This window comes from Comamonas sp. CAH-2, assembly GCF_009668305.1.
Classification (GTDB): Bacteria; Pseudomonadota; Gammaproteobacteria; order Burkholderiales; family Burkholderiaceae_C; genus Comamonas; species Comamonas aquatica.
Genome location: NZ_VSWF01000019.1, coordinates 1 through 57,671 on the forward strand (window position 1 = coordinate 1; position 57,671 = coordinate 57,671).

The window sequence follows — 57,671 nt, forward strand, 5'->3', positions numbered from 1 at the left end:
GTTGATGCTGCCGCCAGCCGTGCTGCCGCCCGCACCCAGCACCGTGATGCCAACTGTATCCGGCAAGGTGTTGTTGTTTGCTCCTGGCGCATGCTGCTGGGCAGCATTGAGCGTGTAGCTGTAGCCAATGTCGGCGCTCTTGCCATCACCCGCCAGGCTGAACGAGGTGATGGTCAAGGTGCCTTCGTCTGTGTTCACGGTACCCAATGCAGCCAGGTTGCCACCCAGCTGTGCCACGGTGTACTCGACACCACCAATCGTGACCTTGGCAACGCCATCGCTGGCTTGCACGGTGATCACGCCCGTGGTGCTCTCCGTGGTCGCTGCACTGGTCAGACCCGCTTCATACACAAAGTCGTTGTCATCGCCCGCATTGACGGTCACCCGGGCCGTGTCGTCTGCACCTTGGATGTTGAAGCTGATGGTGCTGCTGCGGGTGTCGCTGTCCTTGTCGGTCAGGCTGTAGCCCAGCGTCACGGCAATCGTGTCTCCGGCATTCAGCGCCTGGGTCGCAGGTTTGCTGTTGTCCAGCGTGAAGCTCCAGCTGCCGTCTGCGTTGCGCACCAGCGCACCGTAGTTGCTCAGATTGACTGCAGCGCCACCGTTGAGCACGGCGTTGACGCTGCCCCAGGTCACGGCATCCGCATCGAGCACGGCTTGGCCGTCCGCACCAAAGCTGTTGCCCGTGGCCGTCTTGACGTTACCGTCCACCACGGTGGTTGCACTGTCTTCTGTCACCACGCCCGCATTGATGGCTGTCGCCACCGGCACATCGTCCACGATGGTGATGTTGATGCTGCCGCCAGCCGTGCTGCCGCCCGCACCCAGCACCGTGATGCCAACTGTATCCGGCAAGGTGTTGTTGTTTGCTCCTGGCGCATGCTGCTGTGCCGCGTTCAGCGTGTATTCGTAGCTGACCGTGCCCGCTTGGTTGTTGGCACCCGGGGTATATCCCGTGATTCGAAGGGTTCCTTCACCCGTATTCACGGATGGCAGCAAACCGACATCCCCCAACAGCTGAGCCAAGGTGAAGCTCACGCCACCAATCGTGATGGAGCTGATGCCATCGCTGGCACTTATGGCGATGCTACCGCTGGTGGTTTCGCTGGAGGCTTCTTGATTCAAACCGGCTTCGTAGACAGACTTTGCGTCACCACCGACCCCTGCCTGTGGCGCGGGCTCTTCTGGCGCAATCACCCCGCCCGAAATGACATCTGCCGTTGGCGTCGCCACAGAGCGTGGATATTCCAAGGCGAGGGGCGTTGTGTTCTCAATCACGCTGGACAGGCGCACATAGGTGCTGCCTGCACCATCACCGCCAGCCAGGGTTGCCGCAGTGGGATCCAACTGCGCCAAGGGATCCTGGCCTTGATTCAGCGCCGTAATCAATGCATTGACATCCGTATCTGCAGGATTGGCCAGCGCTGATTCCGCAGGATCCGCCGTCTTGAACAAATCATCGGCCAGTTTGAGCTGCTGGTTTTCAGCGACTTGCAAGACACCGCTTTCACTGCCTTGCAGCGACAGCTGGGCACCGGCCGCAGTGATGATTTCTGCATCCACAGGAATACGCATCCCGACCCGCAGAGGCTGCAGGTTGCCGTCAGCGTCACGAATCCAAGCTTGTCCTTCCAGCTTGGTGATCAATGCAAAAGTGTTGGCCATGACATTTCTCCAAAATATCGAGATCACTGACGCGATGCGCCACCCTTGGAGAAAATGCTAAGAAGCAAACACTTGGAAAACTATTGGCTACAAAGCCAATACAAATACGGCCTTCATACAGACGCACAGGAAACAATGCATTTGAAGAACGAAAATGGCGCCCAAGGCGCCATTAACTTTCAGCACAACAAGAATTTTTCCTACAAGACCCAAGAGTGCTAACGGCGAATTCCATGCACCTGGAGCGCCAGTTGAAGACGGTCGCCAACATGCAGCTTTTCAAACACTGCAGACAAATGGGCCCGCACGGTTCTCTCGGTGATCAATAGCTTTTGGGCGATGTCCGCATTGCTGTGCCCCACCGCCGCCAGGCGAGCCACTTCAGCCTCCCGGCTGGACAGTGCTTGCGCCCAGTCGTTGGCCGTGGCCACCGGCAACCGTTGGTCAATATCGTGGAGCATTTTCTGTAGCAGGCTGCGGCCCAGCCAGATGGCTCCACTCTCCAAACTGCTGATGACCAGGGCCAAGGACTCCATCGGCAAATGGCTATGGGCATAGCCGCTGGCCCCCTTGGCCAACACCAATTGCCCTTCGGTATCACTCATGTGGGCGCTCAGCACCAACACGCACAGCCCATCAAAGTACGCCGACCATTGCTCTTCGGCGCCCAGTTGCTTCAGGAGTGCCATATCCACAATCACCAGCCGATGCCCTCTGGCTTTCCAATTGAGCATGTCCTGCATGCCGACCCCGCGATAGGGTTGCTTGCCAGATTGCGCCAACAGCTGCCAGCTCTGCCATAGACCTGCGTCCTGTGTCACCACCAAAATAGGCTGTACTTGCATCTTTTCCTCGCGTGCTTGAAGCGCAAGCTCAACGCTCTGTGAAAGCATTTGCTTTGGCCCGCAAAATAGGTTTAAGCAGGTACTGCATCAGGGTGCGCTGCCCCGTCAGGATATGCACCTCTGCCTGCATGCCTGGAATGATCGGCCGCGAGTCATCGCCCACATGGGCACGATCGGTCCGAACCTTCACGATATAAAAAGAGTTGCCTTTCTCATCGGTGATCGTGTTGGCACCAATTTGCTCCACCTTGCCTGCCAGCCCGCCGTATATTGCAAAGTCATACGCGGTGAACTTGACTTCGGCCTGTTGGCCAAAATGCAGAAAACCGATGTCCTTCGGGTTGATCTGCACCTCCAGCAGCAAGGTGTCATCCATAGGGACAATATCTAGAATGTCCTTGCCCGGCTGCACCACCCCACCGACGGTGTTGGCCATCAGGTTGTTGACCGTGCCCCGCACAGGCGAGCGCACCTCTGCCAGCTTGACACGATCCTGCAGCGCCAGCTGTCCTTGCTCCAAGGACGAAAGCTTACCCCGGGTCTCCGACAGTTCCACCCGGGCCAGGTTGCGGGCGTTCAGCTCCGATTCCTGGACCTTGCGTTCAGCCTCCTGGATGGCCGCCTGGATGCGACCAATCTGCGCACCTGCGGCCTTGGCCTCGCCACAGAAACGGGCCACATCACGCTGCAAGCGCAGCAGATCCACTTCCGACACAGCGCCACTGCTCAGCAGAGGCTTGGTGACCCGCAACTCCTCTGAAGTCAAACTGCAGCTGGATGCAGCCTGATCGCGGTTGGCCATGGTCTCGCGCAGCTCCTGCTGCCGCTGATTGAATTGGTCACGCGCAATACTGATGGCGGTCTGCAATTCCTGGGTTTTGCTTTCCCACACTCGCCGCTCCATCTCAACCACATTCGGCGCCTGTTTGAGCACATCATCGGGGGCCTTGAAAGGCTCACCCGTGGCCAGCGCCTCCAAACGCGCGGCCTTGGCTTTCAACGCCAAGGTCTCGGCCTTGTTCTCTCCGAGCGAAGCTGTGGAACGCGTAGGATCCAGCCGCAGCAAGACCTGTCCGGCATCCACCCGTTGACCGGGCCGCACCAAAATCTCCTCCACGACCCCGCCATCGAGGCTTTGCACCACCTGCACCTGTCGCGATGGCACGACCTTGCCCTGGCCACGCACCACTTCGTCGATATAGCCCAGACTGGCCCAGATCAAAAGCACCAGCACGCACAGCAGGGAACTCCACAGCAAGATGCTTGACCCCTTGGCCTGCTGCTGGCTGGCAGCCCATTGGGCATCCGCGGCCAGGTCGGAGGCCGCCAATGTGTCCTTCTTGGCATCCCCCTCGACCAGCCAGTTCTCCCAGCGCTGCTTCCATCTGCTGGGTTTGCTCTCAGGCCGCTTCATGTGCGCCCTCCCGCCCGTGCGATCCGGCCCGATTTGAGCGCTTGGATCACCTGTTCCTTGGCACCATCAGCCACGATTTTTCCGCAATCAATTACGATCAAACGATCGACCAGTTCCAGCAACGCGGTTCTGTGCGTGACCAAGATGATCGTCTTGTCGGCACTGGCGCGCTGCAAGCGCTGTCTTAGCAAGGCTTCGCTTTGGTTGTCCAAATTGCTGCTGGGCTCATCCAGCAACAGGATTGGAGGGTCCTGGATCAAGGCGCGGGCGACGGCGATCGACTGGCGCTGTCCCCCGGACAGAGATTCGCCACGTTCGCCAATCGCCATGTCGTAGCCTTTCGGATGCTCGGCAGCGAATTCATCCACGCCGGCGATCTGCGCAGCATGCAGCATGTCGCCTTCAGAAGCGTACGGAGCCCCCACCAGCAGGTTGTGCTTGAGGCTGCCGTAAAAGAGCATCGGGTCCTGCGGCACATGGCCAATGGAACGCCGCAAATCGATTGGATCCATCTGGCGCACATCCACACCATCGACCAAGATCACGCCCTCCGTGGGCTGGTACAGGCCCAGAATGAGCTTTTCCAGGGTGGTCTTGCCGGAGCCGATACGGCCGATCACCCCGACCTTCTCACCCGGCCGCACCTGAAAGCTCACGCCCGTCAGCGCAGGCTGTTCCTGACCAGGATAGGTAAAGCTGACCTGCCGAAACTCCACGCCGCCCTTGATAACGGGCCGCGCCACAAACTCTTTATCGGCGCCATGTTCCACAGGCATCTTCATGTAATTGTCGATAGAAGCCAGCGAAGTGCGCGCATTGTGGTACTGCATCATCAAGCCAGCCACCTGACCGAGCGGAGAAATGCAGCGCCCAGCAATCATCGAGGCCGCAATGATCCCCCCCATCGACAGCTGGGCGCCTTGCACCAGGTACACGCCGATGACCACGACCGCCACCGTCACCAATTGCTGCATCACCTGCACGAAATTCACATTGGCAGATGAAATCAGCTTGATCTTGCCCCCAATCAGGGCGATGTACTGCGATGCACTCTCCCACAGGCGCTGCACGCCGCCTTGGGCATTCAAGGTCTTGACGGCATCCAGATTGGTCAGCGCCTCCACCAACAGCGCATTGCGTTGTGACGTGGCCTGGAAGGTCTTGACCGTCAAGCTTTCCAGGCTGGATTGCGCAAAGAACGAAACCAGCAAAACCAATCCGATCGCCACGACCGGCGGCAGCACCATCCAGGGTGAAATCCAGGCCAACACCACCAGGAACAGCAGCACAAACGGCAGGTCGACCAAGGTGGTAAGGCTGGCCGAGGCGATGAAGTCGCGCACCGATTCAAACGACCGCAAATTGGCGGCAAATGAGCCCACTGATGCCGGGCGGCTTTCCATGCGTAAATCCAGCACACGCTCCATGATCTGCGCGGAAAGCTGCACGTCGATGCGCTTGCTCGCGGTGTCAACCACATAGGCCCGCGCCGTCGCAAGTACAAAGTTGAAGAACAGGATCAAGCCCACACCGATGGCCAGCACCCAAAGCGTCTCCACCGCATTGTTGGGCACCACGCGGTCATACACATTCATGCTGAACAAGGGAATCGCCAACGCAAACAGGTTGATGAGCACCGCCGCGAGCAGCGCATCCCGGTACAGACGCTTGTTGTCCAGCACTGCAGACCAGAACCAGTGCCCCTGCTTCCCCACCACGCCCTGCGACGCACGCTTTTCAAAGCGGAACTGAGGCCGGACAAAGCAAAGATAGCCGGTGTAGACAGCTTGCAGCTCTGCCGCTGTCATCTCGACCGTGCTGCTGACTTCGGGGAATTGCAGCAGGAACGAGCCGTCTTCGCGCTCCTCCAGCAAGATGGCGGCGCGGCTGTCATGCAACAACACAATTGCGGGCAGCAATCCGCTCGGTATGCCCTGCAACGCGCGCCGCAGAATACGGGAGCTGAACTTGGCGCGGGCTGCGGCACGCTCCAGCAGCGACGGCGTCAGGCGATTGTTTTCCAATGGCAAGCCATTGCTCAACGCCTGCGCGGTGTAGGGCGTGCCATGCATGCGGGTGATTTCCACCAGGCAATCCAGCAAAGGATCATCCTGTGTGCTGTGCGGAGGCAGTCGATCTGCGACAGGCATCGCAGCAGGGGCCGACAGGGTCTCTTGGGAAGTATCCATAGGAGTTGCTCTGTCGTGTTAGATCAGACCGTCGTCATCGGGCAGCAAGTCCAGCGAGTTGCGCAAACGCTCGCGCACCTGCTTGCGGCGATTGAGCTTTTCCAGCGCCTGGGGCGGCAGATCAGTCAATCGCAGCGTGCCATTGCTCAGCAAAGCATCAATCAAATCCTCCAGCACCCGGATGAAATCATCATCCAGGGCGGAGAAGTCTTGCTGGCCTTTACGCGGTCCATCGTTTGCATCTTTTGTTGCCATACTGCCCTCCCTCACAAGGGCGCTGCATATCCCCTGCAGCCGGGGGACGTGATCAGTTAGGGGTGCGCGGCGTGGATGAACCGGTCTGCTGCAGGGCCACAGGTGTCAAGTTGCTGGTGTCTGGCAGCGCATCGGAACAAGCCATGACAGGATCGTCAGGCAAGACCAGGTTTTGCTGCTCTTCCGGCTGGTTGTCGTTGTAAGGCTGTGCCAGACCCAGGGTCTGCAGCACTTGGCTGGACAGTGTCAGCCAGTAGTACTCGGCCTTCTTCAGGTCGTACTCGGCATTCAGCAGCGCGCGGCGGGCATCGAACAGCTCGTTCTCGGTATCCAGCAAGTCCAGCAGCGACCGCTGGCCAATGCTGAATTGCTGCTGGTAAGCCACTCGGACTTTGGATGTCGACAACTCGTGCTCGCGCAGGAAGGGCAGTTGCTGGCGCAAACGCTGGATGTTGTTCCAGGCAATCGACAGCTCTTGCTGCACGTTGCGGCAGGTGTAGTCACGCACATCCCGGGCGGCATAGTTTTGCGCAGCGGTCTGGCGGATGCGTGCGGAATCGGCACCACCACGGTACAGGGGATATGTCAGCATCAGCTGTACGCGAGAGCTTTGCACGTCGCGGTACAAGGCGCCGGGCTGCTCGCGATCACGGCCGGTGGAAGCGCGCAGGTCCACGGTGGGGGCGAACGCAGCCTTGGCGACCTTTTCGCCGGCCTCGGCGGCCTGGACCAAAGCCTGCTTGGACAAGATGGTCGGATTGGCGCGCAGGGCATCCTCGAAGTTCTTGGTCTGACCGACCACGGGCAGACCGGTCACGGCAGCTGGCACGGGTTCCATCTGTGCTGGAGGGTACTCACCGACCAGACGGCGGTAGCGCTGGGTGACATCGTTGAGGTTGTTGCTCTCAGTCATCAGGTTGGTCTGTGCCAGCGACAGGCGACCACTGGCCTGTTCCATATCGACGCCACGTCCGACACCCGACTGTTGGCGCTCACGCAACTGGTTGAGCGTGGTCTGGTGCATGGAGAAGTTGTCCTGCGCCAGGGTCTGCATGGTGCGATAACGCTGCACGTCCAGGTAGGCCCCTACGGCCTCGTTGGCCAGGGCATTGGTCGTGGCACGCAGGTCGTAGTACTTGGACAGCTTCTCGAAGCCGAACTGGCGGATGCGGTTGGTCGTGGCGCCCGCATCAAAAATCAGCTGGCGCAACTCCAGGTTCCAGCCAGGTCGGCTCCAGTTGTAGGAGGGGACGTTTTCAATGTTGCTGCGCCATTCCTTGCCCACCCAGCCCGAAGCAGTCACCTGGGGGCGCCAGCCGGCACGGGCGATGTTCTGGTCTTCCAGCGACGAGACAAAGTCATGGTAGCGGGCCATGATTTCAGGGTGGGACGTGATGGCACGATCCACAACCTGGTTGAGCTGTGGCTGGGCCACAACCGGGGCCTGCGCTGCAGGCGCGGGGGCCGCCTGTTGGCCCCAGGCACCCACGGCAAGGGACGTGAAGCCCAGCGAGGCCATCAGGCGAGGGAGTTGACGCATTTTCATAAGAGGTCTCTCTCAGTGAGTTGCAACTGGCCCCGACTGATTGAAAAAACTAATCAGCAGAAGGCAAAGATTTAAATTTTCATAAACTTTAATTTACTTACACAAAAAAAGACAACCATCTCCAAGCCGCTTATCTAGGTCACATCCTTCACCCCGCACGAATGCAGGAAAGATCCTACAAGAACAAAAAAACTATCACTACACAAACTCAATAGCAAAAAAACCAAGGAAAACATTGCCTTTCTGTTTCAAACAATCTTTTCCACTTCGTTTTTTATAGCAATAAGCGCTTGCAATTAAAGGAATTCAACACAAAATAATGTTGAAAAACTTTAAATTTAAGCGCTTAAAGCTATCATTTCAGGAGTTTGTTGCCACTCAACTTTTTGGGCGACTGTATACAAAAAACTACACTTCGCCCGCGCCCCCACTCTTCGGCAACGCCACTTTGAAGCGCTGCTGTGCCAGGGTTTCCAGCCCGAACTCGGTCAGCAGCTGTTGCAGGCGCTCGGCCGCGCTGCGTTTCTTGTGCCCGGTGTAGCGCGCCACGATCAGCTCGTTCTTCATGCTGTGTTCCCAGCCCACCAGCTCGGTCACGGTCACCTGGTAGCCGCTGGCCTCCAGGTACAGGCAGCGCAGCACGTTGGTGATCTGGCTGCCCATTTCCCGCGTGTGGATGGGGTGGCGCCACAGCTCTGCCAGAGGGGTGCGCGACAGACTCAGCGCCTTCGTCTGGCGCAAGCAGGCAGCCACTTCGGCCTGGCAGCAGGGCACCAGGACCATGGCCTTGGCCTTCTTTTCCAGCCCAAACGCGATGGCGTCGTCGGTGGCGGTGTCGCAGGCGTGCAGCGCCGTGACCACGTCAAAACGCTCGGGCATGGCATCGGCACGCGTGGATTCGGCCACCGACATGTTCAGGAAATGCATGCGCGCAAAGCCCAGCTCGGCCGCCAGTGTCTGCGAGGCCTCGACCAGGGGGGCGCGGGTTTCGATGCCGTAGATGTGACCCTGCGCCTGGGCCTTGAAGTACAGGTCGTACAGGATGAAGCCCAGGTAGGACTTGCCGGCGCCATGGTCGGCCAGCGTGAGGGCCTGGCCACCCTGCCCCAGCTCCTGCAGGATGGGTTCGATGAACTGGTAGAGGTGGTAGACCTGCTTGAGCTTGCGGCGGGAGTCCTGGTTGAGCTTGCCGTCGCGCGTCAGGATGTGCAGCGCCTTGAGCAGCTCGATGCTCTGGCCGGGTTTCAGCTCCAGCTGCGTGGCGATGTCTTGGGGGGCGGGTTTGCCGCCCGCAGTTTTGGCCGGGGTCTTGCCGGCCTTGTCGTGTCTGCTCATCAATCTTTCTCGGTTGGGGGCGTGGCATCGCGGCCGGTGAACGGGCAGCGTGCCGCCAGGTCCAGGTCCAGCCAGCCTTCGATGCCCATCTGCTCCAGCACTTCCATGTTGCGCTCGTAGATGGTCTCGGCTTCGGGGAAAGCCTCCACGGCCTTGTCGATGCTGTCTTCACGCAGCAGGTGCAGCGTGGGATAGGGGGCACGGTTGGTGCAGTTGGTGACGTCGTCCACGTCCGTGCCTTCGAACTGGAAACGCGGGTGAAAGGATGCCACCTGCAGGATGCCGCCCAGCTCCAGCTCTTCCACCATGGCGTCGGCCACCTCCAGGAAGTCGTTGAAGTCCAGGAACTCCTGCAGCGCCTGCGGCAGGATCAGCAAGGTGGTGTCGCGCTTGTCGGGCGAGATTTCGGCCAACGCCTCCAGCTCCCGGTGCAAGTCCATGACCACGCCTTCCGCGTCCGTGGCTTGGCTGACCACGTAGTGGATCTGCCCTTTGACATGCACGCTCTTGGCGAACGGGCACAGGTTCAGGCCGATCACGGCCTTTTCCAGCCAGCGCACCGTGTCGGCGATCACGATGTCTTCAGGAAAGGAGCGTTCGGTGGAGGTGTCGGTCATAGGTCGGCCTTAAAAACAAATGGGGGCACCATGCCCCCTCTTGTGTTGTGCTGCAAATTCTAGCCAGCCGGGCTTGGCGGTGCAGACCGCTTGGGATTGCCGCCACTCCACCCGCCCGTCAGCCCAGCAGCTGGCGCCCCGTGATGCGTTCGTGCTCTCGGGAGGCATAACGGTCCGTCATGCCGGCCACAAAGTCGGCCACGGCCCGGGCCTTGACCGCCTCCTGGTCCGCCTGCAGCGCGCGCTGGGCGAAGCGCGGTTTCATCATCGCCGGCTGCTGCAGGTAGGCGGCAAACAGCTCACGCACCACCTGGCGGGCGGCGTCCATGGTCTGCATCACCTGGTCGTGGCGGTACAGCTGGTGGAACAGGAAATGCTTGAGCGCCTGGGACTGCGCCTGCATGCCGGCGCTGAAGGCCACCAGCCGCTGCCCCTGGGCCCGCACATCGTCCACGTGCGCCACGCCCGCCTGGGCAATCTGCGCGCGCGTGGTGTCGATCACGTCGTACACCTGGGCGCTGAGCATGCGGCGGATGGTCTCGTACAGCAGGCGCCGCTGCTCCGACGCCTGCGCCAGCAGCGGGTAGGCCGCCAGGGTCTGGGCATGGAAATGCGCAAACAGGGGCACGGCCTGCAACTGTTCCAGCGTGATCAGACCGGAGCGCACGCCGTCGTCCACGTCGTGGGCGTTGTAGGCGATCGCATCGGCCAGGTTGGCCAGTTGCCCCTCCAGCGAAGTCTGGCGCCCGCTGAGAAAGCGCGCGGCGACGCCGCCCGGCTCCTGGGCCTCCAGCCTGAGCGCATTCGCGTGCGAGCAGTGCTTGAGGATGCCCTCGCGCGTCTCGAACGTCAGGTTGAGGCCGTCGTACTGGGGGTAGCGCTCTTCCAGCGCATCGACCACGCGCAGGCTTTGCAGGTTGTGCTCGAACCCGCCCCAGGCCTGCATGCAGGCATTCAGTTCATCCTGGCCAGCATGGCCAAACGGTGTGTGGCCCAGGTCGTGGGCCAGGCAGATGGCCTCGACCAGGTCTTCGTTCAGGCCCAGCGGCCGGGCAATCGATCGACCAAGCTGCGCCACCTCCAGCGAGTGGGTCAGGCGCGTGCGGAAAAGGTCGCCCTCATGGTTGACGAACACCTGGGTTTTGTAGACCAGGCGGCGGAAGGCGCTGGAATGCACGATGCGATCGCGGTCGCGCTGGTGTTCGGTGCGCGTCGGCGCGGCGTCTTCCGGATACCGGCGGCCGCGGGATTGCTCGGGCTGGCAGGCCCAGGGCGACAAGGTTTGCAGTGCCAAACGCAGCTCCTCCCGTTTCACGTTCCAAGGTGGCGAGCGCACAGTGCTCGACAAAAGCATAGCGACTTGCGCCTGCCAAACAATGGTTTTAGACCACTGTGCAATCCAAACCTTTGTTCAGCGCGCGCTGGCAGCTATCTTTTCAGATTACGCCTGGATGCCCACGCCCTGGGCACAGCAGGTGTCGATCACACGGCGCACCAACGCGTCGGGCGCCGCGCGCACCACGGCCTTGCCTGGGCCATCGATCAGCACAAAGCGGATTTCCCCCGCCTCGGCCTTCTTGTCCACGCGCATGTGCGCCAGGTAGGCACCGGCGTTGTCCGCGGCATCCAGCACGGCACCACGCGTGGGCAGGCCTGCCCGTTCGATCAGGCGCGTCAGGCGCTGCACAAAGGCCGCATCCACCAGCCCCAGTGCCTGCGACAGGTGCGCGGCCATCACCATGCCGGCGCCCACGCCTTCGCCGTGCAACCAGTTGCCGTAGCCCATGCCGGCCTCAATGGCGTGACCAAAGGTGTGGCCGAAGTTGAGGACGGCGCGCAGGCCAGCTTCCTTCTCGTCCTGGCCCACCACCCAGGCCTTGATCTCCACGCTGCGGCGCACGGCCTGCAGCAGCGCCGTGCGGTCGCGCTGGCGCAAGGCATCGATGTGCGTTTCCAGCCAGTCGAAGAAGGCCATGTCGGCAATCGGGCCGTACTTGATGATTTCCGCCAGTCCGGCCGCAACTTCGCGCTGGGGCAGGCTGTCCAGCGTGGCCAGATCGCACACCACCAGCTGCGGCTGGTAGAAGGCGCCGATCATGTTCTTGCCCAGGGGATGGTTGATGGCCGTCTTGCCGCCGACGCTGGAATCCACCTGGGACAGCAGAGTGGTCGGCACCTGCACAAACGGCACGCCGCGCATGTAGCTGGCCGCGGCGAAACCGGTCATGTCGCCCACCACCCCGCCCCCCAGCGCAAACAGCACCGTCTTGCGGTCGCAGCCTTGCTGCAGCAGGCCGTCGAAAATCAGGTTCAGCGTCTGCCAGTCCTTGTGGGCTTCGCCATCCGGCAGCACCACGGTGTGCACCTGGCGGTACTTGCCCGCCAGCGCGGACTGCAGTTGCGCGGCATACAGCGGCTGCACCGTGGTGTTGGTGACGATGACGGCCTGCGCCGCATCGGGGCAGGCGGCGAAGGTGGCGGCCTGCCCCAGCAGATCGGCAGCAATCACGATGGGGTAAGAGCGGTCGCCCAAATCGATGTGGACGGTGTGGCGGGTTTCGGTCACGGCAAGCATCTCGGCAAACATGGCAGGCCAGCACGGCCTGGAAACAGCATGCAGCCCGGCGGCACGCTGTGGCATTGGGGCGTATTTATACCTTCAATCACCCGCGGCCCCTGGGCCGCCCTGGCCCGTCAGCAGGCCTGCCAACTCGGCCTGCATGCCAATCTTGCGGCTGACCTGGCTGGCGTTTTGCCGCGCCGCATCCACCACGTAGTGGGCGGTCGCCAGGTACAGCGGCTCGCGCACCGCCAGCAGCTCCTGCAGGCGCTGCAGCGGATCGTCCCCCTGCATCAAAGGCCGGGTGGTGTCGTTGCGCAGGCGGCGGGCAATGTCCTCGGGCGTGGACTGCAGGTAAAACACGGTGCTGTGGGCCTGCAAGGCCTGGCGGTTGGCTGCGCGCAGCACCGATCCACCGCCGGTGGACAGCACACAGGGCGCCGTGGCGGCCAGCAGCTCGGCCAGCACCTGCTGCTCAACGTCGCGGAACGCCGCTTCGCCATGCTCGGCAAAGTACTGCTTGATGGTGCAGCCCAGGCGCTGCTCGATGACATGGTCGGAGTCGATGAAGGGCAGATGCCACTGGCGTGCCAATTGGCGCCCGATGGTGGATTTGCCGGAGCCCGGAAGGCCGATCAGAGAAAAGTGCACAACCGCATCCTGTTCATGCATAGACAAAGACCGCCTTGCGGCGGTCTTGGATTGTCACCGACATTGCGCGCTGTCAGTTGCGGGCAATCGCATCGGTCACCATGCGCGGGGTGATGAAGACCAGCATCTCGCGCTTGGTCGACTCGCGCGTGCGGCTTTTGAACAGGTTGCCCATCACGGGGATATCCCCCAGGACCGGCACCTTGTTGACCTGGTTGGTTTCTTCCATCTCGAAGATACCGCCAATCACCACCGTGCCACCGTTTTCCACCAGCACCTGGGTCTTGATGTGCTTGGTATCGATGGCCACCCCCTGGAGCGTGGTTTCGCCGCGCGAGTCCTTGTTCAGGTCCAGATCCAGAATGATGTTGCCCTCGGGCGTGATCTGCGGCACCACTTCCAGCTTCAGCACGGCCTTCTTGAAGGCCACCGTGGTGGCGCCATTCGGGGCGGTCTGGGTGTAGGGGTACTCGGTACCTTGCTCGATCACCGCCTGGGTCTGGTCGGCGGTCAGCAGACGCGGACTGGAGATCACCTTGCCTTCGCCTTCCGCCTCCATGGCGGACAGCTCCAGCGACAGGAAACGCGTCAGCCCCGAGTTGAAGATGCTCAGCGCCAGCGACGAAGGCGTGCCCCCGGTCGACAGGCCGGCCGGCAAATTGACAAACGGGGAGCTGGTGGTCGTGCCATACGGCGCATAGCCGGTGCCGATGCTGCCGCGGCCGGGGCTTTGGTACCCCCCGCCAAACTTGACACCCAGAGAGCGACCGAACGTATCGCGCGCCTCGACAATCCGCGCCTCGATCAGCACCTGGCGCACTGGCACGTCCAGTTTCTTCAGCAGGTTGGCGATCTCCTCCAGCTTCTTGGCGGTATCCGTCACAAACAGTTGGTTGGTGCGTGGTTCGGCAATCGCAGAGCCTCGCTGCGACAGGAAACGCGTGCTGGCTTCGCTGGAGCCACTGTTGTCCGCAATCTGCTTTTTCAGATCTTCGGCCTTGGCGTAGTTTATCTGGAAGCCCTGGGTGCGCAAAGGCTCCAACTGCTCGATATTGCGTGCCGCCTCGAAGTCGCGCTTGGTGCGTTCATCGATCTCATCCTTGGGTGCGATCCACAGCACATTGCCGTTTTTCTTCATGCCCAGGCCCTTGGCCTCCATGATGATGTTGAGCGCCTGGTCCCAGGGCACATCCTTGAGCCGCAGGGTCAGGGCCCCACCCACCGTGTCGGATGTCACGATGTTGAAGTTCGTGAAATCGGCGATCACCTGCAGCAGCGACCGCACTTCGATGTTCTGGAAGTTCAGCGACAGGCGCTCGCCGGTGAAGCCGGGGCCTTTGCTCAGCTTGGTTGGATCCACGCGCTTGGGACGCACTTCCAGCACGAACTGGCTATCACTTTGGTAGGCACTGTGCTCCCACTCCCCGGTCGCTTCGACCTGCAAGCGCACGCGATCGCCTTGCTGGCTGGATGTCACCACCTGCACCGGCGTTCCAAAATCCACGACGTCCAGACGACGGCGCAATCCTTCCGGCAAACTGGTCTTCAGCAGATCCACCACGATCCCCTTGCCTTCAGGGCGGACATCCGCACTCACCATCGGCGAGCCCAGATCCACCACCACACGGCCAGCGCCATCGGCACTGCGGCGGAAATCGACATCCTTCAGGACCACGGCCCCATCCTGCTGAACCGGCTTGGCCACCAGACGGCGGTTGGGCGATTCCGTGGGCGCAATCGCCGAGGCCTGCTGCACCGGATCCAGGAACACCAGGACGGTGTTGCCCTTGGTTTCCGTGCGGTAGGTGGTCGCGGTCTTGAGATTCAGCACCAGCCGCGTACGGCCGGAGACCTCCACCACATTCGCGGTGTTCAGGTTGCCCTGCTGAATCTCCACCAACGATTGCCCCAGGGCATTGCTGGTCTGCGGGAAATCCAGCGCAATGCGTGCCGGCGTCTGGATGGCAAACCCGGTGACAGGTGCACTCAGGGGCTCGGAGAGCTCGATGCGCACCACCTCACCGCCGGCCTGCAACGACCCCGTGACCGACTGGATGCTGGCCGCCCAGGCCCATGAGGAACACAACGCAGTCATGGATACGGCCAACCAGCGCGCGGACAGCCAATTTTTCTTTTTCAGCATTATTTATTCCCCTCTTGCAGATCCAGCGTGGTCATGCGCTCCACCCAGTCCCCCGCAGGGTCCTGGACGATTTCACGCAGCTTGATGCTGTGTTCTCCAATTTGGACGATACGCCCGTAGTTCTGCCCCAGATAGTTGCCCGCCTTGACCTGGTAAATCAACTGATTCACCTTGAGCAGCGCGGTATCCTGCCCGCCCTTGCGCAAGCTGCCCACCATCACCATGCTGTCCAGGGGATAGCTTTCCAGCTCTTCCTTGCGCCGCCCCTGCTCTGCGATCAAGAGCGCCATATTCGAGGTGTTTTGCGCCGATTCGCGGGTCAGAACCTGGGTCAGCTTGCTCATGCTGAAAGGGTCTGCACCATCGGCCGCCACATAAGCTTGCGGGGTGAAAACCGAAGGTTCCTTCAGTGGCTGAATCCTGGGCTTGGTCACCGCCCGTTGTTCGGCCACCCATTGCTGCAAGTCCCCGTGCTCATCCCCCGAGCACCCCAGCAGCAGGAGAACGCTCAGACAGCCCACCCAACGCGCATTACGGAGGTTCATCATTTGCCACCCCGCTTGGTTTTTTGGGCGCCAGCCCGCCCACTGATCTCCTCGGGATCCAAGTAACGGTAGGTCTTGGCCGTCGCATCCAGCGTCAGCACACCATCCTTGCCTTTGGGTGCCACCGACAGGTCATTCAGGGTGACGATGCGCGACAAATGCGCCACATCCGACGCAAACATGCCCATGTCGTGAAACTGCCCGGACACCCTGACGGCAATCGGCAACTCTGCATAGAAGTCTTTCACGACTTCGGTACCCGGCTTGAACAGTTCAAACTGCAGACTGCGCCCTAATCCAGCCTGGTTGATATCAGACAACAAGGCCGCCATTTCCGATTTGCTGGGCAACTGTTTCTCCAGCTGGATCACATATTGCTGCACTTGCTCGCGCTGCTGCTTCAAGCCATCCAGGCTGACTGCCTTGAGCAGTTTCTTGCTGTAGTCTGCGCGCAAGCTGGTCTCTTTATCGCGCTCGCTTTGCAAATCGACTTCCAAGTCGCTCAGGTAGAAATACCATGCTGCCCCCGCCGTGAACAACGTGATGGCGATGCACAGCAGTACCCGGGGCAAGATGGGCCACAGTGAGGGGTCCTTGGGATCCAGGTCCTGGAACTGTGCCTTGGCATCGGCCAGATACCCTGCGACATCCAGCTTCAACTGCACTTTGGAGGATTTCATGGTTTTGCCCCGCCAGTCGCAACAGCCGCTGCACCAGACTCTGCGTCAACAGGCAGCACCAGCAAAAAGCTCAAATTGAAGTTGACCACCTTGCGTTGGTCCTTCGGGGACAACGCCACTGTCGATGCCACGATCTCTTTGAGATCAGGTTTGGCAAACCAGGCGGTATTGCCAGACAAATTGCGCAACACTTCCGAGACACGCTCGTTGGATTGCGCAACCCCCTTCATCTCGACCTGCAGACCGTTTTGCTTGATCGAGCTGATGTACACGCCTTCCGGGAGCTGGCGCACCAGCTCATTCAGCAGATGCACAGGCAAATTGCGGTTGGCCTGCAAGGCCTCCACCGCTTTCTGCCGCTCGCGCAGCGCATTGATTTCCCCTTCCAAGCCCGCAATTTCCTTGATCTGCTTGTCCAGCACGGCAATTTGCGAGCTCAGGTAGGCGTTGCGATCTTGCTGGTTTTCAATCCGCGATTGGAACCACCAATAGACCAGGGCCGCCACCAACAGACCCACGACCACGGCCAAGAACATGGTGACCTGAAACGCCTCTTTGCGGCGCTTGCGCGCAGCCTCTCTGTGGGGCAATAGATTGATCAAGATCACGACAGGAACCTCCGCATCGCCAAGCCGCAAGCCGTGAGGTACATGGAGGCATCCTGCTTCAGTCGTGACTGCAGCACGCCCGTCGACAGCTTCATGCCCTCGAAGGGGTTCAGCACATGGGCCTGCACGCCGGTTTGCGCCTGTACCGCCTCGGCCAAACCTGCCACCCCTGCTGAGCCGCCAAACAGCACCACATGCTGCACGCTGTGATAGGGCGTGCTGGTATAGAAGAACTGCAGGGCGCGCCCGATATCCTGGGCCAGACTGCCAACAAAAGACTGCAGCACGGCCTGGGGATAATCCTCCGGCAAGTCACCCGTCCTTTTCTTCAGCTCCGCCTCTTCCACCGTCACCCCGTAGTGGCGCGCAATCATCTGGGTTAACTGCGCACCGCCAAATGCCTGCTCGCTATCGTGCAGAACCTCATCGTCACGCACGATTTGCAGGCTGACGTTACGGGCGCCAACCTTCACCAAGGCAATCAGCTCACCGGCGCCGGCGTTCGGCAGCTTGGCAATCCAGCGCCCCGCCGCCAGACGCGAGGCATAGGACTCCACGTCCATCACCACCGGATTGAGCCCCACCAAAACCGCCAAGTTGTTGCGCTCTTCCACCCGTTCCTTGCGTGTGGCCGCGAGCAGCACATCGACGTCGCTGGGGTTCTTCGCGTTCGCGCCCACCACACAGAAATCTAGACTCACTTCGTCCAACGGGAAAGGAATGTATTGGCTGGCCTCGGACTCGACCTGCACCTCCAGCTCCTGCTCGCTGAGGCTGCCCGGCAAAATGATTCTTTTTGTAATAACCGCAGAATAAGGTAACGCAAGAGCCGTGTTCTTGGCCCGCGTCCCGCTTTTCTTCAACAGGCGCCGCAGCGCGTCGGCCACTTCATCGAATTTTTCGATGTTGCCATCCACGATCCAGTCCGCGTCCAAGGGCTCTGTCGCGCACCGCTCCAGCACCCACTCACCTTGACCGTCTTGATTCAGTTCGACCAGCTTGACAGCAGATGCACTGATGTCCAAGCCAATCAGCGGCGAGGGCTGGCGCCTAAATAGAGAACCTACAGATATCAAGGGGCCCTCCCTTCCGGTTTCATTTTGAGATATAGAAATTAGCAGTTCGAGGCATGCTATCAGTAAGGATAGAAATCAACCAAGCCCTCCCCATAGCGGGCGGCTGCGCTATCGTTGCCAAAAGTAGACGCTTTGGCGCTCACCGCGCCAGGGGCACCGCAAGCTGCCTGGGCACCGTCACCGTTTCACCGCATTGAATCTTGACCATTTCTATAATGGTCTCCCCCTTTTGAGTGGAGCGTCATGCCTACCTCTCCAGACTCTCGAGATAAGAGCACATCCCGTCCTCAGACCCCCCCACACGCACGCATGCACTGGCTGGTGCGTGCTTTTTTATGGCTGATCGGCCTGGCGGTCGCTGGCGCGCTGGCCTTGGCCATGGTGATTGCCGTAGCCCTGGCGATGGCATATCCCAACCTGCCGGACGTGTCCGAGCTGGCCGACTACCGCCCCAAGCTGCCGCTGCGCATTTACTCGGCCGAAGGCGCTCTGCTGGGAGAGTTCGGCGAAGAGCGGCGCACGCTCACGCCCATCAACGATATCCCCAAGGTCATGGTGGATGCGGTCCTTGCGATCGAGGACACCCGCTTCTTCGAGCATGGCGGCGTGGATTACAAGGGCATGCTGCGTGCGGCCTTGGCCAACCTGGGCAAGGTCAAGAGCCAAGGCGCATCGACCATCACCATGCAAGTGGCCCGCAACGTATACCTGTCTTCCGAGAAGACGTACACGCGCAAGATCTATGAAATCCTGCTGACCTTCAAGCTGGAGCACTTGCTGACCAAGGAGAAGATCCTCGAGATCTACATGAACCAGATCTTCCTGGGTCACCGGGCCTACGGTTTTGCGGCGGCCAGCGAGGTCTACTTCGGCAAGCCCCTCAAGGATGTCTCGATCGCCGAGGCTGCGATGCTGGCTGGGCTGCCCAAGGCCCCCTCGGCCTACAACCCCATCAGCAATCCCAAGCGTGCTCGCATTCGGCAGCTCTACATCATCGACCGCATGGAAGAGAACGGCTTCATCACCCCCGAGCAGGCACGCCTGGCGCGTGAGGAGCCGCTGCAACTGCGCAACGCCAACCACAACGTGGGCGTGAACGCGGACTACGTGGCCGAAATGGCCCGCCAGCTGGTCTATGCCCAGTACGGTGACGATGCCTACACCCGCGGACTGAACGTCTACACCACCCTCAACGCTGGCGAGCAGGAAGTGGCCTATGCCGCACTGCGCAAGGGCATCATGGACTACGAACGGCGCCAACGTTACCGCGGCCCCGAAAAGTTCATTGCCTTGCCCAGCGATGCCCAGGCGCTGGAAGATGTGATTGACGACACCCTGGCCCAGCACCCCGACAACGGGGATGTGCTGGCCGCTGTGGTGCTGGAAGCCTCGACCAAGTCGATGACCGTGCAACGCCCTGACGGCGAGAAGATCGTCATCACCGGGGACGGACTGAAGCCCGTGGAATCGGGCTTGAGCGACAAGGCGGCACCCAACATCAAGATCCGCCCGGGCGCCGTGATCCGGGTGATCGAAACCGGCAAGGGCAAGTGGTCGGCCACACAGCTGCCTGAAGTGGAAGGCGCGTTTGTCGCAGTCGACCCTCGCACCGGCGCCATCCGCGCGCTGGTCGGTGGGTTTGACTTCCAGAAAAACAAGTTCAACCACGTCACCCAGGCATGGCGCCAGCCCGGCTCGTCCTTCAAGCCGTTCCTGTACTCGGCGGCCCTGGAGAAGGGTGTGGGCCCTGCCACCCTGGTGAATGACGCGCCCATGTTCTTCGGCGCCAACGTCACCGGCGGCCAGCCATGGGAGCCACGCAACTACGATGGCAAATTCGAAGGCCCGATGCCCCTGCGCACGGCCCTGGCCAAATCGCGCAACATCCCGTCGATTCGCGTGCTGGAGTTCACCACCCCACAGTTCGGCCAGGAATGGGTCACCCGGTTCGGGTTCGAGGCCAGCCGCCATCCCGCCTACCTGACGATGGCCCTGGGCGCCGGCTCGGTCACCCCGATGCAGATGGCCACCGCCTTCTCGGTGTTTGCCAATGGTGGCTACCGCATCAACCCCTGGCTGATCTTCAAAATCACGGACCACAAGGGTCAGGTGCTGTCGGCCTACACCCCCAAGCCGCTGGAAGAGCAGCCACAGGCCATCGACGCACGCAATGCCTTCATCATGAACAGCATGCTGCAGACCGTGGCCAAATCCGGCACTGCGGCGCGCGCGCAGGCCACGCTGAAGCGCCCGGACATCTATGGCAAGACCGGCACCACCAACGATGCGGTCGATGCCTGGTTTGCCGGCTTCCAGCCCACGCTGACCGCGATCACATGGATTGGCTACGACACCCCGCGCAACCTGGGTTCACGCGAAACCGGTGGCGGCCTCAGCCTGCCGATCTGGATCAGCTTCATGCAGCACGCGCTCAAGGACGTGCCGGTTGCCACCTACCCCGTGCCTCCGGGGGTGGTGAACATGGGGGGGGAATGGTTCTACGAGGAATATGCTGGCGGCACCGGCGTGACCGCGCTGGGCATGAACCCCGGGTACTTCAACCCCGATCAGCCCACGGAGGCGCCCCCGCAAGAAGAGCGCAGCCGCATCCTGGACCTGTTCCGCAACTGATGCGCCCACAAAAAAGCCCGGAGGTCACCCACCGGGCTTTTTTCATTCATCGGCTTGGCGATCGCCCGCCAGCCGTCAGACCGTCTTGGCGGTGAATGCCAGAGTCAGTCCCGATTGGGCGCTGGCAAAACGGCTCAGGTTCTCGAAGAACTCACCGCCGCCCTTGGTGTCCTGCCAGTGCTGGCCATCGAACTTGTAGTGAAAGCCGCCGGCCTTGGCCGCCATCCAGATTTCATGCAACGGCTTTTGCTGGTTGATCACGATCTGCGTGCGGTTGGCAAACACCAAGGTCACCATCCCCCCCACGCGCTGGGCATCAATGTCCGCGTCGGTTTCATCGTTGAGCCGATCGCACGACTGCTCCACGGCCAGCAGCAACTGCTCGGCTCTGTCTAAATATTCAAGGTCGGTCATTACAATCCACTCATGTTGAATGCTCCCCAAATTCTAGTCAGGTGCATTGCCCTTGCCGTTTGTACGGCGGCCTTGGCAGCCTGCGGCCAGCGCGGACCTTTGTACCTGCCCACCGACCCCACGGCCCATGGGCGTGCCTCCCTGCCCGATACAGTTCTGCCGAACACCCCTGCGCCGGGCACCACCCCGCCACCTGCGCCGGCCCGCTGAGCCTGCGGCGGCTGGGCGAGGGTCTGCGCCCACCGGCCGGGTGCGCAGCATACGGAGGATTGCGCTTGATCAAGCGCTGGCCGGGCCACGTCTCCTACAGTGGGCCCTTTTTCCGCATTGACCCTGCAGATGGCCATCGAACTCTACCGTGACAAGACCCACGCTTGCCTGATGTTCACCGACCTCATGGAGGAAGATGGGCAGGCCGTGCAGTGCAACCAGTTCCTGATCGTCGACCATGGCACCGGCGCCATCATCGACCCCGGCGGCAACCTGGCCTTCAACGAGCTGTTCATGGGCATGACACGGCACTTTGCGCCGCAAAAGCTCTCTTACGTCATCGCCTCCCACGCCGACCCGGACATCATCGCATCGCTGGACCGCTGGATGAGCAGCACCAAGGCCTCTCTGGTCATCTCGCGCGTCTGGGAACGCTTCGCGCCGCACTTCACCAAAGTGGGCAAGACCGAAGACCGCGTGATCGGGGTGCCGGACAGCGGCGGCCGCCTGCCGCTGGGGCGCACCGAACTGCTGCTGCTGCCGGCGCACTTCATGCACTCCGAGGGCAACTTCCACTTCTACGACCCGATCAGCCGCATCCTCTTCACCGGCGACCTGGCGGTGTCCATGACCACCGGGGCCGAGGCGCGCAAGCCCGTGGTTCACATGCCCAGCCACATCCCGCGCATGGAAGCCTTCCACCGCCGCTACATGGTGTCCAACAAGATCCTGCGCCTGTGGGCCCAGATGGCCCGCCAGCTGGACGTGCAGATGCTGGTGCCCCAGCACGGCGCCCCCATCATCGGCAAGCGGGCGATCGAAGACTTTTACTGCTGGATTGAAAACCTGGAGTGCGGCATCGACCTGTTCGGTGCGCAGCACTACCAGATCCCCTCGGCCCAGATCGATCCCGTCACCCGGCAGATGCGCACGGGCCAGCCGGCGGTGGCCACGCCCTGAGCACCACCGCCAGCGCATGGGGGCAGACAGCGCCCCCCGCCGGCGCCGATAGCGATAATGCAGCCCATGGCACTCTTGGCTGAAGGCATCCTCAAGCTGCACTGGGACCAGACGGTCCCGGTCAACATTGCGCACATCGTCAAAAGCATGGGTGTGCGCCTGTCGCTGGAAGACAGCGTGCCCTGCAGTGCCCGCCTGTCCATCACCGCGGGCAACCAGGCCCAGCTGCAGCTGTCACGCCAGTTGCCCCACCTGCACCAGCGCTATGTGGTGGCACACGCCCTGGCGCACGTGGCCCTGCACCACCTGCGCCCCGGCATGCAGCGCGAGCTGCACCTGTCCGAGGATTTCCGGCTGGATTTCGGTGTGCCCCACAACCTGGAAGCCAACGACTTCGCCCTGCGCCTGCTGATGCCCGAGCCGGCGCTGCGCTACGCCGTCGAGCAGATGCAGGCGCGCAGCATGGCCGAGCTGGAACATGTGTTCGCCGTGCCGGCCCTGTTCATCAAGCAGCGCCTGAGCGACCTGGGGATGGAGCTGCCACGGGCCCAGCCGCGTGCGCGCCGCAGCACCCGCCCGCCGGTGCAAGACGTCTGAACGGCGGTGAGCACCCCTGGCCGTGCAGCGCCCAGGACGGAGCCCCACCCGACGCTCATCAGGCCAGCGCGCGCTGGATCAGGATCTTCTGCACATCGCTGGTGCCTTCGTAGATCTGGCACACGCGCACATCGCGGTAGATGCGCTCGACCGGAAAGTCGCTGACCACGCCGTAGCCGCCCAGGGTCTGGATGGCGGCGCTGCACACGCGCTCGGCCATCTCGCTGGCAAACAGCTTGGCCATGGCCGCCTCCTTCAGGCAGGGCAGGCCGGCATCGCGCAGGCTGGCCGCATGCCAGATCAGCTGGCGCGCGGCCTCAATCTGCGTGGCGCAGTCGGCCAGCCGGAATCCCACGGCCTGGTGGTTGAAGATGGGCTGGCCAAAGCTCTCGCGCTCCTTGGCGTACTGCAGCGCGCACTCGAAGGCGGCGCGCGCCATGCCCACGCTTTGGGCGGCGATGCCGATGCGCCCGCCTTCCAACGCGCTCAGCGCGATCTTGTAGCCCTCGCCTTCGGCGCCGATCAGGTTGGTGGCGGGGATGCGGCACTGGTCAAAATTGATCTGCGCCGTGTCGCTGCTGTGCTGGCCCAGCTTGTCCTCCAGCCGCGCCACCACATAGCCGGGGGTGTGGGTGGGCACCAGGAAGGCGCTCATGCCCTTCTTGCCCGCGGCCTTGTCGGTCACGGCGATCACGATGGCCACGTCACCGTTCTTGCCGCTGGTGATGAACTGCTTGACGCCCTGGATGACGTAATCGCCACCATCGCGGGTGGCCGTGGTGCGCAGCGCCGAGGCGTCCGAGCCGACATGCGGCTCCGTCAGGCAGAAGGCACCCAGCATGTCGCCCTGCGCCAGCGGCTTGAGCCATTGCTGCTTTTGCGCCTCGCTGCCATAGCGCATCAGGATGGCGTTGACCGGGCAGTTGGTCACGCTGATCACGGTGCTGGTGCCGCCATCGCCGGCGGCAATCTCTTCCAGCACCACGGCCAGGCTCACATAGTCCAGGCCGGCACCGCCGTACGACTCGGGCACGCAGATGCCGTAGCAGCCCAGCGCCGCCAGGCCGCGGTGCACGTCCTGGGGGAAATGGTGTTCCTTGTCCCAGCGCGCGGCGTGGGGGGTGATCTGCTCCTGCACAAAGCTGCGCAGGGCCTCGCGGATCATTTGCTGGTCTTCGGTCAGCAGCATGGAAGGTGTCTCCTTGGTTTTATATCAATAAGAGCTGCCAGCGCAGGTGCTTGCTTGGTTTCAATACAAAAAGTATTTGAAGTGCTTGTCTATCCTGCGCTGCCAGCTATGCTTTTTCAGCCCTTGCAGCGTTCGCCGTTGTAGCGCAGCAGGCCGCCCCGGTCCTCCAGGGTCAGCTGGTCGACCGTGTCCAGCATGCCCTGCACGCTGGTCTCGACCGTGATCGGTGCGGCGGCGCCGCCCATCTCGGTCTGCACCCAGCCCGCGTCCATCGCGATCACGGTGGCACCGGGCCACTGCGGCTGGGCGCTGGCCACCACCATGTTCACCGCCGCCTTGCTAACGCGGTACAGCCAGGCATCCGCGTCGGCCAGCGACAGGCGCGACATCTCGCTGCTGATGCAGACCATGGTGCCGCCAGCGGCCTCCACGCCGGGCATGACCTGGGGCAGCACCTGCATGGCGCCCAGCACATTGGTGTGCATGACGCGGTCAAACTGCTCCTGGGTGGGCGGGTGGGCCGCCGTGCCGGCATCCCACACCCCGGCCACATACCAGGCGCAGTCGATCTCCTGGCCGTCCAACTGCCAGGCCAGGCCGCTGACGCTGGCGGGATCGGCCACATCCACCACCAGCACCTCGGCGCCTTCGGCCCGCAGGGCCACCCCATCCGCACGTTGGCGCACGGTGGCGATCACGCGGTCGCCGCGCGCCACACAGGCCCGCACCAGACCGCGGCCAATGCCGCGCGAAGCCCCCATCACCAAAATCACTGCCATACCACTCCCTTTTGCTCAGTTCACGGCCGCACACGGCGGAACTGGTTCAATCCTGCGCGCGCTCCGCCGCAATCTGCTGCTGGTAGCGCTGCTCCATCGCCGCCTGGCTTTCCGGCGGGGTGTCCAGCCCGATCTGCGCGTGGATCATCTGGTTCATGCTGGGCAGGACCGAGCGTTCCACCTGCGCCTCAGCCTGCCACAGGCGCGAGCGCATCAGCGCCTTTGCGCAGTGCAGATAGGCTTCGCGCACCTGTACCTCGATCACCAGCTTGGGGGTGAAGTGCGCGCCGGCAAAGTGCCCGGTCCAGGCCGGCTCATCGCGCAGCCGGGCCGTACCATTGATGCGCAGGGTTTCGTTCACCCCGGGCACCATGAACAGCAGGCCAATGCGCGGGTCGTGCAGCAGGTTGCTCAGGCTGTCCAGCCGGTTGTTGCCACCGGCATCGGGGATCCACAGGGTCTGGGCATCGTGCACGTGCACAAAGCCCGGCGCGCCGCCGCGGGGCGACGCGTCCATCAGCGCCCCGGCACCGCCGCCGGTGGCCAGCACGCACAACGGCGACAGCGCGATGAAGCGCTGGCAATGCGCATCCAGCGCAGCCTGCTGCTTGCGCAGGGCCCGCTCGGCCGGCATGGCGTACAACTGGCGCAACTGGTCTTCGCCGGTGATCATGCGACCTCCTCGGCCGCGCGCCGGTCGTGGCGGTGGATGGCGCTGTACATGCCCAGGTACTCGCGCCAGGAGGGGTCGTACTCCAGCGCCAGTGCGGCGTCCAGACCCGGGGCGTGCTCGGCCGCCAGCTGGCGGGCCAAGGCGGCGGCGACGTCCGGGTCGTCCACATAGAAGGCCGCCACGCGGGACTGCATGCCCTCCATGCGCGTGAAGGCCTGGACGCCGCGCTGCTGGGCCAGCAGCTGCGCATCCAGCGCGTCTTGGGCCGCCCGCGCGCAGTCCAGGCTCTCCTGGCTGTCCATCGGGAACCGCAGCGTCAGCAAATAGCACAGGTCGGCCCGCGTGGCCAACGCATGGGCGCTGTCGTGGAAGGTCAGCAGATCGGGGGCATCGTCCTCGTCGGCATCGCGGGGGCGGACTTCCAGTGAGATCCAGCGGTCCTGCTCCTCCTGCGGAAAGTCATAGGTGCGTCCCAGGACCTCGCGCTGGAAGGCATCGAACACGGCGGGGAACTGCGACAGCGGGACTGTATCGGCCTGCGCGTCCACAAATTCCACCGGCCCCACACGCACGGCGAAATCCCATTCGCCCAGGGCATGGTCCAGCAGGATGAAGGCCATGTGCCGGGCCTGCTCCTGCAGCTGCGGCGGCACGGCCTGGGCGAACGACAGCGCCAGCCCGATGATGCCGCCCGCGTCATAGTGGGCCACCAGCACATCGTCACAGGACAGCTCAAAATCCTGCAGGCGCATGGCGAAGTTGCTGCCGGCGGCGCGGCTGCGGAAGGCCTGCACGGCATAGCCCGCCAGCGGCGGGGCCTGGCGCACCACGGCCTGCGCCGCCTCAAAGTGTTCGATGTTGCCGTGGGCCGTGACCACCAGGCGGGCGCCGTCCTGGCCGGGCGTGCCTTCCAGCTCCAACGACAGGCCGGGGGCATGGCGCTGCAGCAGCGCGTTGGCTGCCTCGACAAAGGCCCGCCCGTCCAGCGCGGCCAGGGCCGTCAACTGGCCGGAAAAATCATTCCAGAAGGCGGTCGCCTGCGCGGCGCTCAAGGGCGCGGGGGGCTGGTCGTCTTCGGGCAGTTCTGCATGCATACGGAAAATCCTGGAAAAGGCCGCGCGCACCCCGCAAGGCGGGCGCGCGGCCGGTGGCACATGGACCGACTGTAAGCCAAGCCCTGCGGCCCTGTGCCCAGCAGCGCCGGAGGACGGCGCCGCCGCGGTCGCTCAGACCAGTTCAATGGCCATGGCCGTGCCTTCGCCACCGCCAATGCACAGCGTGGCCAGGCCGCGCTGCTTGCCATGGCGCTCCAGAGCGTGGATCAGCGTCACCAGGATGCGCGCGCCGCTGGCGCCAATCGGGTGGCCCAGGGCGCAGGCGCCGCCGTGCACGTTGACCTTGTCGTGGGGCACCTTCATTTCGGCCATCAGCGCCATGGGCACCACGGCAAAGGCTTCGTTGATTTCCCACAGGTCCACATCCTCGACCTTCCAGCCGGCCTTCTTCAGCGCCTTCTCGGTGGCTCCCACGGGGGCCGTGGTGAACCACTCGGGCGCCTGGGCGTGCGTGGCATGCGCCACGATGCGCGCCACCGGCTTGCAGCCCAGTTGCTTGGCCGTGGATTCGCGCATCAGCACCATGGCGGCGGCGCCGTCGTTGATGCTGGAGCTGGAGGCGGCGGTGATGGTGCCGTCCTTCTTGAACGCGGGCTTGAGGCTGCCGATCTTGTCCAGCTTGGCCTTGGCCGGGCCTTCGTCCACGCTGATGGTCACATCGCCCTTGCGGGTCTTGACGGTGACGGGGGTGATCTCGGCATCGAAGGCACCGCTTTGGGCGGCTTGCTGCGCGCGCTGCACGCTGGCAATCGCAAACGCGTCCTGCGCTTCGCGCGTGAACTGGTACTTGGCGGCACAGTCCTCGCCAAAGGTGCCCATGGAGCGGCCGGCTTCGTAGGCATCCTCCAGGCCGTCCAGCATCATGTGGTCATAGACCTTGTCGTGGCCCATGCGGTAGCCAGCACGGCCCTTCTTCAGCAGGTAGGGCGCGTTGGTCATGCTCTCCATGCCCCCGGCGATCATCACGTCACGGCTGCCGGCAATCAGCTGGTCGTGGGCCAGGATGGTGGCTTCCATGCCGGCGCCGCACATCTTGGAAAGCGTCACGGCGCCGGTGCTTTGCGGCAGGCCGCCCTTGAAGCCGGCCTGGCGTGCCGGGGCCTGGCCCTGGCCGGCCATCAGGCAGTTGCCGAACAGCACTTCTTCGACCTGTTCGGGCTGGATGCCGGCGCGGGCCACGGCGGCCGCAATGGCCGCACCGCCCAGGTCGTGGGCAGCCAGATCGGAAAAATCGCCCTGGAACGCGCCCATGGGGGTGCGCGCAGCGCTGACGATGACGACGGGGTCTTGGTGTTGTGGCATGGAAGTCTCCTTGTTGATGTCAGTTGGCAAGCCAAAGGTTCACGAAGTCAGCGCCGGCGCATGCAGCTGGCGGCTGGGGTCGTACGGGAAAACGTCGTGCATGTGGCCCTGCTGGATGCGCGCCTGGTGCGCCTGCCAGAAGGCGGGCTCCAGCAGGTCGGCGTGGTGCTGCAGGAAGACCTCGCGCACGGCGGGATGGCCCAGCAGGAACGGGCCGAAGGTCTCGGGGAACACATCGTGCGGGCCAACCCGCCACCAGATCTCCCCGCTCATCTCTTCCTCTTCGGTGCGTGCCGGGGGGATGGCCCTGAAGTGGCAGTCCGTCAGGTATTCGATCTCGTCGTAGTCATAGAACACCACCTTGCCGCCGCGGGTGACGCCGAAGTTCTTCCACAGCATGTCGCCCGGAAAGATGTTGGCCGCCACCAGGTCCTTGATGGCATTGCCGTACTCGATCACGCAGCGCTCCATGTTGGCGCGCGCACGGGGCTGCTCCAGCCCGGCATCGAAGCACTCCTGCAGGTACAGGTTCAGCGGCACCAGCCGGCGCTCGATGTATAGGTGGCGGATGATGACTTCCTGCTGCCCGTCGCCATCGCGGTCACTGACCTCGATCTGCTCGGGCGCATGGGCCAGCAGCTCGGCCAGCAGGGCATCGCTGAAGCGCTCGCGCGGGAAGGCCACCAGGCTGTACTCCATGGTGTCGGCCATGCGGCCCACCCGGTCGTGCTGCTTGACCAGCTGGTACTTGGCCTTGACCTGGGCGCGCGTGGTCTCCTTGGGCGCCGGGAAGCGGTCGCGGATCAGCTTGAACACGTAGGGAAAACTGGGCAGGTCGAACACCAGCATCACCAGGCCCTTGATGCCCGGCGCGATGCGGAACTGGTCGCTGGAATGCTTGAGGTGGTGCAAGAATTCCCGGTAAAACAGGGTCTTGCCCTGTTTGGCCAAGCCCAGGGCGCTATAGATTTCGCCACGCGGCTTGCGCGGCATCAGGCCGTGCAGAAACTGCACGTAGGCGCTGGGCACGGCCATGTCGACCATGAAGTAGGCCCGCGCAAAGCTGAACAGCCCGTGCAGGTCATCCTCGCCGAACAAGGCCGCGTGCAGCACCAGTTGGCCCTGGGCGCCGTGCACGATGGGAATGGCCAGCGGCAGCTCGGTGTAGCCGGTGATGATCTTGCCCACCAGGTAGGCGCCCTTGTTGCGGTAGAACAGGCTGGACAGCACCTGGATCTGGAAGTTGGCCCGCAGTGTCAGGCCCGCCAAGCGCTCGCGCATGCGAGCGGCCAGCACGGCGATGTCGCGGGCAAGATCCTCGAACGGGGCTTGCAGCTGCAGCTGCTGCACCAGGGCCTGCAGTGCCTGCGGCAAGGCGTCCAGCAATCCGGGGTAATAGGCACGGTACGTGGGCGCATCGTCCGGGTCCCGGCTCTCCAGGTACTCGGTGCTGACGGCCGGCCGCACGAAGATGAAATCGTTGTGGAAGTGGGTGCGGTGCAGGATCTTGGTGGTGACGGAGTTGAAGAAGGTCTCCGCCAGCTCCGGCTGCAGGTGCTCCACCATCAGGCCGATGTAGTGCAGCTTGACCTGCTGCCACACCGGCATGGGCAGCAGGCCGGCGTGGAACTCGGTCTCCAGCCGCTGCACGCACTCGGTAACGCGCAGATCGTAGAACGCGATGCGCTCGCGTTGCGCGGTCTGCTGGCCGCTCCAGTCGGCCTGTTCGAAACGGCGCTTGGCGCGGGCCGATTCAGCCCGAAACAGGCGGTAATGGCGGTCAAAGCCATCCATCATCGCCTGGGCGATGCCAAAGGCCTGGGGAGCGTCCAGCTGCTGGGGAAACATGGCTCAACGCACGCCAATACGCCCCAGGCGCAGGGCCCGGGGCCGGCCACTTGCCCGCCGTTCAGTCACGCTGGCGCTCGGCCACCAGCTGCACAGCGCGCTGGTGGATTTCATGCAGGCCACCGACGCCGGGGACGGTCATCTCCAGGTTGGTGATGTGGCCGTTCTTCAGGCTGTAGCACCAGCCGTGCAGCGACACGCTCTGGCCGCGGGCCCAGGCGTCCTGCATCACGGTGCTCTGCGCCACGTTCATCACCTGCTCGATGGCGTTCAGCTCGCACAGCACGTCGTGGCGGTACTGCACGGGCGTGGCCTTGATCAGGTCATAGTGCTTGTCGCGCACGTCGCGCACATGGCGGGTCCAGTTGTCGGCCAGGCCCAGGCGGATGCCTTCCAGTGCCGCCAGCACGCCGCCACAGCCATAGTGGCCCACGACCATCAGGTGCTCGACCTTGAGGTGGTCGACCGAGTACTGGATGGTGGACAGGCAGTTCAGGTCGCTGGGCACCACCACGTTGGCCACGTTGCGGTGCACAAAGACTTCACCCGGCTCCAGCCCGGTAATCTGGTTGGCAGGCACGCGGCTGTCCGAGCAACCAATCCACATGTACTTGGGTTTTTGCTGCGACATCAGTCCGGTGAAGAACCCGGGGCGGTCGCGCTCCATCTGGGCAGCCCATTCCTTGTTGTGCACAAACAGGTCATCGATGGAGGTAGTGGTCATGTGGCCTTCCTTTTCTAGGTTGCGTGAAACATGCGCAGGCGCGCCATCCGTTCCGTCAGCAGGTCTCCGCGAACAGTTCGCGGCCGATCAGCATGCGGCGGATTTCGCTGGTGCCGGCGCCAATTTCGTAGAGTTTCGCATCCCGCCACAGACGGCCCAGCGGGTACTCGTTGATATACCCATTGCCACCATAGATTTGCACGCCTTCGCCGGCCATCCAGGTGGCCTTCTCAGCGCACCACAGGATCACGCTGGCGCAGTCCTTGCGCACCTGGCGCACGTGGTCGGTGCCCAGCATGTCCAGGTTCTTGGCCACGGTGTAGGCGAAGGAGCGGCCAGCCTGCAGCACGGTGTACATGTCGGCCACCTTGCCCTGGATGAGCTGGAACTCGCCAATGCTCTGGCCGAACTGTTTGCGGTCGTGGATGTAGGGCACGACGTTGTCCATCACGCTCTGCATGATGCCCAGCGGGCCACCGGTCAGCACGGCGCGCTCGTAGTCCAGGCCGCTCATCAGCACCTTGGCACCGCCATTGACCTGGCCCAACACGTTCTCGGCGGGCACTTCCACGTTCTGGAACACCAGCTCGCCGGTGTGGCTGCCGCGCATGCCCAGCTTGTCCAGCTTCTGTGCGATGGAGAAGCCGGGCATGCCCTTCTCGATCAAGAACGCCGTCACGCCGCGCGCGCCCAGCTCGGGTTCGCTCTTGGCATAGACCACCAGGGTGTCGGCGTCGGGGCCGTTGGTGATCCACATCTTGTTGCCGTTGAGCAGGTAGTAGCCGCCCTTGTCCTCGGCCTTGAGCTTCATGCTGATCACGTCGGAGCCAGCACCGGGCTCGCTCATGGCCAGCGCGCCCACGTGCTCGCCGCTGATCAGCTTGGGCAGGTACTTGGCCTTTTGCGCGGGGTTGCCGTTGCGGTTGATCTGGTTCACGCACAGGTTGCTGTGCGCGCCATACGACAGGCCCACCGAGGCGCTGGCGCGCGAGATTTCCTCCATGGCCACCATGTGCGCCAGATAGCCCATGTCGGCACCGCCGTACTGCTCGGGCACGGTGATGCCCAGCACGCCCAGCTCGCCAAACTTGCGCCACAGGTCCATGGGGAACTGGTCGCTGCGGTCGATCTCGGCGGCGCGCGGGGCGATCTCGGTCTGCGCGAACTCGCGCACCGCGTCGCGCAGCGCATCAATGTCTTCACCCAGCTGGAAGTTCAGTCCTGGCAGTTGGCTCATGGTGGTGTCTCCTTGTGTGTATCGGTGTCTGTGCCGGGTCTGGCGATCGGCGCCGCCTATTTGCCCGCAATCCCTTGGCGCCCCTGCACCGCCATCAGCGTGCAGTGCATGGTGGCGCAGAGTTTTTCCTGACCGCCGTCGATCGCGAAGGCCCGTCCTTCGGCCAGGACGATGGTGCGCCCGGGCTTGAGCACCCGGCCTTCGCAGCGAAAGCGCTGCCCCTTGGCGGGGGCCAGCAGGTTGATCTTGAATTCGATGGTCAGCACCCCGGCGTCTTCCGGCATCAGGCTGAAGCCGGCATAGCCGCAGGCGGAATCCAGCGCCGCCGACAGCATGCCGGCGTGGATGAAGCCGTGCTGCTGCGTCAGGCCCGGGGCCCAGTCAAAGCTGATGTGCACCGCGCCCGGCGCCAGGTGGGTGAGTTGCGCTCCCAGCGTGCTCATAGCGCCCTGCAGTGCAAAGCTGTCCCGCACACGCTGCAGGCTGTCGGTCTGGGCCATGTTGTCTCCTTGGCTGTGCGGAATTTTCCATTCCTTTTACGTTAACGTCAATTATGACGCCTTTGCCTTGGGCAGCTTGCGCAACAGCGACTTGGCCTCTTTTTCCTGTGCGCAAACCTCGTCCAGCGTGGCCTGCAGGTCTTCCATGCGCGCCTCCAGCTGGCGGCGGTGGTTGCCCAACACCTCCAGAAAGCGCTCCAGTTGCACATGGGTGTCGCGCGGACTGTCATACAGATCGATGATTTCCTTGGCCTCCACCAGCGACAGCCCCAGGCGCTTGCCGCGCAGGATCAGGCGCAGGCGCGTGCGGTCGCGTGGGCTGTAGACGCGGGTGCGCCCGCCCGAACCCTGGCGCGTGGGCTGCAACAGCCCCATGTCTTCGTAGAAGCGGATGGCGCGGGTGGTCAGGTCGAACTCCTGCGCCAGATCGCTGATGGAATAGGCCACAGGGGCCTGGGTGGTCTTGCTCATGGCCTGCATTATTGACGTGCACGTCAACGTCAGACAAACCATGTCCTGCGCACGCGGGGTTTTTGGCCGAAAATCACGGCCTTGCCGCCCGTGCGGCACCTGCCCGAACCCTCGCCGTTGCCCATGCCCCTGTCGCCCCACGCCGCGTGCCCCTGCGGACGCACCACCGCCCAAGGCCTGCCCGTGGCCTATGTCGATTGCTGCGCCCGCTTTGTGGAGCATTTCGACACGGCCCCAGCCCCCGATGCCGAGCACCTGATGCGTTCGCGCTACAGCGCCTTCGTGACCGAAAACGCGCCCTACCTGCTGGCCACCTGGCACCCCAGCCAGCGCCCGGCGACGCTGGACTTCGAGGCTGGCGCCAAATGGCTGGGCCTGCAGGTCAAGGCCTTCCAAGCCACCGGTGCGGCCACGGCCGAGGTCGAGTTTGTCGCGCGCTTTCGCGTCGGCGGGCGGGCCGTGCGGCTGCACGAACGCAGCCGCTTCGTCTGCGAAGACGGCCGCTGGTTCTATGTGGACGGCGACCAGTTCTGATGCAGATTCCAGCCTTTTACCCTTTGCACGCAGGTGCTGCCTGCGCTGACTGCTATGTCTTTTGAAGCCATCTTGTTCGACTGCGACGGCGTCCTGGTCGACAGCGAACTCATCACCAACCGCGTGCTGCACGCCATGCTCAACGAATCGGGCTGGACGCTGTCCGAGGACGACTGCATGCGCATCTTCATCGGCAAGACGGTGCGCAGCGAGACCGCCCGCATCGAGGCCGAAACCGGCAACCCCCTGACCGACGCCTGGATGGCCGCGTTCTATGAACGCCGCAACCAGCGCCTGCGCGCCGAACTGGTGGCCATCGACGGCGCCGTGGACGCCGTGCGCGGCGTGCACACCCAGCTGCAGGGCCGCATCGCCGTGGCCAGCGGCGCGGACAAGCCCAAGGTGCTGATGCAACTCGACAAGGTGGGCCTGCTGCCCTACTTCGGCGGCCACGTCTTCAGCGGCCACGACCTGCCGCGCACCAAGCCCTGGCCCGATGTCTACCTGGCCGCCGCCGCCGCCGTGGGCGTGCCCCCCGAGCGCTGCCTGGTGATCGAGGATTCCGTACCCGGCCTGACGGCGGGCGTGCGCGCCGGCGCCACGGTCTGGGGCTACTGCCCCCGGGTAAACGCCCACACCACGCCCGAGGCGTTGCGGGCCGCCGGTGCCGTGCGAGTGTTCGACCACATGGCCGACCTGCCCGCCTTGCTGGCCCAGACGCTGGCGGCCGCACAGGCACCGCAATAACAGGAGCAGGCTGCGCACGCTGAATCGGCATTTCGCAGTCATTGACCATCGAAACGCCGATACAGCCAGCGCTATGCGCTCACCTTTCCGTGCTATGCCCTCATGCCACAGGGGCGGCTTTGCGGGTTTGCCCTGCAGAGCACAGGGCTGAAATATAGAATCTGCGCCAGATCAAGGTTTTGCCGGATTGGCGTACCCCCGGGGGGCATGCAAATCTGTGCCCCATGCTGGCAGACCGATCGCCCCCGGCCCCGCCCTGGCGACACGGCCTGGGCCCCTGGCCCCACGGCAATGCGCCGTCTGCCCGCCCTGTGGATGCGGGTCTGTGCCAAATCTTCGTCGGACATGTTTCAGCCAATGCTTGTTGAGGAGTGCTGATGGGCGAACAGCCTCTTTACGATTTAGCGCCGCTGCTTGAACTGATGGCCCTGGGTGCCGTCATCGCCCTGGCCCCGCTGCTGTGGGTCTGGCACCGCAACCGCGGCGCCGGCCCTGCCCGCCGCCTGCAGGCCCTGGGCCTGCTGACCCTGTTTCTCACTTTTGATCTGGTGTTGTTCGGCGCCTTCACGCGGCTGACCGATTCCGGCCTGGGCTGTCCCGACTGGCCGGGCTGCTACGGCAACACCAGCCCCCTGGGCGCACACGCCGAGATCACCGCCGCCCAGGCCGCCATGCCCACCGGGCCGGTGACCTTCAGCAAGGCCTGGATCGAGATGATCCACCGCTACCTGGCCACCACCGTGGGCGTGCTCATCATCGCCCTGGTGCTGCTGGCCTGGCGCGAGCACCGCAAGACCCCGCTGCACGGCCCGCGCCACCCCTGGTGGGCCACGGCCACGCTGGTCTGGGTGCTGATCCAGGGCGCCTTCGGTGCGCTGACGGTGACCATGAAGCTGTTCCCGGCCATCGTCACCCTGCACCTGCTGGGCGGCCTGCTGCTGCTGGTGCTGCTGTGCGTGCAGGCCGTGGGCCACCAGCAGGCCGTGCTGCGCCAGCCCCCCGCCCCCATTCCCGGCACGCTGCGCGCGGCGCTGTGGGCCTGTCTGGCGCTGCTGTTCGCCCAGGTGGCCCTGGGCGGCTGGGTCAGCACCAACTACGCCGTGCTGGCCTGCTCCACCTTCCCGGACTGCAACGGCCAATGGTGGCCGGCGATGGACTTTGCCCAGGCGTTCGAGATCTGGCGCCCGCTGGGCCTGCTGTCCGACGGCAGCCACATCAGTTTCGCGGCGCTGACCGCCATCCACTACGTCCACCGTCTGGCAGCCTATGGGGTGATCGCGGCCGTGGTCGCCGTGGGCCTGGCGATGCGCAGGCAGCCGGCCCTGGCCGGCCAGGGCCGCTGGCTGCTGGGCCTGATCGGCCTGCAATTTCTGACGGGCCTGTCCAACGTGGTGCTGGACTGGCCCCTGGTGGCCGCCGTGCTGCACACCGGCGGCGCGGCCGCCCTGGTCACGGTGATGACCTGGGCCCTGGCCGCCACCCGCACCCACAGCGCACCCGCGCTGCAAGACGATACACAGGCGCCCCACGGCGCACGGAGAGTTGTGGCATGACTGCACAGACTTTGAGTGACACCCAAGGCTCGCGCTGGAGCCAGTTTTACGCGCTGACCAAGCCCCGCGTGGTGCAGCTGATCGTGTTCTGCGCCCTGATCGGCATGGTCCTGGCCATCCCCGGCGTGCCGACCTTCCAGCAGCTGGGCGACATGGCCGTGGCCTGCCTGGGCATCTGGCTGGTGTCGGCGGCGGCAGCGGCCTTCAACTGCCTGGTCGAGCGCCACATCGATGCGCGCATGAAACGCACCAGCTGGCGCCCCACAGCCAAGGGCGAGCTGACACCCCAGCAGGCCCTGGCCTTCTCGGCCATCCTGTGCACGGCCGGTGCGGCCATCCTGCTGGCCTTCACCAACACCCTGACCATGTGGCTGACCCTGGCCACCTTCATCGGCTATGCCGTGATCTACACCGTGGTGCTCAAGCCCGCCACGCCGCAGAACATCGTCATCGGCGGCGCCTCGGGCGCCATGCCCCCCGTGCTGGGCTGGGCGGCCATGACCGGCCAGGTCAGCCCCGAGGCGCTGATCCTGTTCCTCATCATCTTCCTGTGGACGCCCCCGCACTTCTGGGCCCTGGCCCTGTACCGCGTGGACGACTACCGCAAGTCCGGCCTGCCCATGCTGCCCGTGACGCACGGCGCCAAGTACACACAGCTGCAGATCCTGCTGTACACCCTGGTGCTGTTTGCCGGCTGCCTGCTGCCGGTGATCTTCGGCATGAGCGGCTGGCTGTACTTCACCGTGGCCTCGGCGCTGTGCCTGGGCTTCAGCTGGTATGCACTGCGCCTGTGGATGCACTATTCGGACGCCCTGGCGCGCAAGACCTTCCGCTTCTCGCTGATCCACCTGAGCGGCGTGTTTGCCGCCCTGCTGATCGACCACTACCTGGTGACCTGAGCGCCCCGTCAACGACGCTCCAGCGCCTGTCCAGCCTCCACGCGGGCTGCGTTCACCCCCCGCATCCCCCAAGGCCGCCATCGCGGCCTTGTTTTTCTGGGGCGCCAGCCTCTCTCCCGCGTCACGCACACCTCCAGACGAGGCGCTCGCTCGACCGAGCAAGGCCGCCTAGATTTCGAACCAAAAGGCCTGCAACGCGCACCCAACCTGCGTAGGTTGCTATGCAAAACAAGGGCCGCATGCGCGGCCTGGGAGCGCGTGGAAACCGGACTCCCGACGGAAGGATCCGGGTCGGTGCAGACCGCCCCGCTCAGGACGGCCGTCTGCGCTGCTCGCAGCACACCACCCGCCCAGATCTCCCAAGGCCGCCATCGCGGCCTTGTGATGGAGGCAGCGGCCTGGCACCCGCGCCGCGGCTTATTTCCACACTAGGCACTCCATCGATAGCGTCACACCGCCCACATTTCAGCCAAAAAGGCCTGCAGCGCCCGTCCAGCCTGCGCAGGCTGCTATGCAAAAAACAAAGACCGCATACGCGGCCTTGGAGGAGACAGGGAGCCGGGCTCCCGTAGTAAGGATCCGGGTCGGTGCCGACCGTCCCGCTCAGGACGACCGCTTGCGCCGCTCGTGGCGCACCACCAGCCAGGCCGCGCCGACCACCATCAGGGCCAGGCCGTACCAGGTCAGGGCATAGACCGCATGGGTGTTGGTGAACTGGATCACCGTCAGCCCCGGCCGTGGCCAGGTGGCCGCCACGGCGGCGCCAGGCAGGCCCTGGTCGACAAAGAACGGCGCCACCTGCTGCAGGCCCTTGGCCTGGGCGATCGCCTGCACATCGCGCGAATGCCAGCGGTCTTCCGCAGGCACGTTGTCCCGCATGAAGCCGCCCTTGGGCTCGGAAAAGCGCAGCAGGCCTTCCACCGTCACGGTCGCGCCCGCAGCCTCCTTCGGTGCGGCGGCCATCCGGTCAGCGAAGTCCTTGCGCTGCTCCGCAGGCACAAAGCCGCGGTTCACCAGCAGCTGGCTGCCATCGGCCTGCTGCAGCGGCGTCAGCAGCCAGAAGCCGGCGCCCAGCTCGGTCACAGCCTGGGTCAGCACGCTGCGCCCTTCCATCCACTGGCCCTGGGCCTGCACGGGCAGGTATTCGTGCGTGGGCGGCTGCACCTGCGGCCAGGCCGCCGCGGCCGGCACCGGCACGGGCGCGCTGTGCACGCGGGTGTTGACCCGCTCGATCAGGTCCAGCTTCCAGGCGCGGCGCTGCACCTGCCAGGTGCCCAGGCTGAGGAAGGAAATAAAAAGGGCGATGCCCGCTAGCGCGAGCACCGCCTTCACGAAGGTGGAGCGAGAGCGCCGGGGCGCCCTCGTGGTGTCAACCGTCATGTTCAGTTGCTGCTGTGGCCACTGTGTGCGGCGGCAGGTTCTGCCGCGGGTTGCACGGCCGCAGGGGCCGGCGCCGCGACCGCAGGCTGGTCCACCGGAGGCAGGTCGGTGTGGCTGGGCATCATGTTGGTGTTCATGTGGAACATGACCCACAAGGTACCCGCCAGGGTGATGGCCACGAAGACCACCGAGAAGATGGTGGACAGCATGGTCCAGCCGCCCTGGATCTTGCCGTTCATGTGCAGGAAGAAGTACATGTGGACCACCACCTGCACGGCGGCAAACAGGCCCAGCACCATTGCGGCGGTGGCACGGTTGTCGATCACCTTGGCCATGACCAGCCAGAAGGGGATCACGGTCAGGATGACCGCCAGGATAAAGCCGGTGACGTAGCCGCCGGTGGTGACGTGAATCTCTTCCTCACCGTGGTGGTCGTCGTGACCAGCATGCAGATCATGCGCGCTCATTTACAGCACCCCCATCAAATACACAAAGGTGAACACACCGATCCAGACCACGTCCAAGAAGTGCCAGAACATCGACAGGCACATCAGGCGGCGGTTGTTTTCACGGGTCAGGCCATGCTTGCCCAGCTGGATCATCAGCACGATCAGCCAGATCAGACCGAAGGTCACGTGCAGACCGTGGGTGCCCACCAGGGTGAAGAAGGCCGAGCCGAAGGCGCTGGACTGGGGTGTCAGGCCTTCGTGCATCAGGTGCGCGAACTCATACAGCTCGACCGCCAGGAAGGCCAGACCGAACAGGCCGGTGATGGCCAGCCAGGTCAGGGTGCCCTTCAGGTTGCCCTTTTGCTTCTGGATCAGCGCAAAGCCGAAAGTGATCGACGAGATCAGCAGGAAGGCCGTGTTCAGGGCCACCAGCTTCAGGTCGAACAGCTCGGCGCCCGTGGGGCCGCCGGCGTAGCTGCGACCCAGCACGCCGAAGGTGGCGAACAGGGCTGCGAAGATGAGACAGTCGCTCATCAGGTACAGCCAGAAGCCCAGCGAAGTGCCGTTCTCGGGATGGGGCTCGTGCGCGGGGTGGTACTCGCGCTGACCCGCTTGGATGGAAATATTAGACATGGCGTGCGAGCTGTTCAGTACGTGCGTCTTCCGTCGCCTGCACTTCAGCTGCAGGGATGTAGTAGTCGCGGTTGTAGTTGAAGGTGTGGATGATCGAAGCCAGGATCATGCCGGCGAAGGACACCACGGCCAGCCACCAGATGTGCCAGATCAGCGCAAAGCCCAGCACCATGGCAATCATGGAGATCACGAAGCCGGCGCCCGTGTTCTTGGGCATGTGCAGGTCTTCGAAGCCGTTCAGCGGACGCTGGTAGCCGTGCTTCTTCATGTCCCACCAGGCGTCGATGTCGTACACCACGGGGGTCTTGGCGAAGTTGTACGCGGGAGGTGGCGAGGAAGTCGCCCACTCCAGGGTACGGCCGCCCCAGGGGTCGCCCGTCACGTCACGCAGCTTGTCGCGCTGGAAGTAGGACACCACCAGTTGCAGCAGGAAGGCACCGATACCGCAGGCGATGATGGCCACGCCGACGGCAGCGATCACGAACCAGATCTGCAGCGATTGGTCGTCGAAATGGCTCACGCGGCGGGTCACGCCCATCAGGCCCAGGATGTACAGCGGTGTGAAGGCGACCCAGAAGCCAACCAGCCAGCACCAGAAGGACACCTTGCCCCAGAACTCGTTGAGGCGGTAGCCGAAGGCCTTGGGGAACCAGTAGTTGATACCGGCCAGCAGACCGAACACCACGCCGCCGATGATCACGTTGTGGAAGTGGGCGATCAGGAACAGCGAGTTGTGCAGCACGAAGTCGGCAGGAGGCACAGCCAGCAGCACGCCGGTCATACCGCCGATGGCGAAGGTGCACATGAAGCCCACCGTCCACATCATGGGCGGCTTGAAGGCAATGCGGCCCTTGTACATGGTGAACAGCCAGTTGAAGATCTTCGCGCCCGTGGGGATCGAGATGATCATCGTGGTGATACCGAAGAAGGTATTCACCGCTGCTCCGGACCCCATGGTGAAGAAGTGGTGCAGCCACACCAGCCAGGACAGCACGGTGATACACACGGTCGCATACACCATGGAGGTGTAGCCGAACAGGCGCTTCTTGGAGTAGGTCGCAACGATTTCGGAGAAGATGCCGAAGACGGGCAGCACCAGGATGTAGACCTCAGGGTGGCCCCAGATCCAGATCAGGTTCACGTACAGCATGGGGTTGCCGCCCAGCTCGTTCGTGAAGAAGTTGGTGCCGAAGTAGCGGTCCATGGACATCAGCACCAGGGCTGCGGTCAGGATCGGGAACGAGGCAACGATCAGCGCGTTGGTGCACAGCGAGGTCCACACGAACACGGGCATCTTCATCAGGTTCATGCCGGGGGCACGCATCTTGATGATGGTCACGATCAGGTTGATACCCGACAGCGTGGTGCCGACACCCGACAGCTGCAGCGCCCAGATGTAGTAGTCCAGACCCACACCCGGGTTCTGGTTGCCCAGATTGGACAGGGCCAGCCAGCCGGAGGTCGAGAACTCACCCAGGAACAGCGACACCATCACCAGCACGGCGCCGGTGGTGGTCATCCAGAACGAGAAGTTGTTCAGGAAGGGGAACGACACGTCGCGCGCACCGATCTGCAGCGGGATCAGGTAGTTCATGAAACCCGTGACCAAGGGCATGGCCACGAAGAAGATCATGATCACGCCGTGCGCGGTGAAGATCTGGTCGTAGTGGTGCGGAGGCAGGTAGCCCAGGTTGTCACCAAAGGCCATGGCCTGCTGGATACGCATCATCACCGCGTCGGCAAAACCGCGCAGCAGCATGACGATACCCAGGATGATGTACATGATGCCGATCTTCTTGTGGTCGATCGAGCAAACCCAGTCGCGCCACAGGGGACCCCACAGCTTGAACTTGGTCAGTGCGGCCATCATCACGAGGCCGCCGAGCACCACGGCAATAAAGGTCCACAGCACGATGGGCTCATGCGCCATCGGTATGGAGTCCCAGCTGATCCGCCCAATCAGCGGATCGTGGGGCAGCGTTGTTTGTCCAGACATAGTTGTGTCTCTTTCAGTGGCTGCCTGACGCGCCAGAGCGCATCAAGGCCGCCGTCCTTGCTTATTGCTGTGCCACAGCACCCTGGGAATCGCGCTGGTCCAGGAGGGCCACCACGCGGTCTGCGTTCTCCACCGAGCACACATCGTCAGGCAGGTTCAGGCCCACCTTCTTCATGTAGGCCGCGCCGCCAGCAGCGTCGATAGCCATCATGTGGTGCATGCACATCTTTCCCTCTTCCACGCACATGTTCAGCACGCGGTTGTAGAGCCCGTCCTGCACGGACGAAAAGCGGGTCACAGGGTGACGCTCGCTGGGCTTGACCAGATCCAGGTAGGAGGCACGATCGAGCACCTTGCCTTCGGTCTTGGCCTGCAGCACCCAGGCGTCGAAGCCTTCGTTGCTCAGGCCGTGGAACTTGAAGGTCATGCCCGAGAAGCCCGCACCGCTGTAGTGCGAGTTCAGGCCCTTGTAGGTACCTTCCTTGTTGATCACGGCGTTCAGCTGGGTCTCCATGCCAGGCATGGCATAGATCATGCCGGCCAGATCAGGCACGTAGAACGCGGCCATGGTCGAGGTGGCGGTCAGCTTGAAGCGGATGGGACGGTCCACCGGCGCGGCAAATTCGTTCACCGTGGCAATGCCTTGCTCGGGGTACAGGAACAGCCACTTCCAGTCCATGGACACCACCTGCACTTCCAGCGGCTGGACGTTGGGGTCCAGGGGCTTGGTTTCCGAGATGCGGTCCAGGGGACGGTAGGGGTCCAGCTTGTGGGTGCTGATCCAGGTCAAAGCGCCCAAAGCAATAATGATGATTAATGGAACACTCCAGATGACCAGCTCCAGAGCGGTCGAGTGGTGCCATTCCGGGTCGTACTCTGCCTCGGTGTTCGACTGGCGGTACTTCCAGGCAAACAACAGGGTCAGCAGGATCACGGGAACGATGATGATCAGCATCAACAAGGTGGCAGTCACCACCAAGTCGCCTTGCTGAGCAGCAATGTCCCCTGCGGGATTGAGCACTACGGCCTTGCTGCAGCCCGTGAGGGTCGCTAGCAGAGCCGCGGCAGCGAGCCAGGCTGGCCCGCGGTTTTCCGTGGATGTAGGCATGCTGTGAACGCGAAAAAACGCGCGTTGTTAGGTGTAAACGCGGATAACAAAACCTGCCGAATTTACTCCGCCTGCCCATCTTCCTGCGCCCCCTTGGTGCTCAACGCAGTGCCGTGTGTTGTCTTTATGTAGGAACTTGACACCAGCCCGTGTCAATTGATTTCCATCAAAGCGTCTCTAAATCTTTGTTTTTTCAGGAAATCCTGAAATAAATAAAACCCATTGATAAATGTCAAGGGCATCCCCACATTGGGGCAAGCTAGCCACAGGGCACACCCACTTTGGCACCATGGTTTTTGCCACTTGCATGTCGCTTCAGCCTCCCGACAAACCCTTCTCCTACACGGTGGGCAGGCAAATCTCGCTTGTTGACGCACATCAAGCGGCGTACAAGAGGTGCATCGTCTCGAGGAGTTGCACCTATGACCAGCTTTGCACATCCTGGCTCCCCTTCTGGAACAGCACCCGTCGATCCCGGCCTGGCCCATGCCCATAGCCATCAAGACGTGACCCCCGGCGAGATTGCCGCCGGCGTCATCATCGGCCGGGCCTCCGAATACTTTGACTTCTTCGTGTTCGGCATCGCCTGCGTGCTAGTGTTCCCCTATGTGTACTTCCCCTTCCTGACCACGCTCAACGGCATGCTGGCGGCCTTTGCCGTGTTCGCGCTGGCCTTCTTCGCCCGCCCGGTCGGTACGGCCGTGGGCATGGCCGTGCAGCGCCGCTGGGGCATGGCCGTCAAGCTGACGATCGCCCTGTTCCTGCTGGGCAGCGCCACCGTGGGCATCGCCCTGCTGCCCGGCTATGAAAGCATCGGCGTGGCGGCCATCTGGTGGCTGGTGGGCCTGCGCGTGGCACAGGGCCTGGCCGTGGGTGGCTCCTGGGAAGGGCTGCCGTCCTTGCTGGCGATGAATGCGCCCAAGGCCAAGCGGGGCTGGTACGCCATGATCGGGCAACTCGGGGCGCCGATCGGTTTCGTGGCGGCCGCCTCGGTGTTCGCCTACATCTACGGCCAGCTCTCGCACGAGGAGCTTCTGGCCTGGGGCTGGCGCTATCCCTTCTGCGTGGCCTTTGCCATCAACGTGGTGGCCCTGTTTGCCCGCCTGCGTCTGGTCGCTGACGAGAGCTACACCACCATGTTCCAGACCCTGGAGCTCAAGCCCACGCCCACGCTGGAGCTGGCGCGCAGCGGTGAGGGACGCAACGTGTTCCTGGGCGCGCTGGCCGCGCTGGCCAGCTTTGCGCTGTTCCACCTGGTCACCGTGTTCCCGCTCTCCTGGATGACCTTGTACGGCGAAGCCTCGCCCCCGCAGATCCTGTGGACCCAGGTGGCGGGCGCGCTGCTGGCCTGCGCGGCCATCGTGCTGTCGGGCTGGATGGCGGACCGCTTTGGTCGCCGCAACACCCTGGGCGCCATGGCGGTGCTGATTGGCCTGTTCAGCTTTGCCACCCCGATGCTGCTCAATGGTGGCACCGCTGGCCAGAACCTGTTCATCCTGATTGGCTTTGCGCTGCTGGGCCTGTCATACGGCCAATCCTCGGGCACGGTCACAGCCAACTTCTCGCGCAAGTTCCGCTTTGTGGGGGCGGCCTACTCGGCCGACCTTGCCTGGCTGCTGGGCGCGGCCCTGGCGCCCCTGGTGGCCCTGTACCTGTCCTCGCACTTCGGTCCGGTGGCGGTCGGTGGCTACCTGCTGTCGGGGGCCGTCTGTACCCTGGCCGCGCTGGGCATCAACCGGGCGCTGGAAACCTCGCGCAAATAAGGCCTCCAAGCCGCACCACCCCAGGCCTGCTGTCACCAGCAGGCCTTTTTGCTGCCCGTTTACCAGCACGGACCGCATGCGCTTTGACCAGACCGACCGATCCACGGCGGTAGCCTGCCTAGAATGGTCGGCCGCTTTGTTTTTGACGCTTCTTCTTCGCGCAGCACACCATGACCCAAGGCCAGATCCGCATCCGTGGCGCACGCCAACACAACCTGCAGAACGTGGATGTGGACATCCGCACGGGCGAATTGACCGTCGTCACCGGCCCCAGCGGCTCGGGCAAGTCCAGCCTGGTGTTCGACACCCTGTTTGCCGAAGGTCAGCGCCGCTACGTGGAAACCTTCAGTGCCTACGCGCGCCAGTTCCTGGACCGCATGGACAAGCCGGCCGTGGACCGCGTCGAAGGCGTGCCGCCGGCGATTGCCATCGACCAGACCAACCCGGTGCGCAACTCCCGCTCCACCGTGGGCACGATGACGGAGCTGAACGACCACCTCAAGCTGCTGTTCGCGCGCGCCGCCCACCTGTTCGACTGCCAGACCACCCTGCCCGTGCAGCACGACACGGCCGAGACCATCTTCGCCGCCCTGCAGCAGCGCTGCGAGCAGGCCGGTGACCCGCGCATTGCACTGACCTTCCCGGTCGAGTTGCCCGCCAACACCTCCCAGGAAGAAGTGGAGCAATGGCTGTCGGCCAGCGGCTTCACCAAGGTGCAGGCCGAACGCGACGTCGAACGTGCGGCCCCCGTGGAAGCACCCGCCAAGGGCAAGAAGGCCAAGGCCGCGCCCCCCGAAAGCATCAAGGTGCTGGACGTGGTGGCCGACCGCTTTCGCTTCAGCCGCGTGGAGCGCGCCCGGGCCATGGAGGCCATCGAGGTCGCCCTCAAGCGCGGCAACGGCCACCTGACCGTGTACGTCATGCCCGAAGCGGGCGAGGCTGAGACGTGGAAGTTCTCGCAGGGCCTGCACTGCCCCGAGAGCAACCTCAGCTACACCGCACCCATGCCGTCGCTGTTCTCCTTCAACTCCGCCGTGGGCGCCTGCGATGCCTGCCGGGGTTTTGGCCGCGTGATTGGCGTGGACTGGGGCCTGGTGATCCCCAACGACAAGCTCACGCTGCGCACCGGGGCCATCAAGCCCATCCAGACACCGGGCTGGAAGGAGATCCAGGACGACCTGCTGCGCCATGCCGAGGCCGAAGGCATCCCGCGCGACATCGCCTGGAGCAAGCTGACCCCGGAACAGAAGCACTGGGTGATCGAAGGCTCGCCGCTGTGGAAGGGCCAGTGGAACAAGCAGTGGTACGGCATCCGCCGCTTCTTCGAGTACCTGGAAACCAAGACCTACAAGATGCACATCCGCGTGCTGCTGTCCAAGTACCGCAGCTACACGGAATGCCCCACCTGCGCCGGCGCACGCCTGAAGACCGAAAGCCTGCTGTGGCGCATTGGCAGCAAGCCACAGGCCGATGCGGTGCTGCCCCCTGCACAACGCTTCCTGCCCACCGGTGTGGCCTGGAGCCGTGCACAACTGGAAGCCCTGCCCGGCCTGTGCCTGCACGACCTGATGCGCCTGCCCATCACGCGGCTGCGCAGCTTCTTCGACAGCCTGCACCTGGGCAACCAGACCGGGCTGGCCGAGGGCGAGCTGCAGGCGCTGAAGCTGCTGAACGAAGAAATCGGCACGCGCCTGAAGTACCTGGTGGACGTGGGCATTGGCTACCTGACGCTCGACCGGCAAAGTCGCACCTTGAGTGGCGGCGAGGTGCAGCGCATCAACCTGACCACCGCGCTGGGCACCAGCCTGGTCAACACCCTGTTTGTGCTGGACGAGCCCAGCATCGGCCTGCACCCGCGCGACATGGAGCGCATCACCCAGGCCATGCACCGCCTGCGCGATGCCGGCAACACCCTGGTGGTGGTGGAACACGACCCGGCCGTGATGTTTGCCGCCGACCGCATGATCGACATGGGCCCGGGCCCCGGTGCGCGCGGCGGGCAGATCGTGTTTGACGGCACGCCCGAGGAACTCAAGCGCGCCGACACCCTGACCGGCGCCTACCTGGGCGGGCGCAAGCAGGTGGGCTTTGGCGTCAAGCGCATGGTGACCGAATCCACCCCGCGCCTCATCCTGGAAGGCGCGCGCCAGCACAACCTGCAAAACCTGAACGTGGACTTCCCGCTGCAACGCCTGGTCACCATCACCGGCGTATCGGGCTCTGGCAAATCCTCGCTGATTCAGGACATCCTGGCCCCGGCCCTGCTGCGCCACTTTGGCAAGCCCACCGACAGCCCCGGCGCGCACGACCGCCTGCTGGGCGCCGACCACCTGGCCGACGTGGTGTTTGTCGACCAGTCGCCGATCGGCAAGACCGCACGCTCCAACCCCGTCTCGTACGTGGGCGCGTGGGACAGCCTGCGCGAACTGTTTGCGCTCGCACCGCTGTCGGCCCAGCGCGGCTACACGGCCAGCAAGTTCAGCTTCAACAGCGGCGATGGCCGCTGCCCCACCTGCGGCGGCTCGGGTTTTGAGCATGTGGAGATGCAGTTCCTGTCCGACGTCTACCTACGCTGCCCGGACTGCAACGGCAGCCGCTACCGCGCTGAGATTCTGGAAATCACCCTGGAGCGCGATGGCCGTGCCCTGAACGTGGCCGATGTGCTGGAGCTGACGGTGGCCGAGGCCGCCCAGCTGTTCCGCCAGGATGCCGAGGTCCTGCGCGCCCTGCAGCCCATCGTCGATGTGGGGCTGGAGTACGTGAAGCTGGGCCAGCCCGTGCCCACGCTGTCGGGCGGCGAAGCCCAGCGGCTGAAGCTGGCGGGCTTTCTGGCCGAGGCGGCCAAGACCGCCTCCAAATCCAAGCAAAAGATTGCGCGCAAGGGCACGCTGTTCCTGTTCGACGAGCCGACCACCGGCCTGCACTTTGAAGACATCGCCAAGCTGATGCGCGCGCTGCGCAAGCTGCTGGAGGCGGGCCACAGCCTGATCGTCATCGAGCACAACCTGGACGTGATCCGCGCCAGCGACTGGCTGATCGACCTGGGCCCCGAGGGGGGCGACGGCGGCGGCCAGATCGTGGCCCAGGGCACGCCCGAGGACGTGCGCCACGTACCCGGATCACACACCGCACAGGCGCTGCGCGAGTATGACCTGGCCATGGGCGTGGGCGGCCAGCTGGTGGAAGAAGTGGCACCCATGCTCTATAAAAAAGAGCCGTCAGCACCCGCCCACAAAGCGCCAGCAGGCAAAAATGCCATTGAAATCGTCAACGCCCGCGAGCACAACCTCAAGGGCCTGAGCGTGGACATTCCGCGCGGCAAGTTCAATGTGGTGACCGGCGTGTCCGGCTCGGGCAAGTCCACGCTGGCGTTTGACATCCTGTTCAACGAAGGCCAGCGCCGTTACCTCGAATCGCTGAACGCCTATGCGCGCTCCATCGTGCAGCCTGCGGGCCGCCCCGAGGTGGATGCCGTCTGGGGCATTCCGCCCACCGTGGCGATTGAGCAGCGCCTGTCGCGCGGCGGGCGCAAGTCCACCGTGGGCACGACCACCGAGGTCTGGCATTTCCTGCGCCTGCTGTACGTGAAGCTGGGCACCCAGCACTGCGTGCACGACGGCGCGGCCGTGGAGCCGCAAACGCCCGAGCGCATTGCCGCCCAGTTGCTGACCCAGTTCAAGGGCCAGCACATCGGCCTGCTGGCCCCGCTGGTGGTGCACCGCAAGGGCGTGTACACCGAGCTGGCCGACTGGGCCCGCCCCAAGGGCTACACGCACCTGCGTGTGGACGGCGCCTTTCTGCCGACCACGGGTTTCCCGCGCCTGGACCGCTTCAAGGAACACACCATCGAGCTGCCCGTGGCCAGCGTCAAGGTCACGGCGGCCAACGAAAAAGAGCTGCGCGCCCAGCTGGCCAAGACGCTGGAGGTCGGCAAGGGCGTGGTCCATGTGTTGTCCGGCATCGACACCCTGGAGGCCGCCATCGCCGCCCCCGGCCAAGGCCTGGGCGTGGGCACGCTGCAGGTGTTCTCCACCCAGCGTGCCTGCCCGGTCTGCGCCACCAGCTATGCGGAGCTGGAGCCCAGCCTGTTCAGCTACAACAGCAAGCACGGCTGGTGCCCCGACTGCGTGGGCACGGGCGTCAAGCTGACCAAGGAGCAGCGCAAGGTCTACGACGACAGCACGCTGGCCGAAGACAACCGCGGCCGCGAGCTGACGCTGACCGCCAACGAGGTCGAAGACCTGGAGGAATGCACCTGCCCGACCTGCGAGGGCACACGCCTGAACGCCCGCGCCCGCGCGGTGCGCTTCCACGGCAAGACCATCACCGAGCTGGCCCACCTGTCGGTCAGCGCGCTGCGCCAGTGGTTCCAGCAACTGACGACGACCGGCCGCGAAACCGACATCGCGCGCGACCTGCTGCCGGAAATCCTGGGCCGCCTGGAATTTCTGGAAGAAGTCGGGCTGAACTACCTGACCCTGGACCGGGGCGCGCCCACGCTGTCCGGCGGCGAGGCGCAGCGCATCCGCCTGGCGGCGCAGCTGGGCAGCAACCTGCAGGGCGTGTGCTATGTGCTGGACGAACCCACGATTGGCCTGCATGCGCGCGACAACCACATCCTGCTCAACGCCCTGCACAAGCTGGGCGACAAGGGCAACACCCTGGTGGTGGTGGAGCACGATGAAGACACCATCCGCCGGGCCGACCATGTGATCGACATCGGCCCCAGCGCCGGCAAGCGTGGTGGCCAGCTGGTGGCCCAGGGCACGCCGGCCGACATCATGGCCGCCGCCGATTCGCAAACCGGCCGCTACCTGCTGCACGCCATGCGCCACCCCTACCAGGCGCGCCGTGCGGTGCATGGCGTGGCGGATGCAGCCGCTACCCAAACAGAAGCTGCCAGCGCAGATGCAGTCAGCGCAAAACCCAAAAAACGCACCAAAAAACAGATCGCGGCCGATGCGGCCGCCGCCTTGGCCGCCGACAGCGCCGCCCTGAATGCCGAGCTGGCCAACCCCAGCCAAGCCACCGGCCCGCTGCACTGGCTGGTGGTGAACGGCGCGAACCTGCACAACCTGCAGGACATCGAAGCCAGCGTGCCCCTCCAGCGTCTGGTGGCCATCACCGGCGTGTCCGGCTCCGGCAAATCCACGCTGGCGCGCGATGTGCTGCTGAGCAATGTGGCCAACCTCGTCAGCCAGCGCGCCACCAAGGCGGGCCGCGAAGCGGCGCAAGCGGGCCAGACGCCAGCGCTGGTCGGCTGCGAAGCCGTCTGGGGCACGGAAGCCATCGACCGCGTGCTGGAGGTGGACCAGACGCCGATCGGCAAGACCCCGCGCAGCTGCCCCGCCACCTACATCGGTTTCTGGGACACCATCCGCAAGCTGTTTGCCGACACTTTGGAGGCCAAGGCCCGTGGTTACGGCGCGGGGCGCTTCAGTTTCAATACCGGCGAAGGCCGCTGCCCGGCCTGCGAAGGCCAGGGCATGCGCACCATCGAGATGAGCTTCCTGCCCGATGTGAAGGTGCCGTGCGAAACCTGCCAGGGCGCGCGCTTCAACCCCGAGACGCTGGCCGTCACCTGGCGCGGCAAGAGCATTGGCGACGTGCTGCAGATGGAGGTGGACGAGGCCGTGGAGTTCTTTGCCTCCATGCCCAGCATCGCCCACCCGCTGCAGCTGCTCAAGGACGTGGGCTTGGGCTATCTGACGCTGGGCCAGCCCTCGCCCACGCTGAGCGGCGGCGAGGCCCAGCGCATCAAGCTGGTGACCGAGCTGACCAAGGTGCGCGACGACATCACCAAGCGCGGCAACAAGGCACCCCACACCCTGTACGTACTGGATGAGCCCACCGTGGGCCTGCACATGGCCGACGTGGACAAGCTGATCCGCGTGCTGCACCGCCTGGTGGACGGCGGCCACAGCGTGATCGTCATCGAGCACGACCTGGACGTGATTGCCGAGGCCGACTGGATCATCGACCTGGGCCCCGAAGGCGGCAGCGGCGGTGGCCGCATTGTGGCTGCGGGCACCCCCGAAGAGGTGGTGGCCCTGGGCACGCACACAGGCCAGGCGATTGCGCCGGTGCTGGCGCGTACCGCCTAGCGGCCACGCCGACCCCAGGCCCGCCTCAGGCCCGCGCCAAATCGCAGGTCTGGGGCACAGGGTGGCGTACCGGCAGGTAACGGCTCCAGACCGTCAGCAGCAGGCCCACGGCCGTCAGCGCGGCGGCGACCCAGCCCAGGTGCACCAGGCCGAGCCCCCCGGCCAGGGCCAGGCCACCGGCCCAGGCCCCCAGTGCATTGCCCAGGTTGAAGGCCGCGATGTTCAGGCTGGACACCAGGTTGGCGCCGTGGGGGCCAGCCTGGTCCAGCACACGCATCTGCATCGGGGCCACGGTGGCAAACGCCATGACACCGAGCACGACCACATAGGCCATGGCCACGCCCGGGTGCCCAAAGGCCCAGCGGCCCAGCGCCAGCACCACCAGCAGGGCCACGAGGCTCCAGGTCAGGGCCCGCAGCACGCCGCGGTCGGCCAGCTTGCCGCCCAGCAGGTTGCCCACGGCCAGGCCGGCGCCGAACAGCAGCAAGGTCAGGGCCACCAGGCTGCCCGCCATTCGGGTCACCTGGGTCAGCAAGGGCTCGATGTAGGTGTAGAGCGCGAACACGCCGGCAAACCCGAACACGGTGATGCCCAGGCCCAGCCAGACCTGGGGATGGCGCAGCGCGGCCAGTTCCTGCTGCAGCGGGGGAACGGCCGGACGGCCCAGGTCGCGCGGCACAAAGGCCACCAGGATGGCGAAGGCCACCACGCCCACGCCCGCCACGGCAGCGAAGGCCATGCGCCAGCCGAAGTGCTGACCGATCCAGGCCCCAGCGGGCACGCCCAGCAAGGTGGCCAGGGTCAGGCCCGAGAACATCAGCGCGATCGCCGAGGCCTTTTTCTCCAGCGGCACCAGGCTGGTGGCCACAACAGCCCCCACGCCGAAGAAGGTGCCGTGGGTCAGCGAGGTCAGCACCCGCGCCGCCATCAGCGCGGTGTAGTTCGGCGCAAACACCGCCGCCAGGTTGCCGGCGATGAAGATCAGCATCAGTGCCAGCAGCAGGCGCTTGCGCGGCCAGTGGCGCGTCAGCAGGGTCAGTACGGGCGCGCCCACGGCCACGCCGATGGCGTAGCCCGAGATCAGGGTGCCGGCCGTGGGAATGCTGATCCCCAGGTCGCTGCCGACCTGGGTGAGCAAGCCCATGATGATGAATTCCGTGGTGCCGATGCCAAAGGCACCGGCCGCCAGGGCCAGAAGAGAGAGCGGCATGGGAAAGGTCCTTGGGGTATCCAGAAAAATCCGAGGGGGTGACTGTGCCCCCGGCCTGGATCTTTGTGTAGATGGAATAATGGCAATGCATTTGTTCCCAGCCGGAACAAATTACCCCCTGCTTGCCGCCCTGCAACTCCGGAGTCTCCATGCCCGACACCCCCCGCCTGTCGCCCCTGGCTGCCCAGGGCAGCGAGGTCAACCGCTCCGGCGAACTGGAGGTGCTGGTGCTGGTGGCCGAACAGGGCAGCCTGTCGGCCGCCGCGCGGCAGCTGGGCGTGTCGCCCTCGGCCATCAGCAAGACCATGTCGCGGCTGGAGGCCCGCCTGGGGGTGCAGTTGCTGCAGCGCAGCACGCGTCGCATGCAGCTGACGGCCGAAGGGGCGCAGCTGGTGGAGCGCGGCAAGCGCCTGCTGGCCGACCTGGACGAGCTGGAGGCCACCGTGGCCGCCCGCAGCGCCCCCAAGGGCGTGGTGCGCATCAGCGCCAGCACCTCCACCGGCCAGCGCCTGCTGGTGCCGCTGGTGGCCCCACTGATGGCGGCGCACCCGGGTCTCCGGCTGGAGCTGTTCTTCACCGACCAGATCGTGGACCTGGTGGAGGACAGCATCGACATCGCCATCCGCTGGGGACAGTTGCCCTCCTCGGACATGGTGGCGCGGCGCCTGGGCTGCACGCGCCAGGTCATCGTTGCCGCCCCGGACTACCTGGCCCGCCATGGCGTGCCACAGCACCCGAAGGATCTGGCGGACCACCAGCGCATGGGCTGGACCTATCCGCGTGCGATCCCGCACTGGCCGTTTCTGGTCCAGGGCGAACGCATGGCGGTGGAGATCGGCCAGGCGCTGCGCGTCAACGACGGCGATGTGCTGCGCGGCCTGGCTTTGGGCGGCGCCGGGTTGGCGCGGCTGTCGCTGTTCCACGCCTGGGAGGACCTGCAAGCCGGCCGGCTGGAGGTGGTGCTGGAAGACTTCAACACCGGCGACCTGGAGCCCATCCATGCCGTCTACCCGGGCAAGCCCGACCGCCTGCCACCGCGCACGCGGGCGGTGCTGGACTTTTTGCAAGCCCACGTCGACCTGGCGCATGCCGAACAACTGCCCGCCGCCTGGCGGGCCTAAGATCGCGCCATGGTCTTCCACGCAGTCCTCCAGCCAACCGTCGCCGCCACGGCGCGCCGCCCCGGTCCACGGGCACCAGGGGCACCGGGGGTGCCGCGTGCCTGAACGCGTCATCTACCTGCAGCCGGCGGCACCAGCCAAACCCGCCATGGGCACGCCCTGCAATGGCTGCGGCCTGTGCTGTCTGGCCGAGCCGTGCCCGCTGGGCATCTGGGTGTCGCGCCGGCGCACAGGCGCCTGCAAGGCGCTGCAGTGGGACGCCAGCGCGCAGCACTACCGCTGCGGCATGGTCAGCGATCCCGGGGCCGTGCTGGGCTGGCGCCGCCCCTGGGCCGTGCGCCTGGTGGCCCGGCTGGCGCGGCGCTGGATTGCGGCCGGCATCGGCTGCGATACCGATTGGGAGCCCCAGCCCCCACGCTAAAGGCCCTGGCCCCATGGCCACAGGACACACCGCGTGGAGCGGTATGCGGTGCGGCCCCAGGTCGCGCCGTGTGCGCGCCGGCTGGCACGGTCTCAATCGCCGGCCCCCTCTGCCGCCAGCAATGCCTCCAGCCACTGACGACCCTGGGGCCAAGGGCCCAGACCGCTGTCGGCATTCAGATGGCCCAAGGCACCCGCCACTTCCAGACGGGCGCCCCAGGCGGAGGCAAACACCTGGGCCCGCTCCAGCGTGACCCGGGGGTCGTTCGTGCTGGCGACCACCAGGGTTGGAAACGGCAAGCGCTGCATCGGCATGGGGGCAAAACCCAGGGGGCCCGGCGGCCAGGTGGGTGACTCCACATCGCTGGGGGCCACCAGTAAGGCCCCGCGCACGGGCAGGGGTCGGTCCGGGTGGTACCGCGGCCAGGCGGCCACCAGGTGATTCACCAGGGCCACGGCCACCGAATGCGCCACCAGCACGGCCGGCGTCTGCCGCTGCGCCAGCACCGCCACCAGGGTGTGCACCCAGTCGGCGCACTGGGGGGTCTGCCATTCCCGCTGCCACACCCGCTGCATCTGTGGGTCATCCGCTTCCCAGTGGGACAGCCAATGCGCCGGGTTGGCATTGCCACGGCCCGGCAGCAGCAAAATCGAGGGTTCTTGCATGTCGCTCCTTGTACGATGGCCGCCCGGCTCGGCAGCGCCTGTGCCCCATTGTGGCCTGCGGGGAGCCCAGACTGGGCACCCCAACTGGCTTGATGCCCCTGCGACAGCCGCCCAGGGATTGCCCTCGGTACGGCCGCGCGATGCGGCTTTTACAGTGCAAATGTCGCGCTCACAAAACCAGCCCGACATTCAGGGAGTGGCAGCCCCTGCTGCCCGCATAACGAGACAACTGGAGATTCCCCCATGGCATTTGCCCCTCACCGCAGCCGTCGTTCGGCCCTCTGCGCCACCCTGGCGCTGTCCAGCCTGGCCCTGGCCGGCACCAGCTGGGCCCAGGAACCCGCCGCCCAGTGGCCCAGCAAGCCCATCAAGCTGATCGTGCCCTACACCCCCGGCGGTTCGACCGACATCGTCAGCCGCACCGTGTTCGAAGCCGTGGGCAAGCGCCTGGGCCAACCCGTGGTGATAGAGAACAAGCCCGGCGCCAACAGCACCATCGGCGTGACGCAGACGGCGCGCGCGCCAGCCGATGGCTACAACTTCGTCAGCGTGCTGGCCGCGTACACAGTCAACATGTCGCTGTACAAGAAGCTGCCCTACCAGCCCAGCGACCTGGTGGCCGTCAGCCATGTGGCCGACCTGCCCATGTTCCTGTTCGCGGCCAACAAGCTGCCGGTGAAGAACGCCAAGGAACTGGCCGAATACGGCAAGAAGCAGCCGCTGAACTACGCCTCCAGCGGCACCGGCGCCAGCGCCCACATGATCGGCGCGCGCTGGGCCCAGGAAAACGGGCTGAATGCCCAGCATGTGCCCTACAACGGCAGCGCCCCCATCCTGGCCGATCTGATGAGCGGCCAGGTCGATATGCTGTTTGACCCCGCCCTGGTGCCCATGCCCCACGCCAAGAGCGGCAAGATCAAGGTGCTGGCCGTGGCGTCGAAGCAGCGCTGGCCCGGCGAGCCCGACATCCCCACCATGGAGGAAGCGGGCTTCCCCGGCTTTGTGATGAACTCCTGGGTCGGCGTGCTGGCGCCCAAGGGCACGCCCCAGCCCATCGTCGACAAGCTGTCCAAGACCATCGCCGAGGCCGTGCAGTCGCCCGAGGTCAAGGCCAAGCTGACGCAGCTGGGCTTTGGCGCCATCGGCAGCACGCCCGCGCAGTTCCAGCAGCTGATCGACCAGGACACGGCCATGTACAAGACCGTGATCACCAAGGCCCAAGTCAGCATCGACTGAGCGCGGCCCCGTCGACCAAAAAGCCCGCAGGCGACAGGCCATGTGGGCTTTTTTCATTTCAGGAGCAGTTACCGCTTGTCCTGTCTGTATTTCAGAAGCTTTTCAGTTGAAAACTGAGTAACAAAGCGCGCCAAACGCTCTTATTTTGCAAGCAGGTGGTCTGCCAGCTGCACAAAGCCATCGCCGCGCTCGGCCGTGGTCACATAGCGCGGCAGGTGCTGCAACTGGGGCACGAAACGCGCGATGTTGGCCACGCCCACGCTGTGGAGCATGTGCTGGAACATCAGCTGGTCGTTGGTCGAGTCGCCGATGTAGACCCACTGGCCCAGCGTCGCGTCCAGGTCGATGCCGAACAGGCTCTGCACAATCCAGCGTGCGCCTTCCAGCTTGTTGTGGTCGCCAAACCAGCCATTGATGTGGATGGAGCTGACGGTGGCGTTCATGCCCGCGTCGCGCATGATGGCCACGCAGGCATCGATCTGCGCCTGCGACAAGGTGGTGAACTCGCTGTGGTCCACGGCGATGTCGCACTCGCGGCCGTGCGAATCGGTGGCGCGCTGGGCGCCGGGCACCTGCTGCTCGATCAGCGCCAGCACTTCCTGCATCTTGGCGAAGTTGTGCACGCGCGTGTCGTCGTCCTGCTGGTAGAGCTTGTCCAGCCCGCCCCGGTCGTTGCGGCGCAGGGCCACGGCGCCGTTCTCGGCGACGATGGCCTCCACCGGCCAGGCGCGCGCAAACGGCACGCTCCAGCCCACGGGGCGACCAGTGATGGGCACCACCTTCAGGCCCGCGGCCTGCAGGCGACCGATGGCGGCCACCACGTGTGCAGGCACCACGCCCTCGGTGGTCAACGTGTCATCGATGTCGGTCAGCACGCCCAGCAGGTTCGCGGGCACCGGCAATTCAGACAAGGGGCGCAGAAATTCTTGGCTCACAGCAAACTCTCAACAACCAACCCGTGCCAGGCACGGGTGAGATCAAACACAGCGTAGCAATCCGTAGCGGCCAGCGCAGCGGTGCAGGCGAGGCGCCGGATCGAAGACAGTAGCAGCGCTACGGCGAGATTCGGCAACGACGCATGCAGGCCGCTAGTGATTTCAATTAATGGGCACTACCCAGGGCCAGGCCCGCGTGCTCGCGCAGGGGGTGGAAATGGATCTTGGGGAAGCGTTCCTGCGCCAGGCGCACGTCGTAGGGGCTGGTGCACAGGAAGGCCAGGGTGTCGGCCGCATCGTGCGCCAGGCGCATGGGGTAGGCGTTCTCGAACTCGCGCAGCTCGGCGGGCGAATCGGCCGTGATCCAGCGCGCGCCGGTGTACTGGCAGCCTTCCAGGCGCACGTCGCAGTCGTACTCGGTCTTCAGGCGGTGCTGCACCACTTCGAACTGCAGCTGACCCACGGCGCCCAGCAGCATGTTGCCGCCGACATCGGGCTTGAACACCTGGATCGCGCCCTCTTCGCCCAGCTGCATCAGGCCCTGCTGCAGCTGCTTGGTGCGCAGCGGGTTCTTCAGCACCACGGTCATGAACATTTCGGGCGCGAAGAACGGCAGACCGGTGAACTGCAGGCTGGGGCCATCGGTGATCGAATCCCCCAGCTGCACGCCGCCGTGGATGGTGAAGCCGATGATGTCACCGGCGTAGGCCTCGTCCACCGCCTCGCGGCGCTGCGACATGAAGGTCACCACGGACGTGGGGCGCAGCTCCTTGCCGGTGCGCTGCACCTTCATCTTCATGCCGGGGGTGTACTTGCCGCTGGCCACGCGCACGAAGGCGATGCGGTCGCGGTGGTTGGCATCCATGTTGGCCTGCACCTTGAACACCACGCCGGCAAAGCCCGGGTCCTCGGGGTGCACGGTGCGCTCTTCGCGGTTGCGGTTCACTTCGGTGAAGGCGATGCGCGGGCCGGGCGGGGGCGACATGTCGACCACGGCGTTCAGCACTTCCATCACACCGAAGTTGTTCACGCCGGAGCCGAAGAACACGGGGGTCAGCTTGCCTTCCAGGAAGGCCTGGTGGTCCCACTCGGCGGACGCGCCCTGGGCCAGCTCCATGCTCTCGATGGCATCGTCAAAGGCCTGGCCGAAGCGCGCGCGCAACCGGTCGGTTTCGGTCAGCGGGATCACCTCGAAGTCCTCGGGGCGCTTTTCGCTGCCGGCGGCAAACACCGTCATGGTCTGCGTCTGCAGATTGATGATGCCGCCGAAGCTCTTGCCCTGGCCCACGGGCCAGGTGATGGGGCAGCAGGGCATGCCCAGCTCGCGCTCGACCTCGTCCAGGATGTCCAGCGGGTCGCGCACTTCGCGGTCGAACTTGTTGACGAACGAGAGGATGGGCGTGTTGCGCTGGCGGCAGACCTCGATCAGGCGGCGGGTCTGCGATTCCACACCGTTGGCCGCGTCGATCACCATCAGCGCCGAGTCCACGGCCGTCAGCACGCGGTAGGTGTCTTCCGAGAAGTCCTTGTGGCCGGGGGTGTCGAGCAGGTTGATCACGTGGTCGCGGTAGCTCATCTGCATCACCGACGACGCCACCGAGATGCCGCGCTGCTTTTCGATTTCCATCCAGTCCGAGGTGGCGTGGCGGCTGGCCTTGCGCCCCTTCACGGCACCGGCGATCTGGATCGCACCCGAGAACAGCAGCAGCTTTTCGGTCAGCGTGGTCTTACCCGCATCCGGGTGGGAAATGATGGCAAAGGTGCGGCGACGCCGGGTTTCTGGAGCGTATGACACTGGTCGGGGACGGGTTCGGTCGTGGCGGCGGCCACGCGTTTGCGACAAAGGGCCGCAAGCGCAGCAGTGCGCAGCGGGCCTCTCAAGGTAAAGAGGGTCGATTTTAAGGGAAAGCACGAAACTCCACCGGCCCCGGAGAATGCGCGCCCACGGCGTCCGTGGCCCACCCCGCAAGGCGGGACAGCCCCAATGCCCAGCCGTGCGCGTGGCCCGCAGACTGGCCGGCATGCACCTGCTTGCCCACCTCCATCCGCTGCAATGGGCCATGGCCCTGTGCGCCCTGCTGGCCATGCTGGCCGGCCACCTCGGGCCCTTCGCCGCCTATGCCCTGCTCAAACCCCTG

General features: G+C 64.5%; 50 protein-coding genes (1 of these 50 running past the window's edge). 14 read left to right on the forward strand and 36 right to left on the reverse strand.

Annotated elements, in window-relative coordinates:
• From FYM52_RS11575 to FYM52_RS11650, 16 genes are all read right to left on the reverse strand, one after another.
• Positions 1–1,647: retention module-containing protein (locus tag FYM52_RS11575; RefSeq protein ID WP_162524707.1), on the reverse strand; the 1,647-nt coding region annotated here is incomplete at its 3' end.
• Positions 1,648–1,883: 236 nt separating this feature from the next.
• Entirely contained in the window at positions 1,884–2,558 is a 675-nt protein-coding gene (locus tag FYM52_RS11580; RefSeq protein WP_238826188.1) for a response regulator transcription factor, read from the reverse strand.
• The gene (locus tag FYM52_RS11585; RefSeq protein ID WP_154164208.1) at positions 2,539–3,924 is read right to left on the reverse strand and encodes an HlyD family type I secretion periplasmic adaptor subunit; all 1,386 of its coding nucleotides are present in this window, start codon (positions 3,922–3,924) and stop codon (positions 2,539–2,541) included. Before FYM52_RS11585 ends, FYM52_RS11580 begins: the two co-directional genes overlap by 20 nt.
• On the reverse strand, positions 3,921–6,113 hold the full coding sequence (locus tag FYM52_RS11590) for a type I secretion system permease/ATPase (RefSeq protein ID WP_081770787.1): 2,193 nt from the start codon (positions 6,111–6,113) through the stop codon (positions 3,921–3,923). Before FYM52_RS11590 ends, FYM52_RS11585 begins: the two co-directional genes overlap by 4 nt.
• 18 nt (positions 6,114–6,131) lie before the next feature.
• Complete coding sequence (locus tag FYM52_RS11595) at positions 6,132–6,368, reverse strand: hypothetical protein (RefSeq protein ID WP_042414384.1); 237 nt, start codon at positions 6,366–6,368, stop codon at positions 6,132–6,134.
• Positions 6,369–6,420: 52 nt separating this feature from the next.
• The gene (locus FYM52_RS11600; RefSeq protein WP_154164209.1) at positions 6,421–7,914 is read right to left on the reverse strand and encodes a TolC family outer membrane protein; all 1,494 of its coding nucleotides are present in this window, start codon (positions 7,912–7,914) and stop codon (positions 6,421–6,423) included.
• Positions 7,915–8,322: 408 nt separating this feature from the next.
• Positions 8,323–9,249 carry an SAM-dependent methyltransferase gene (locus FYM52_RS11605; protein ID WP_154164210.1) on the reverse strand — a complete coding sequence of 309 codons (927 nt, stop codon included), beginning with the start codon at positions 9,247–9,249 and terminating at the stop codon, positions 8,323–8,325.
• The gene (locus tag FYM52_RS11610; RefSeq protein ID WP_042414389.1) at positions 9,249–9,866 is read right to left on the reverse strand and encodes a DUF1415 domain-containing protein; all 618 of its coding nucleotides are present in this window, start codon (positions 9,864–9,866) and stop codon (positions 9,249–9,251) included. The genes FYM52_RS11605 and FYM52_RS11610 overlap by 1 nt, the downstream gene beginning before the upstream one ends.
• 118 nt (positions 9,867–9,984) lie before the next feature.
• Complete coding sequence (locus tag FYM52_RS11615) at positions 9,985–11,160, reverse strand: deoxyguanosinetriphosphate triphosphohydrolase (protein WP_238826189.1); 1,176 nt, start codon at positions 11,158–11,160, stop codon at positions 9,985–9,987.
• Between the two features lie 147 nt (positions 11,161–11,307).
• Positions 11,308–12,441: a 3-dehydroquinate synthase gene (gene aroB / locus FYM52_RS11620; protein ID WP_154164212.1), complete on the reverse strand. Its 1,134-nt coding sequence runs from the start codon at positions 12,439–12,441 to the stop codon at positions 11,308–11,310.
• Between the two features lie 84 nt (positions 12,442–12,525).
• A complete protein-coding gene (locus FYM52_RS11625; RefSeq protein ID WP_370513835.1) occupies positions 12,526–13,077 on the reverse strand; it encodes a shikimate kinase in 552 nt (183 codons plus the stop codon).
• A 73-nt stretch (positions 13,078–13,150) separates the two neighbouring features.
• Positions 13,151–15,220: a type IV pilus secretin PilQ gene (gene pilQ, locus FYM52_RS11630; RefSeq protein ID WP_043385482.1), complete on the reverse strand. Its 2,070-nt coding sequence runs from the start codon at positions 15,218–15,220 to the stop codon at positions 13,151–13,153.
• Positions 15,220–15,768 (reverse strand): pilus assembly protein PilP, encoded by a 549-nt coding sequence (locus FYM52_RS11635; protein WP_043385479.1) that lies wholly within the window; start codon positions 15,766–15,768, stop codon positions 15,220–15,222. Before FYM52_RS11635 ends, pilQ begins: the two co-directional genes overlap by 1 nt.
• On the reverse strand, positions 15,765–16,445 hold the full coding sequence (locus FYM52_RS11640; protein WP_043385476.1) for a type 4a pilus biogenesis protein PilO: 681 nt from the start codon (positions 16,443–16,445) through the stop codon (positions 15,765–15,767). Before FYM52_RS11640 ends, FYM52_RS11635 begins: the two co-directional genes overlap by 4 nt.
• On the reverse strand, positions 16,442–17,053 hold the full coding sequence (locus FYM52_RS11645; protein ID WP_043385471.1) for a PilN domain-containing protein: 612 nt from the start codon (positions 17,051–17,053) through the stop codon (positions 16,442–16,444). The genes FYM52_RS11640 and FYM52_RS11645 overlap by 4 nt, the downstream gene beginning before the upstream one ends.
• Entirely contained in the window at positions 17,050–18,129 is a 1,080-nt protein-coding gene (locus FYM52_RS11650) for a pilus assembly protein PilM (RefSeq protein ID WP_154164213.1), read from the reverse strand. Before FYM52_RS11650 ends, FYM52_RS11645 begins: the two co-directional genes overlap by 4 nt.
• A gap of 309 nt (positions 18,130–18,438) precedes the next feature.
• Between FYM52_RS11650 and FYM52_RS11655 the strand changes: the two genes are divergently transcribed.
• The gene (locus FYM52_RS11655) at positions 18,439–20,760 is read left to right on the forward strand and encodes a penicillin-binding protein 1A (protein ID WP_154164214.1); all 2,322 of its coding nucleotides are present in this window, start codon (positions 18,439–18,441) and stop codon (positions 20,758–20,760) included.
• 75 nt (positions 20,761–20,835) lie between these two features.
• Here the strand turns inward: FYM52_RS11655 and cyaY are convergent, their stop codons facing one another.
• Entirely contained in the window at positions 20,836–21,174 is a 339-nt protein-coding gene (gene cyaY / locus FYM52_RS11660; RefSeq protein ID WP_154164215.1) for an iron donor protein CyaY, read from the reverse strand.
• Positions 21,175–21,186: 12 nt separating this feature from the next.
• Here cyaY and FYM52_RS11665 point away from each other — a divergent pair, with 12 nt between their 5' ends.
• The 3 genes from FYM52_RS11665 to FYM52_RS11675 all read left to right on the forward strand — a co-directional run bounded on the left by FYM52_RS11665 (position 21,187) and on the right by FYM52_RS11675 (position 22,941).
• The gene (locus FYM52_RS11665) at positions 21,187–21,384 is read left to right on the forward strand and encodes a lipoprotein (protein WP_154164216.1); all 198 of its coding nucleotides are present in this window, start codon (positions 21,187–21,189) and stop codon (positions 21,382–21,384) included.
• 129 nt (positions 21,385–21,513) lie between these two features.
• Complete coding sequence (locus FYM52_RS11670; RefSeq protein ID WP_154164217.1) at positions 21,514–22,344, forward strand: MBL fold metallo-hydrolase; 831 nt, start codon at positions 21,514–21,516, stop codon at positions 22,342–22,344.
• A 66-nt stretch (positions 22,345–22,410) separates the two neighbouring features.
• A complete protein-coding gene (locus FYM52_RS11675) occupies positions 22,411–22,941 on the forward strand; it encodes an ImmA/IrrE family metallo-endopeptidase (protein ID WP_162524708.1) in 531 nt (176 codons plus the stop codon).
• A gap of 58 nt (positions 22,942–22,999) precedes the next feature.
• On the opposite strand, the gene FYM52_RS11680 is transcribed toward FYM52_RS11675, so the two are convergent.
• From FYM52_RS11680 to FYM52_RS11725, 10 genes are all read right to left on the reverse strand, one after another.
• The gene (locus FYM52_RS11680; RefSeq protein ID WP_042414417.1) at positions 23,000–24,130 is read right to left on the reverse strand and encodes an acyl-CoA dehydrogenase family protein; all 1,131 of its coding nucleotides are present in this window, start codon (positions 24,128–24,130) and stop codon (positions 23,000–23,002) included.
• Positions 24,131–24,246: 116 nt separating this feature from the next.
• Positions 24,247–24,909 carry an SDR family oxidoreductase gene (locus FYM52_RS11685; RefSeq protein WP_154164218.1) on the reverse strand — a complete coding sequence of 221 codons (663 nt, stop codon included), beginning with the start codon at positions 24,907–24,909 and terminating at the stop codon, positions 24,247–24,249.
• 46 nt (positions 24,910–24,955) lie between these two features.
• A complete protein-coding gene (locus tag FYM52_RS11690) occupies positions 24,956–25,582 on the reverse strand; it encodes a pyridoxamine 5'-phosphate oxidase family protein (RefSeq protein ID WP_154164219.1) in 627 nt (208 codons plus the stop codon).
• Positions 25,579–26,676, reverse strand: coding sequence for a hypothetical protein (locus tag FYM52_RS11695; RefSeq protein ID WP_154164220.1), 1,098 nt, complete (start codon positions 26,674–26,676; stop codon positions 25,579–25,581). The genes FYM52_RS11690 and FYM52_RS11695 overlap by 4 nt, the downstream gene beginning before the upstream one ends.
• 132 nt (positions 26,677–26,808) lie before the next feature.
• A complete protein-coding gene (locus FYM52_RS11700; protein WP_154164221.1) occupies positions 26,809–27,999 on the reverse strand; it encodes an acetyl-CoA C-acyltransferase in 1,191 nt (396 codons plus the stop codon).
• A gap of 39 nt (positions 28,000–28,038) precedes the next feature.
• Entirely contained in the window at positions 28,039–29,847 is a 1,809-nt protein-coding gene (gene aceK / locus FYM52_RS11705) for a bifunctional isocitrate dehydrogenase kinase/phosphatase (protein ID WP_154164222.1), read from the reverse strand.
• A 61-nt stretch (positions 29,848–29,908) separates the two neighbouring features.
• Positions 29,909–30,571, reverse strand: coding sequence for a carbonate dehydratase (can, locus tag FYM52_RS11710; RefSeq protein ID WP_042414435.1), 663 nt, complete (start codon positions 30,569–30,571; stop codon positions 29,909–29,911).
• Positions 30,572–30,626: 55 nt separating this feature from the next.
• Positions 30,627–31,808: an isovaleryl-CoA dehydrogenase gene (locus FYM52_RS11715; protein WP_154164223.1), complete on the reverse strand. Its 1,182-nt coding sequence runs from the start codon at positions 31,806–31,808 to the stop codon at positions 30,627–30,629.
• 56 nt (positions 31,809–31,864) lie between these two features.
• Complete coding sequence (locus tag FYM52_RS11720) at positions 31,865–32,308, reverse strand: PaaI family thioesterase (protein ID WP_154164224.1); 444 nt, start codon at positions 32,306–32,308, stop codon at positions 31,865–31,867.
• Between the two features lie 51 nt (positions 32,309–32,359).
• A complete protein-coding gene (locus tag FYM52_RS11725) occupies positions 32,360–32,779 on the reverse strand; it encodes a MerR family DNA-binding transcriptional regulator (protein ID WP_154164225.1) in 420 nt (139 codons plus the stop codon).
• A 123-nt stretch (positions 32,780–32,902) separates the two neighbouring features.
• On the opposite strand from FYM52_RS11725, the gene FYM52_RS11730 reads away from it, so the two are divergent.
• The 4 genes from FYM52_RS11730 (at position 32,903) to cyoE (ending at position 36,512) form a co-directional block, all read left to right on the forward strand.
• On the forward strand, positions 32,903–33,313 hold the full coding sequence (locus FYM52_RS11730; protein WP_154164226.1) for a YchJ family protein: 411 nt from the start codon (positions 32,903–32,905) through the stop codon (positions 33,311–33,313).
• A gap of 54 nt (positions 33,314–33,367) precedes the next feature.
• The gene (locus FYM52_RS11735) at positions 33,368–34,060 is read left to right on the forward strand and encodes an HAD family phosphatase (protein WP_154164227.1); all 693 of its coding nucleotides are present in this window, start codon (positions 33,368–33,370) and stop codon (positions 34,058–34,060) included.
• Positions 34,061–34,437: 377 nt separating this feature from the next.
• Positions 34,438–35,613: a heme A synthase gene (locus FYM52_RS11740; protein WP_154164228.1), complete on the forward strand. Its 1,176-nt coding sequence runs from the start codon at positions 34,438–34,440 to the stop codon at positions 35,611–35,613.
• Positions 35,610–36,512 carry a heme o synthase gene (gene cyoE / locus FYM52_RS11745; protein ID WP_154164229.1) on the forward strand — a complete coding sequence of 301 codons (903 nt, stop codon included), beginning with the start codon at positions 35,610–35,612 and terminating at the stop codon, positions 36,510–36,512. The genes FYM52_RS11740 and cyoE overlap by 4 nt, the downstream gene beginning before the upstream one ends.
• A 603-nt stretch (positions 36,513–37,115) precedes the next feature.
• Here cyoE and FYM52_RS11750 read toward each other — a convergent pair.
• The 5 genes from FYM52_RS11750 to cyoA all read right to left on the reverse strand — a co-directional run bounded on the left by FYM52_RS11750 (position 37,116) and on the right by cyoA (position 42,078).
• On the reverse strand, positions 37,116–37,892 hold the full coding sequence (locus FYM52_RS11750) for an SURF1 family protein (protein ID WP_154164230.1): 777 nt from the start codon (positions 37,890–37,892) through the stop codon (positions 37,116–37,118).
• A 2-nt stretch (positions 37,893–37,894) separates the two neighbouring features.
• Positions 37,895–38,359 carry a cytochrome o ubiquinol oxidase subunit IV gene (gene cyoD, locus FYM52_RS11755; RefSeq protein ID WP_042414455.1) on the reverse strand — a complete coding sequence of 155 codons (465 nt, stop codon included), beginning with the start codon at positions 38,357–38,359 and terminating at the stop codon, positions 37,895–37,897.
• Positions 38,360–38,974 (reverse strand): cytochrome o ubiquinol oxidase subunit III, encoded by a 615-nt coding sequence (gene cyoC / locus FYM52_RS11760; RefSeq protein WP_042414457.1) that lies wholly within the window; start codon positions 38,972–38,974, stop codon positions 38,360–38,362.
• On the reverse strand, positions 38,967–40,904 hold the full coding sequence (gene cyoB / locus FYM52_RS11765) for a cytochrome o ubiquinol oxidase subunit I (RefSeq protein WP_238826193.1): 1,938 nt from the start codon (positions 40,902–40,904) through the stop codon (positions 38,967–38,969). The genes cyoC and cyoB overlap by 8 nt, the downstream gene beginning before the upstream one ends.
• A 127-nt stretch (positions 40,905–41,031) precedes the next feature.
• Complete coding sequence (cyoA, locus tag FYM52_RS11770; RefSeq protein ID WP_154164232.1) at positions 41,032–42,078, reverse strand: ubiquinol oxidase subunit II; 1,047 nt, start codon at positions 42,076–42,078, stop codon at positions 41,032–41,034.
• 422 nt (positions 42,079–42,500) lie between these two features.
• On the opposite strand from cyoA, the gene FYM52_RS11775 reads away from it, so the two are divergent.
• Together FYM52_RS11775 and uvrA are read left to right on the forward strand one after the other, a co-directional pair.
• Positions 42,501–43,841 carry an MFS transporter gene (locus FYM52_RS11775; protein WP_154164233.1) on the forward strand — a complete coding sequence of 447 codons (1,341 nt, stop codon included), beginning with the start codon at positions 42,501–42,503 and terminating at the stop codon, positions 43,839–43,841.
• 170 nt (positions 43,842–44,011) lie between these two features.
• The gene (gene uvrA / locus FYM52_RS11780) at positions 44,012–49,945 is read left to right on the forward strand and encodes an excinuclease ABC subunit UvrA (protein ID WP_154164234.1); all 5,934 of its coding nucleotides are present in this window, start codon (positions 44,012–44,014) and stop codon (positions 49,943–49,945) included.
• Positions 49,946–49,970: 25 nt separating this feature from the next.
• Here uvrA and FYM52_RS11785 read toward each other — a convergent pair whose 3' ends face one another.
• On the reverse strand, positions 49,971–51,155 hold the full coding sequence (locus FYM52_RS11785; protein WP_154164235.1) for an MFS transporter: 1,185 nt from the start codon (positions 51,153–51,155) through the stop codon (positions 49,971–49,973).
• A gap of 149 nt (positions 51,156–51,304) precedes the next feature.
• Between FYM52_RS11785 and FYM52_RS11790 the strand changes: the two genes are divergently transcribed.
• Both FYM52_RS11790 and FYM52_RS11795 read left to right on the forward strand, forming a co-directional pair.
• Positions 51,305–52,276 (forward strand): LysR family transcriptional regulator, encoded by a 972-nt coding sequence (locus FYM52_RS11790; protein WP_154164236.1) that lies wholly within the window; start codon positions 51,305–51,307, stop codon positions 52,274–52,276.
• 97 nt (positions 52,277–52,373) lie between these two features.
• Positions 52,374–52,697 (forward strand): hypothetical protein, encoded by a 324-nt coding sequence (locus FYM52_RS11795; protein ID WP_162524709.1) that lies wholly within the window; start codon positions 52,374–52,376, stop codon positions 52,695–52,697.
• Between the two features lie 92 nt (positions 52,698–52,789).
• On the opposite strand, the gene FYM52_RS11800 is transcribed toward FYM52_RS11795, so the two are convergent.
• A complete protein-coding gene (locus tag FYM52_RS11800; RefSeq protein ID WP_154164237.1) occupies positions 52,790–53,362 on the reverse strand; it encodes an alpha/beta hydrolase in 573 nt (190 codons plus the stop codon).
• 243 nt (positions 53,363–53,605) lie between these two features.
• Here FYM52_RS11800 and FYM52_RS11805 point away from each other — a divergent pair, with 243 nt between their 5' ends.
• The gene (locus tag FYM52_RS11805) at positions 53,606–54,598 is read left to right on the forward strand and encodes a tripartite tricarboxylate transporter substrate binding protein (protein ID WP_045267534.1); all 993 of its coding nucleotides are present in this window, start codon (positions 53,606–53,608) and stop codon (positions 54,596–54,598) included.
• Between the two features lie 140 nt (positions 54,599–54,738).
• Here the strand turns inward: FYM52_RS11805 and FYM52_RS11810 are convergent, their stop codons facing one another.
• Positions 54,739–55,533 carry an HAD-IIB family hydrolase gene (locus FYM52_RS11810; RefSeq protein WP_162524710.1) on the reverse strand — a complete coding sequence of 265 codons (795 nt, stop codon included), beginning with the start codon at positions 55,531–55,533 and terminating at the stop codon, positions 54,739–54,741.
• Between the two features lie 166 nt (positions 55,534–55,699).
• Positions 55,700–57,328, reverse strand: a complete 1,629-nt coding sequence (locus tag FYM52_RS11815; RefSeq protein ID WP_042414480.1) for a peptide chain release factor 3 — start codon at positions 57,326–57,328, stop codon at positions 55,700–55,702.
• 226 nt (positions 57,329–57,554) lie between these two features.
• Between FYM52_RS11815 and FYM52_RS11820 the strand changes: the two genes are divergently transcribed.
• A protein-coding gene (locus FYM52_RS11820; RefSeq protein WP_162524711.1) for a lysoplasmalogenase crosses the window boundary here: on the forward strand, positions 57,555–57,671 show its 5' portion. Its footprint extends 564 nt past the window's final position; the window shows 117 of its 681 coding nt (coding positions 1–117); its start codon is at positions 57,555–57,557; its stop codon lies beyond the right edge, outside the window.

Bases quoted from the DNA above. Each gene is read 5' to 3' on its own strand.
- FYM52_RS11665 (WP_154164216.1), top strand. From the start codon at position 21,187: ATGTTGAATGCTCCCCAAATTCTAGTCAGGTGCATTGCCCTTGCCGTT.
- FYM52_RS11610 (WP_042414389.1), bottom strand. From the start codon at position 9,866: ATGACCGACACCTCCACCGAACGCTCCTTTCCTGAAGACATCGTGATC.
- FYM52_RS11720 (WP_154164224.1), bottom strand. From the start codon at position 32,308: ATGGCCCAGACCGACAGCCTGCAGCGTGTGCGGGACAGCTTTGCACTG.
- FYM52_RS11725 (WP_154164225.1), bottom strand. From the start codon at position 32,779: ATGAGCAAGACCACCCAGGCCCCTGTGGCCTATTCCATCAGCGATCTG.
- FYM52_RS11635 (WP_043385479.1), bottom strand. From the start codon at position 15,768: ATGATGAACCTCCGTAATGCGCGTTGGGTGGGCTGTCTGAGCGTTCTC.
- FYM52_RS11735 (WP_154164227.1), top strand. From the start codon at position 33,368: ATGTCTTTTGAAGCCATCTTGTTCGACTGCGACGGCGTCCTGGTCGAC.
- FYM52_RS11685 (WP_154164218.1), bottom strand. From the start codon at position 24,909: ATGGCAGTGATTTTGGTGATGGGGGCTTCGCGCGGCATTGGCCGCGGT.
- FYM52_RS11715 (WP_154164223.1), bottom strand. From the start codon at position 31,808: ATGAGCCAACTGCCAGGACTGAACTTCCAGCTGGGTGAAGACATTGAT.
- FYM52_RS11695 (WP_154164220.1), bottom strand. From the start codon at position 26,676: ATGCATGCAGAACTGCCCGAAGACGACCAGCCCCCCGCGCCCTTGAGC.
- cyoB (WP_238826193.1), bottom strand. From the start codon at position 40,904: ATGGCGCATGAGCCCATCGTGCTGTGGACCTTTATTGCCGTGGTGCTC.
- FYM52_RS11730 (WP_154164226.1), top strand. From the start codon at position 32,903: ATGCCCCTGTCGCCCCACGCCGCGTGCCCCTGCGGACGCACCACCGCC.
- FYM52_RS11775 (WP_154164233.1), top strand. From the start codon at position 42,501: ATGACCAGCTTTGCACATCCTGGCTCCCCTTCTGGAACAGCACCCGTC.
- FYM52_RS11800 (WP_154164237.1), bottom strand. From the start codon at position 53,362: ATGCAAGAACCCTCGATTTTGCTGCTGCCGGGCCGTGGCAATGCCAAC.
- FYM52_RS11785 (WP_154164235.1), bottom strand. From the start codon at position 51,155: ATGCCGCTCTCTCTTCTGGCCCTGGCGGCCGGTGCCTTTGGCATCGGC.
- FYM52_RS11675 (WP_162524708.1), top strand. From the start codon at position 22,411: ATGGCACTCTTGGCTGAAGGCATCCTCAAGCTGCACTGGGACCAGACG.
- aroB (WP_154164212.1), bottom strand. From the start codon at position 12,441: ATGCTTGCCGTGACCGAAACCCGCCACACCGTCCACATCGATTTGGGC.
- cyoC (WP_042414457.1), bottom strand. From the start codon at position 38,974: ATGTCTAATATTTCCATCCAAGCGGGTCAGCGCGAGTACCACCCCGCG.
- FYM52_RS11670 (WP_154164217.1), top strand. From the start codon at position 21,514: ATGGCCATCGAACTCTACCGTGACAAGACCCACGCTTGCCTGATGTTC.
- FYM52_RS11790 (WP_154164236.1), top strand. From the start codon at position 51,305: ATGCCCGACACCCCCCGCCTGTCGCCCCTGGCTGCCCAGGGCAGCGAG.
- can (WP_042414435.1), bottom strand. From the start codon at position 30,571: ATGACCACTACCTCCATCGATGACCTGTTTGTGCACAACAAGGAATGG.
- FYM52_RS11585 (WP_154164208.1), bottom strand. From the start codon at position 3,924: ATGAAGCGGCCTGAGAGCAAACCCAGCAGATGGAAGCAGCGCTGGGAG.
- FYM52_RS11740 (WP_154164228.1), top strand. From the start codon at position 34,438: ATGGGCGAACAGCCTCTTTACGATTTAGCGCCGCTGCTTGAACTGATG.
- FYM52_RS11700 (WP_154164221.1), bottom strand. From the start codon at position 27,999: ATGCCACAACACCAAGACCCCGTCGTCATCGTCAGCGCTGCGCGCACC.
- uvrA (WP_154164234.1), top strand. From the start codon at position 44,012: ATGACCCAAGGCCAGATCCGCATCCGTGGCGCACGCCAACACAACCTG.
- FYM52_RS11805 (WP_045267534.1), top strand. From the start codon at position 53,606: ATGGCATTTGCCCCTCACCGCAGCCGTCGTTCGGCCCTCTGCGCCACC.
- FYM52_RS11600 (WP_154164209.1), bottom strand. From the start codon at position 7,914: ATGAAAATGCGTCAACTCCCTCGCCTGATGGCCTCGCTGGGCTTCACG.
- FYM52_RS11605 (WP_154164210.1), bottom strand. From the start codon at position 9,249: ATGAGCAGACACGACAAGGCCGGCAAGACCCCGGCCAAAACTGCGGGC.
- FYM52_RS11590 (WP_081770787.1), bottom strand. From the start codon at position 6,113: ATGGATACTTCCCAAGAGACCCTGTCGGCCCCTGCTGCGATGCCTGTC.
- FYM52_RS11690 (WP_154164219.1), bottom strand. From the start codon at position 25,582: ATGATCACCGGCGAAGACCAGTTGCGCCAGTTGTACGCCATGCCGGCC.
- FYM52_RS11640 (WP_043385476.1), bottom strand. From the start codon at position 16,445: ATGAAATCCTCCAAAGTGCAGTTGAAGCTGGATGTCGCAGGGTATCTG.
- cyoD (WP_042414455.1), bottom strand. From the start codon at position 38,359: ATGAGCGCGCATGATCTGCATGCTGGTCACGACGACCACCACGGTGAG.
- FYM52_RS11680 (WP_042414417.1), bottom strand. From the start codon at position 24,130: ATGCTGCTGACCGAAGACCAGCAAATGATCCGCGAGGCCCTGCGCAGC.
- cyaY (WP_154164215.1), bottom strand. From the start codon at position 21,174: ATGACCGACCTTGAATATTTAGACAGAGCCGAGCAGTTGCTGCTGGCC.
- FYM52_RS11580 (WP_238826188.1), bottom strand. From the start codon at position 2,558: ATGCTTTCACAGAGCGTTGAGCTTGCGCTTCAAGCACGCGAGGAAAAG.
- FYM52_RS11595 (WP_042414384.1), bottom strand. From the start codon at position 6,368: ATGGCAACAAAAGATGCAAACGATGGACCGCGTAAAGGCCAGCAAGAC.
- FYM52_RS11750 (WP_154164230.1), bottom strand. From the start codon at position 37,892: ATGACGGTTGACACCACGAGGGCGCCCCGGCGCTCTCGCTCCACCTTC.
- cyoA (WP_154164232.1), bottom strand. From the start codon at position 42,078: ATGCCTACATCCACGGAAAACCGCGGGCCAGCCTGGCTCGCTGCCGCG.
- FYM52_RS11655 (WP_154164214.1), top strand. From the start codon at position 18,439: ATGCACTGGCTGGTGCGTGCTTTTTTATGGCTGATCGGCCTGGCGGTC.
- aceK (WP_154164222.1), bottom strand. From the start codon at position 29,847: ATGTTTCCCCAGCAGCTGGACGCTCCCCAGGCCTTTGGCATCGCCCAG.
- cyoE (WP_154164229.1), top strand. From the start codon at position 35,610: ATGACTGCACAGACTTTGAGTGACACCCAAGGCTCGCGCTGGAGCCAG.
- pilQ (WP_043385482.1), bottom strand. From the start codon at position 15,220: ATGCTGAAAAAGAAAAATTGGCTGTCCGCGCGCTGGTTGGCCGTATCC.